This window comes from Curtobacterium sp. MCBD17_028 (assembly GCF_003234875.1).
Taxonomy (GTDB): Bacteria; Actinomycetota; Actinomycetes; order Actinomycetales; family Microbacteriaceae; genus Curtobacterium.
On sequence record NZ_QKTQ01000008.1, the window covers coordinates 114,373 to 171,927 of the forward strand.

Sequence of the window (57,555 nt, forward strand, 5' to 3'; positions counted from 1 at the left end):
TCCGCCCGGAGCTTCCACCGCTACTTCCCCGCGAAGGAGGACGCGGTGATCGGCGATCCGGCTCGCCACCGAGACGACCTCGCCGACGCGCTCCGCGCCCGACCAGCTGGCGAACCTGTTTGGGATGCGCTCCGCGAAGCGTTCGTCGTGATGCTCGAACGCGGCGGCGCGGACTCCGACGCCGGCCGTCAATCGGTCCGCGTGATGCTGCGCACGCCGTCGCTCCGTGCCCGCAACCTCGAGAAGCACCTGTCCTGGGCCGAGGTACTCGTGCCGCTCACAGCTGAACGCATCGCCCGCGACGACGCTGACCTCCGCGCCCGGACGCTCGTGCACGCCGCGCTCAGCTGCTTCGACGTGGCGATCAGCATCTGGGCCGTGGAGGACACCCCCGGAGTCCTCCCCGTCGATCTGCTTCGCCGGACCTTCGACACGCTCGACGCCAGCTCCTGACGCCGCTCACGGATCTGTGCTCATCCGATCCGCTGGGTCGACGTCGAAGCGTCCCGGTCCGTGATCGGACGAGCCAGCTGATCGCCGCGGCGCGCAGGCTACAGCCACGTCGGGCCGAACGCCGACGACCGCACACGGTCGGCGTCAGCAGGGCTCTGCGCCAGGTCTCCGGTGACCCTGCGGACTCTCTGCGGACCGAGGCGGGCGAACAGCGCCGGATCGGCGTCGTTCCGGGCCGGTCAGTTGTTGAAGCGGAACTCCACCACGTCGCCGTCCTGCATGACGTAGTCCTTGCCCTCGATGCGGGCGACCCCACGAGACCGTGCCTCGGCGATCGACCCCGCGGCGATGAGGTCGTCGAACGAGATCACCTCGGCCTTGATGAAGCCCTTCTCGAAGTCGGTGTGGATGACGCCCGCGGCCTGCGGCGCCTTCCAGCCCTTGCCGATCGTCCAGGCGCGGGACTCCTTGGGACCGGCGGTCAGGAACGTCTGCAGCCCGAGGGTGTCGAACCCGATGCGGGCGAGCTGGTCGAGCCCGGACTCCGGCTGCCCGGTGGCCTCGAGGAGCTCCTGTGCCTCGTCCGGCTCGAGGTCGATGAGCTCGGACTCGATCTTGGCGTCGAGGAACACGGCCTGCGCGGGGGCGACGAGCGCGGCGAGCTCCGCCTTGCGGGCGTCGTCGGTGAGCACGGCCTCGTCGACGTTGAACACGAAGATGAACGGCTTGGCCGACAGGAGCCCGAGCTCCTTGATCGGGGCCAGGTCGATGGACGTGGCGGACAGGAGCGTGCCCTGCTCGAGCGCGGCACGGGCCTCCCGAGCGGTCTCGAGGACCGCGGGCTCCGCCTGCTTGAGCTTCACCGTCTTCTCGTACCGCGGCAGGGCGCGGTCGATGGTCTCGATGTCGGCGAGGATGAGCTCGGTGTTGATGACCTCGAGGTCGTCGCGCGGCGAGACCTGGCCGGACACGTGCACGACGTCGTCGTCGGCGAAGCCGCGGACGACCTGCGCGATCGCGTCGGCCTCGCGGATGTTCGCGAGGAACTTGTTGCCGAGACCCTCGCCCTCGCTCGCGCCCTTGACGATGCCCGCGATGTCGACGAACGACACGGGAGCCGGCAGGACCTTCTCCGAGTGGAAGAGGTCCGCGAGCTGCTGCAGGCGCGGGTCCGGCAGGCTGACGACGCCGACGTTCGGCTCGATGGTCGCGAACGGGTAGTTCGCCGCCAGGACCTGGTTCTTCGTCAGGGCGTTGAACAGGGTCGACTTGCCGACGTTCGGGAGTCCGACGATCGCGATGGTGAGTGCCACGACGGACAAGCCTAACGGCGGCGGCCGGGAGGGACGGTGCGGGCCCGCCCCGCACTTCCGGTCCGGCGGCGGCCGGGAGGGATGGTGCGGGCCCGCCCCGCACCTCCCGGTCCGGCGGCGGGCGACGGACGCGGCGTGTGACACGAGGGGATGTCGGAGCGTCGTGCGAGCATGGCGACGTGCCCCTGGACTTCACCGCGATCGACTTCGAGACGGCCAACGGATCGAGCGCGTCGGCGTGTTCGGTCGGACTCGTCAAGGTGCGCGACGGCGTGGTCGTGGAACGGGCCTCCTGGTACATCCGGCCGCCGGTCGGGCACGACGCGTTCCTCGAGTGGAACACGCGGATCCACGGCATCGTCGCGGAGGACGTCATCGACGCCCTCGGCTGGGCCGAACAGTACGTCGAGCTGTGTGCCTTCGCCGGCGAGGACGTCCTGACGGCCCACAACGCCCGGTTCGACATGGGCGTCATCGCGGGCGGGTGCGCGGCCACGGGGATCGACGTCGTGGCCCACCGGCACCTCTGCAGCCTGCAGGTCGCTCGACGCACCTACCAGCTCGAGTCCTACCGGCTCCCGATGGCTGCGGGCGCGGCCGGGTTCGACGGCTTCCGCCACCACGACGCCCTCGCCGACGCCGAGGCCTGCGCCGCGATCATCGTGCACGCTGCCGCGCAGCACGGCGTCGACTCGCTCGAGGGGCTGTCGACGGCCACGAACGCCAAGCTCGGGACGGTCCAGGCGCGGACGTCCGAGCCCCGCGGCGACCGCGCGATGGCGTTCGCCGACTGAGTTCCCGCTCGGGTCACCCGCCCGCAGCGTGGGCCCGCGGGCGGTGTCGGAGGTGGCTGCCACGCTCGAGGACATGGACGCTCTCCTGCTCGTCGTCGGACTGCTCGTCGGGGCCGCGCTCGGCGCCCTCGTGGCGTGGTCGGTGGTGCGTGGCCGCACCGGCGCTGACCTCGCGACCGCCCGGGCGACGGCCGACGGTCTCCGCGCGCAGCTGGACCGTGCCGTCGCCGACGCTGCCGCGCACGACGCCGAGCGGGCCCAGGAGCACGCCGACCGCCTGGCCATGCAGGACGCCCAGTACCGCCGGCAGGTCGAGTCGCTCGAGCGCCGGGCCGCCGAGCTCGAGCACATCGTCTCCCGCATGCACGGTGCCGACACGACGCGGACCGAGCAGGAGTCCCGCGTCCTCACGGCGCTCGGGCCGGTCGCGGCCACGCTCGAGCAGATGCAGCGGACGGTGACGGCGCTCGAGCGCAGCCGCGGGGAGCAGTACGGCGCGCTGTCGGCACAGCTCCGTGCCGCGGTCGAGTCGGAGGAGCGACTGCGCGCCACCGCCGAGACCCTCGCGAGCGCGTTGTCGTCGAACAGCACCCGCGGCGTGTGGGGCGAGACCCAGCTGCGGAACGTGGTCGAGGCCGCGGGGCTGCTGGAACGCGTCGACTTCGACGTCCAGTCGAGCGTCACCACCACCGCGGGGGCCGCCCGTCCGGACATGGTCGTGCACCTGCCGGGCGGCAAGTCGATCGCCGTCGACGCGAAGGTCCCGTTCAGCGCCTACCTCGAGGCCACGAGCATCCCCGAGACCGCCACGGGTGAGGCCGCCGCCCGACGCCGGGCACTGCTCGACCAGCACGTGCGCGCCGTCCGCGCCCACGTCGACGCCCTGGCCGCGCGGGAGTACTGGTCCGGGTACGACGCCTCACCGGAGCTGACGATCGCGTTCATCCCGTCCGAGTCCCTGGTGTCGAGTGCACTGGCCGCGGATCCGGCGCTGCTCGACCACGCGTTCCGGAAGCGGATCGCACTCGCCTCGCCGGTGACGCTGTGGTCGGTCCTCAAGACCGTCGCGTTCAGCTGGCAGCAGGACGTCGTCACCCTGGAGGCACGCGAGCTGTTCCGCGTGTCCCGCGAGCTGTACGGGCGGCTCGCGACGATGGCCGGGCACGTGGACAAGCTCGGTCGGACGATCCGCGGGACCGTGGTCGACTACAACCGCTTCGTCGGGTCGCTCGAGCGGCAGGTGCTCCCGTCGGCCCGTCGCCTGTCGCTGCTCGACGAGGCCAAGGTGATCGCCGAACCCACCCCCGTCGAGGACGAGCCCCGCCTGCTCACCGCGCCGGAACTCGTCGCCGCGGTCGACGACGACTGACGCCGATGCGGGTCAGAACCACTTCTCGACGCGGTGGTCGGCCTGGATCCGGCGGACCGTGCCGGAGTGCGAACGGAGCACGATCGAGTCGGTGTGGATGACACCGCGGGAGCGCCGGACGCCGTCGACGAGCACGCCGTCGGTCACACCCGTCGCCACGAAGAACGTGTTGTCGCCCGTGACCAGGTCGTCCTGGTCGAGCACGCGGTCGAGGTCGTGCCCGGCGTCCATGGCCTTCTGCCGCTCGTCGTCGTCCTTGGGCTGCAGCTGCCCCAGGATCACGCCGCCGAGCGCCTTGATCGCGCAGGCGGTGATGATGCCCTCGGGCGTCCCGCCGACACCGACGCACATGTCGATCTTCGATCCGGGCATCGCCGCCGAGATCCCGCCGGCGACGTCACCGTCGAGCAGCAGCCGCGTGCCGGCACCCGCCGCGCGGATCTGCCGGATGAGCTCCTCGTGCCGGGGACGGTCCAGGACGGCGATCTGCATGTCCTCGATGTCCTTGTGCTTCGCCTTCGCCAGCGCACGGATGTTCTCGCCGACGGGCTTGTGCAGGTCGAGGACCCCGCGCCCCTCGGGGCCGGCCGCGATCTTGTTCATGTAGAACACCGCCGACGGGTCGTACATCGACCCCCGGTCGGAGACCGCCATCACCGAGATCGCGTTCTGTCGCCCGGCCGCGGTGAGCGATGTGCCGTCGATCGGGTCGACCGCGATGTCACACGCGGGTCCGTGCCCGTTGCCGACGTGCTCGCCGTTGAACAGCATGGGCGCCTGGTCCTTCTCGCCCTCACCGATCACGACGACGCCGTCGAAGTTGACCGTGCCGAGGAACTTGCGCATCGCGTCGACCGCGGCACCGTCGGCGAGGTTCTTCTCACCCCGCCCCACCCACGGCTGCGCGCGGATCGCCGCCGCCTCGGTCGCACGCACGAGCTCGAGCGCCAGGTTGCGGTCGGGCTGGAGGAACAGGGCACCGGTGTCAGTCGCATTCACCCGTCCAGCGTACCGAGCCGCTTCCCAGTGGACGTTCGGGCGTCCCAGAGCTGAGCGACAGCTGTCGTCCGGAGCCGGACGGCGCGCCGGGCGGGAGGCCGCCCTCGACCACCTGTGACCGGCCTCCCGGCCCCTGGCTACGATCGTGGACGGATCGACACGTCGAAGGAGAGCCGAGATGCCCATCGCAACCCCCGAGCAGTACGCCGAGATGATCGACCGCGCGAAGGCCGGCAAGTTCGCGTACCCGGCCGTGAACGTCTCGTCGTCGCAGACGATCAACGCCGTCCTGCAGGGCCTGACCGAGGCGGGGTCGGACGGCATCATCCAGGTGACGACGGGCGGTGCCGACTACTTCGCTGGCCACACGGTCAAGAACCGGGCCGCCGGCGCGCTGGCCATGGCGGCGTTCGCGCACGAGGTCGCCAAGAACTACCCGATCACGGTGGCGCTCCACACCGACCACTGCCCCAAGGACGCGCTCGACTCGTTCGTCCTGCCGCTCATCCAGGCGAGCGAGGACGAGATCCGGCAGGGCCGCGACCCGATCTTCCAGTCCCACATGTGGGACGGTTCGGCGATCCCCCTCGACGAGAACCTCGAGATCGCGAAGACGATGATCCAGAAGACCCGCAACATCAACGCGATCCTCGAGGTCGAGATCGGCGTCGTCGGCGGCGAGGAGGACGGCGTCAAGCACGAGGGCACGAACGAGGCCCTGTACACGACGCTCGGCGATGTCGAGAAGGCCGTCGAGGCGCTCGGCATGGGCGACGAGGGCCGGTGGATCGCCGCGCTGACGTTCGGCAACGTGCACGGCGTCTACAAGCCGGGCAACGTCAAGCTCCGTCCGGAGCTCCTCGGCGAGATCCAGCGCGGCATCGCCGAGCACCATGGCACCGGTCAGAACCCGCTCGACCTCGTGTTCCACGGCGGCTCCGGGTCGTCCGACGACGAGATCCACGAGGCCGTGTCGAACGGCGTCATCAAGATGAACATCGACACCGACACGCAGTACGCGTTCACGCGCGACATCGCCGACTCGATGTTCACGAACTACACCGGCGTGCTCAAGGTCGACGGCGAGGTCGGGAACAAGAAGCAGTACGACCCGCGGGCCTGGGGCAAGAAGGCCGAGACCGCCATGGCCGCCCGCGTCGTCCAGGCGGCGAAGGTGCTCGGGTCGGCCGGACAGTCCCAGAGCTGAGCGTGACCGACCCCGACGCCCTCGTCCCCGACTTCGCGTCGTTCGTCGTCGACGCGCCCACGGCCCTCCACGCCGCGGACGCTGCGGCCCGCCGGCTCGTGGCGGCCGGGTTCACACAGCTCGACGAGCTCGACGACTGGCCGACCGACGCCGGCGCGTACGTCGTCGTGCGCGACGGCGCCGTCATCGCATGGCGACTGCCGGCGAGCGCGACGCCCACCACCCCGTTCCGGATCGTCGGCGCCCACACGGACTCCCCCGGGTTCCGCGTCAAGCCGAACCCGGTGGTCCGGAACGCGGGGTGGGAGCAACTCGACGTCGAGGTGTACGGCGGACCGATCCTCTCGACCTGGTTCGACCGCGACCTCCGCATCGCCGGACGCGCGGTCCTCGCCGACGGCAGCACGACCTTCGTGGCGACCGAGGCCGTCGCGCGCATCCCCAACCTGGCGATCCACCTGGACCGCGGGGTGAACGAGGGCGCGGCGATCGACCGACAGCGACACGTGTTGCCCGTGGTCGGTACCGACGGCGGCACCCTCGGCGGGCCGGACGTCGTCGAGTGGCTCCGCGCCCGGATCCCCGGCGACGTCGTGGCCTGGGACCTGTTCCTCGCCGACACGCAGGCCCCGGCTCGCATCGGGATCGACGGCGCGTTCCTGGCGTCCGGGCGCATGGACAACCTGACGAGCGTGCACGCCGGGCTCCGTGGGGTCATCGCGGCGCCCGGGGACGCCGACCACGTCCCCGTGTTCGCGGCGTTCGACCACGAGGAAGTGGGCTCCGCCACCCCGTCGGGTGCGTCCGGGCCCTTCCTCGAGGACGTCCTGCGCCGTGTCCAGGCCGGACTCGGCGCGACGGTCGGCGAGGCGGCGAGGGCGTTCCGCGCGTCGTGGCTGCTCTCGAGCGACGCCGGACACCTGGTGCACCCGAACCACGGCGAGAAGCACGACCCGGCGAACCGGCCCCGACCGGGCGCGGGTCCGTTGCTCAAGATCAGCGCGAACCAGCGGTACATGACCGACGCCCGGGGCGAGGCCGTGTTCGCCGCCGCATGCGCCGCGGCCGGCGTCGCGTACCAGCCCTTCGTCAACCACAACGGCATCCCCGGCGGCTCGACCATCGGTCCGCTCGCCGCGACCCGGCTCGGGATCCCCACCGTGGACATCGGCGTCGGGCTGCTGTCCATGCACTCGGCGCGGGAGCTCGTGCACGTGGACGACCTCGCGGCCCTCCACGCGGCGGTGGGCGCGTTCCTGGTCGACTGAGGCCGGCGCGGTCCGGCCGCTGATCGGCGCGGTGCGGCCACCGGATCGGTGACGCTCGGCCGCCGCTCCGTGGCGCTCGGTCAGAGCCCGCTGTGCGTGACCATCCAGGTGACGTACGCGGGGTCGTGCGCGAGCACGACGACGTAGACGACGACCGAGAACGCCCCGGCGACCGCACCACCGACGAGCGGCACCCAGAACGTGACCCGGCGACGGCGGAGGCGCGCCACCGACCACCACACCGTGCCGATCAACAACACGAGGTCCACGACGGCGCACAGCGCGCTCGCGGGCACGAGCGCCTCCGGGTGGGCGAGCTCGGTGTAGCGCGCGGCGATCTGGTCGGCGATGGTCGCGGCGGTGTGACTGATGCCGAAGAGCTGCTGCACGACGGTCGTGAACCCGAACGCCAGCAGCAGCACCGTCAGGAGCAGGTCTCCGGGGGACGCACCGAACCGGCCGGACGTCGGCACCGCGGGACGGGATCGCCCCGGTGCACGGCCGGGAGGCCCGACCCGGCCCACCGGAACCGGCCTTCGTTGGTCGTCGGCCTCGGCCCGGCGGCGTTCCGCCGCCTCGCGTTCACCGCGTGCGCGCTCGACCTCGACCGGATTGACCCAGCCCTCGGGCGCGTACTCGCCGTACTGCGGGGCGGGCCGACCGACGGTACGGCCGGCAGCGTCGGCCGGATCCGGACGGCGTTCGGGAGTGGGACCATCGCCGGACGCGGGAGGGGCCTCCCGGCCGACGGGATCGGAGGGCCGACCGCCGGACGCGGGAGGGGCCTCCCGGCCGTCGGTCGCGTCGCTCACCGGGTACGGCCACCCAGGGCGCGCGCGTCGCGCTGTCCCGTCGCGTCCGTGCGGAGCTCCTTCGGCAGCGAGAACATGAGGTCCTCGTGCGCGGTGACGACCTCGTCCACCGTGCCGAAGCCGGCGTCCGCGAGCTGTTCGAGCACCTCGCGCACCAGGACCTCGGGGACGGAGGCGCCGGAGGTGACGCCCACGGTCTGCACGCCGTCGAGCCACTCCTGTTGGATCTCCTCGGCGTAGTCGACGCGGTGCGCGGCCTTGGCACCGTGCTCGAGCGCGACCTCGACCAGGCGGACGCTGTTCGACGAGTTCGCGGAACCGACGACGATCACCAGGTCGGCGTCGGCCGCCACCTTCTTGATCGCGACCTGGCGGTTCTGCGTGGCATAGCAGATGTCGTCGGACGGCGGGTTCTCGATGAGCGGGAACTTCTCGCGCAGCAGGCGGACGGTCTCCATCGTCTCATCGACGCTCAGCGTGGTCTGCGAGAGCCAGACGAGGTTCGTCGGGTCCGGGACCTCGAGCGCGGCGACGTCCTCCGGGCCGTTGACGAGGATCGTGCGCTCCGGGGCGTGCCCCATCGTGCCCTCGACCTCTTCGTGTCCGGCGTGACCGATGAGGATGATCGTGCGGTCGGCCTTGGCGAATCGCAGGGCCTCGCGGTGGACCTTCGTGACGAGCGGGCAGGTCGCGTCGATCGCGTGGAGGTCGCGGTCGGCCGCCCCCTGCACGACCGCGGGCGAGACCCCGTGGGCGCTGAAGACGACGTGCGCGCCGTGCGGGACCTCGGCGACGTCGTCGACGAACACGGCGCCCGCCTGTTCGAGCGTCGACACGACGTGGACGTTGTGGACGATCTGCTTGCGGACGTACACGGGCTGCCCGTACTGCTCGAGCGCCTTCTCGACCGCGATGACGGCTCGGTCGACCCCGGCGCAGTACCCGCGAGGGGCGGCGAGGAGGACCTTCTTGGTGCCGGCGACCGGTTCGTCCCGGAGTCGGCCGCGTGCCGCCGGGACGCGGGGCGGCGCGAGCTGCACGGTGCGTCCGTTGGTGATCGTCACGCATCGATCCTAGGTGCCGACGCTGACACGTCCCCTGGGCGTCCGCCCTGGGCGGAACCGGTGTGGAGGAACGCCCCGGACGACCGGGACCGTTCGGGGCACGGGGGATGATGGAGACCCTCCCACGACCGACGGCACGACGTCGGCGCACGACGACAGGAGCAGTGCATGGCGATCGACCAGGGCCCCCCGACCGCGGACAACCCGTGGCCGGTCGCGCTGCTCGGCGCGAAGCTCCGGGACTGGATCGACCGGCTCGGCACCGCGTGGGTCGAGGGCGAGATCACGCAGTGGAACGTGGCCGGCGGCAACGTCTACGGCAAGCTCAAGGACTGCGAGGTCGACGCCACCGTGTCGTTCTCGATCTGGTCGAGCGTCCGTGCGCGGGTCCCGTCCGACCTCGGGCAGGGCGACCGTGTCGTCGCCGCGATCAAGCCCAACTACTGGGTCAAGGGCGGCTCCCTGACGATGCAGGTCGTCGAGATGAAGCACGTCGGACTCGGGGACCTGCTCGAACGCCTCGAGCGGCTCCGCGCCACCCTGCTCGCCGAGGGGCTGTTCGACGCCGCGCGGAAGCGCCCGCTGCCGTTCCTGCCCCGGCGGATCGGACTCGTGACGGGCAAGGACTCCGACGCCGAGAAGGACGTGCTCCGCAACGCGCAGCTCCGCTGGCCGCAGGTCGCGTTCCGCACCGTGCACGCCGCCGTGCAGGGCGACCGCACCGTGGCCGAGGTGACCGCGGCGATCCAGACCCTCGACGCCGACCCGGAGGTCGACGTCATCATCGTCGCGCGTGGTGGCGGTGACTTCCAGAACCTGCTCGGCTTCAGCGACGAGGGTCTGGTCCGCGCCGCCGCCGCGTGCACGACGCCGATCGTCTCGGCCATCGGGCACGAGGCCGACCGCCCGCTGCTGGACGAGGTCGCGGACCTCCGTGCGTCGACCCCCACCGACGCCGCCAAGCGCGTCGTGCCCGACGTGGCCGAGGAGCTCGCGAACGTCCGCCAGGCCCGCGCCCGGATCGGACTCCGCCTGTCGCACACGCTCTCGGTGGAGGCGGACCGGATCGCCGCGCTCCGGTCCCGTCCCGCGCTCGCGTCCACCGCGTGGCTCGTCGACACCCGGGCCGAGGAGGTCGCGCGCGACCTGTCCCGCAGCCGTGAACTCCTCGAGCGGACGATCGAGCGCTCCCACCACGAGGTCGGGCACCTCACCGGTCGGCTGCGGGCGCTGTCGCCGCGGGACACCCTCCGGCGCGGCTACGCGATCGTCCAGACCGCCGACGGCGCGGTGGTGCGCTCGTCCGCCGAGGTCGCGACGCCGACCTCGGTACGGGTGACGCTCGGCGACGGCACGGCGGTCGGCACCATCACCGCCGACGGACCCGGGCCGCAGGGCCTGCGTCCGGCGCCGGGCGACGCCGCGGCGTCCGACGGGGCGGAGTCCGACGGGGCGGAGTCCGACGGGGCGGAGTCCGACGGGGCGGAGTCCGACGGGGCCGAGTCCGACGGGGTGGGTCGGGACGATCCCCAGCTCGACGCCGACGACGCCGTGCTGTCACCGGGTGCTCGGTAGGATCGGACGGTGCCAGCACCAGCCGCTTCCGGAGCCGACCAGGGGTCGGACGTCGCCTCGCTGAGCTACGAGGCCGCTCGCGACGAACTCGTCCGCGTCGTGTCCGAGCTCGAGCAGGGCTCCGCGACACTCGAACGGTCGCTCGCGCTGTGGGAGCGGGGCGAGGCCCTGGCCGCTCAGTGCGAGGAGTGGCTCGTCGGCGCCCGGGCACGACTCGACGCGGCACGCAACGGCGTGCCGCCCGAGGACGACCGATGAGCGACCAACACCCGCAGGGCGCGCCGGTCGTCGCCGAGCTCGGACGCCCCGAGACCGCCGAGGAGACCCGGATCCGCAAGGAGGACGCCCGTCGCGTCCGCCGGCAGCACCAGACGGCGCTCAACCTCGTGCTGTCCCTCGCGGCCTCCCTGGCCGTCGTGCTCGCACTCGTCGCGATCGTCGCCCGGCCCGATCACCCGTCGAGCACGTCGACCCACGTCGACTACCGGTCGGTCGCGGCGCAGGCCGACGTCCCGCACGTGACCCTGGCCGCGCCACGACTGCCGTCGGGGTACTCGGCGAACCGCGCGGACTTCCAGGACGACACCGCCGACGGGGTCGACGTCTGGACCGTCGGACTCATCACCCCGGACGACCAGTACATCGGCGTGCACCAGGGCATCGGGGCGAACCAGACGTGGGTCGCCAACCAGCTCGACGAACACGCCGCCACCGGCTCACGCACCATCGACGGCACGAAGTGGGCCGTGTACGACCGGCGCGACGAGGGCAAGGGCGCCGGGAACGAGGCCTACTCGCTCGTCGCGACGTTCGGTGCGAGCACGGTCGTCCTGGCCGGCACGGCGGACGACGCCTCGTTCCGCACCGTCGCCCACCGCATCGCCACGCAACTGGAGGACCAGAACCGATGAATCGCGCCGCCAGCACCCCAGCCGAGGCCCTGCGCCTGCTCGTCGAGGGCAACGCTCGGTTCGCCTCCGACAAGCGTCGCGTCGGTCGCACCGACCCCGAGCGCCGGAGCGAGCTGGCCGCGTCCCAGTCGCCCTTCGCGACCGTCCTCGGCTGTTCGGACAGCCGCGTGCCGTTCGAGCACGTGTTCGACGCCGGCATCGGCGACGTGTTCGCCATCCGGAACGCCGGGCAGATCGCGGACGACGTCGTGCTCGGGTCGATCGAGTTCGCGGTGGTCGCGCTCGGCACGCCGCTGGTGGTCGTGCTCCGGCACACCCGCTGCGGAGCGGTCAACGCCGCGTGCTCGGGCGAACCCGTGCCGGCGCCGCACCTCCAGACCCTCGTGGACGCGATCGCCCCCAGCGTCGAGCGGGTGCGGTCCACGGTCGGCGCCGCCGCGGGAGCCCCGGCGCCGGACGCCGCCGCCGACACCGCCCTCGCCGTCGACCCGGAGGCCGTGGGTGCGGCCCACCTCGAGGCCACCATGCGGACGGTCATCGAGCGCTCCGGTGCCGTGTCGGACGCCATCGCCGAGGGTAGATTGGCCGTCGTCGGTGCGACCTACGACCTCACGACGGGACTGGTCGACATCGACACCGTGGTCGGGGACGCCTGAGTCCTCCCGCCACGGCCGGGCCCCGCGCCCGACGCCCCCGTCGACCGGCGCGAATCGCCGCACTCGGCACCGCAGCCGACCGGCCGACCGCCGGGGACCGGCACCACAGGAAGGACCACGACGACGTGACCGACACCACGACCTCCCCATCCGCCGACGGCAGCACGGCGGACAGCGGCGACTACCGCATCGAGCACGACACGATGGGCGAGGTCCGTGTACCGGCCTCGGCCCTGTACCGCGCACAGACCCAGCGGGCGGTCGAGAACTTCCCGATCTCGGGCAGCGGCCTCGAGCCGGCGCAGATCGTCGCCCTGGCCCGCATCAAGCGCGCGGCGGCGATCGTGAACGGGCAGCTCGGGGTCGTCGGGCCGGACGTCGCCGAGGCGATCATGGCGGCAGCCGACCGGATCATCGGCGGCGAGCACCACGACCAGTTCCCCGTGGACGTCTACCAGACCGGCAGCGGCACGTCGTCGAACATGAACATGAACGAGGTCCTCGCGACGCTCGCGTCGGACGCCTCGGAGACCGCGGTGCACCCGAACGACCACGTCAACGCGTCGCAGTCCTCGAACGACGTCTTCCCGACCTCGGTGCACATCGCGGTGACCGCGGCGCTCATCCACGACCTGGTCCCCGCGCTCGACCACCTGGCCTCCGCACTCGAGGACAAGGCGGCGCTGTGGGCGACGGCCGTGAAGAGCGGCCGGACGCATCTCATGGACGCCACCCCGGTGACGCTCGGGCAGGAGTTCGGCGGGTACGCCCGGCAGATCCGACTCGGGATCGAGCGCGTGCAGGCGACTCTGCCGCGGGTGGCCGAGGTCCCCCTCGGCGGCACCGCGGTCGGCACCGGGATCAACACCCCCGCCGGGTTCCCGCAGCGCGTCATCGAGCAGCTCGCGTCCGACACCGGCCTGCCGATCACCGAGGCGGCCGACCACTTCGAAGCGCAGGGCGCTCGTGACGGCCTCGTCGAGGCATCGGGCGCGCTCCGGGTGCTCGCCGTGAGCCTGACGAAGATCAACAACGACCTGCGGTGGATGGGGTCGGGTCCGAACACCGGGCTCGGGGAGCTCCGGATCCCGGACCTGCAGCCCGGATCGTCGATCATGCCCGGCAAGGTCAACCCGGTGATCCCCGAGGCCACGCTCATGGTCGCCGCGCGCGTCATCGGCAACGACGCCACCGTGGCCTGGGCCGGAGCCTCCGGCGCGTTCGAGCTCAACGTGGCGATCCCGGTCATGGGCACCGCGCTGCTCGAGTCCATCCGGCTCCTGACGAACAGCACGCGTGCGCTCGCCGACAAGACCATCGTCGGGCTCGAGGCCGACCTCGACCGAGCCCGCGGGTTCGCCGAGTCGTCCCCGTCCATCGTCACACCCCTGAACCGGGTGATCGGGTACGAAGCCGCCGCGAAGGTCGCCAAGTACGCCGTCGCCGAATCGATCACCGTGCGGGAGGCCGTCGTCGCCCTCGGGTTCGTCGAGCGGGGCGAGGTCACCGAGGAGCAGCTCGACAGCGCGCTCGACGTGCTGAGCATGACGCACCCGAACTGACCCAGCTCGGACCGGACGGGGACCCGGGCGACCTCGACTCCCCCACCGGAGGCCGCCCGGGCTGCACACGCCGCGAGCCGGCGGAGGCCGTCCCCAGAGCCGGAACCGACCCGCGGCGTGTACGGGTCCAGCATGGCGGGACGACCGACGCCGCCGACCCGTCCCTCCCGGATCTGTGGAGAGACGTGTCGGCGGCGCCGGTGTGGAGGAGCAGTCGGGCGCTCCGCCGGCTCGGCGCTCCGCCGGCTCGGCGCTACGCCAGCTCCGGCGAGTCGAGCATCTCGGTGACGAGCGCCGCGATGGCCGACCGTTCGGACCGCGTCAGCGTGACGTGCGCGAACAACGGGTGGCCCTTGAGCCGCTCGATGACGGAGGCGACGCCGTCGTGCCGACCGACGCGCAGGTTGTCGCGCTGCGCGACGTCGTGGGTCAGGACCACGCGCGAGTTCTGCCCGATCCGGGACAGCATCGTGAGCAGCACGTTGCGCTCGAGGGACTGGGCCTCGTCGACGATCACGAACGCGTCGTGCAGGGAACGCCCGCGGATGTGGGTCAGGGGCAGGACCTCGAGCATCCCGCGCTCCTGGACCTCCTCGAGGACGTTGTCCGACACGAGGGCACCGAGTGTGTCGAAGACGGCCTGCGCCCACGGGTTCATCTTCTCGGCGGCGTCGCCCGGCAGGTAGCCGAGCTCCTGGCCGCCCACCGCGTACAAGGGGCGGAAGACCATGACCTTCTTGTGCTGCTGCCGCTCGAGCACCGCCTCCAGACCGGCGCAGAGCGCGAGCGCCGACTTGCCGGTGCCGGCGCTGCCGCCCAGGGACACGATCCCGATCTCGGGGTCGAGCAGGGCGTCGATCGCGAGGCGCTGTTCCGCCGACCGGCCGCGGAGGCCGAAGACCTCGCGGTCACCGCGGACGAGCGCCACCGCGCCCGGCGTGTGGACGCGTCCGAGTGCCGACCCGCGCTCCGAGTGGATCACCACGCCCGTGTTGACCGGCACGCCGTCGAGGCTGGCGGAGCGGACCTCCTCGTGCTCGTAGAGGCCCGCCATCTGGTCGCCCGAGATCTCGAGCGTCGTGACGCCCGTGTAGCCGCTGTCGACCGCGAGTTCCGCGCGGTACTCCTCGGCCGGCAGGCCGATCGACGCCGCCTTGACGCGGAGTGGGAGGTCCTTCGACACGACGACGACGTCGAGGCCGTCGTTCGCCAGGTTCATGGCGACCGCGAGGATCCGGGAGTCGTTGTCGCCGAGCTGCAGCCCCGACGGCAGCACGGTCGTGTTGGAGTGGTTGAGCTCGACGCGGAGCGAACCGCCCTCGCCGACCGCGACGGGGAAGTCGAGGCGCTCGTGCTCGATGCGGAGCTCGTCGAGGATCCGCAGGGCCTGCCGAGCGAAGTACCCGATCTCGGGGTCGTTCCGCTTCGACTCGAGCTCGCTCACCACGACGACCGGCAGCACGACGGCGTGCTCGTCGAACCGGAACAGGGCGCGCGGATCGCTGAGCAGGACGGACGTGTCGAGCACGTAGGTCCGTTGCGCGATACCGGCGGACGCATCGGCGGCCCGTCCCGAGCGGGGTGTGGCCCCCGCTGTCGAGGACGTTCCACGCGAGGTGTTCTGAGAGGTCACGACCACTCCATCCCCGGGCCGCGTTCGACCCGGTCCTTGTCCTCGGAACGGCCACGACGCGGTCTCGAAGCTCCGCCGGTGGCCGCTTCGACCGGGCACGATGCCCGATGTCGCGAATCTACGTCCGCCCACCGACACGCTCCCCGGGACACGCGGCGGCTCCGGGTTACGAGGGCGTGAACGCTCGTCACTCCTGCCCCAGCCCGGCCCGGCCGGCCCGGCCCGTCCCGCCCGGCCCGTGCCATTCCGCGAGATCGCAGTCGTTGTCGTTGTGACGGCGCGAGAACGACACCTACTGCGATATCGCGGAGGTTCGGGGCCGGGCCGGAAGCCGGACGCCGGACGCCGGACGCCGGACGCCGGACGCCGGAGCGGGTCAGACCATCGTCGCGAAGGACACGAGCGCGTCCCGCAGCATCGCCAGGGTCTCGTTGGTCGTCGAGACGAAGACCGACACGCGCAGCGTCCCGGCGCGGGTCGTCGCGGTCACGCCGTGGTTGTGGAGCGACGCGGCGAGCGCGGTCAACCGCTCGGGTGCGGGCCGGAGCACGACGATGCCCGCGCGCTCGCGGCGGTCGCGCGAGGACTCGACGACGACGCCGAACTCGTCCGCCAGGTCGAACACCCGCTCGGCCCGCTCGGCGACGGCGGCCTCGACCGCGGCGACACCGACGCCGGACAGGGACTCGAGGGAGACCGCGAGCCGCGCCTGCGCGACCGGGTCGATGCGCGTCATCTGGTACGCGGCGGCGCCCGGCGCGACGGTCGGGACCTCGCCGGGCTCACCGACGGTGCCTGCGGGCCCGGAGAGCGCGGGCCGCAGCCGCTCGAGCGCGCGGTCGCTGAACGACACGAACCCGGTCCCCCAGCCGGCGTGCAACCACTTCTGGCCACCGGTGGCGATGACGTCCGCGACCTCGTACGGCTCGTCGACGGCACCGAAGCCCTGGATCGCGTCGACGATGAGCAGGCGGTCCCCGATCACGTCGCGGATCGCCGCGAGGTCGGCTCGGTACCCCGTCCGCCAGTCGACGAGGCTGAGCGCGACCGCGGCGACGTCGTCGCTGAGGCGCGAGGCGATGAGGTCCGGCGTCATCCACCCGGCGCCGGACTCGATGACGAGCGGCTGCACGCGCCCCGTGGCGGCGGCGGCGCTCGCGAGTGCGAGCGGCAACGACGGGTACTCGTCCGCGGCGACGAGGACACCGCCGGTCAAGCCGAACGCGGTGTGCAGGAGTCCGGGCGTCGTCGCGGTCTGCGAGACGACCTGGTCGTCGCGACGGCGAACGAGGCGCGCGGCGACGGTGCGCACCCGCGCGTCCTGTTCGTCGAGCACCTCCATGGCGCCGAAGCGGACGTGCTCCTGGATGGTGCCGAGCACGCGCTGCTCCTCGAGCACCGCGGTCTGGACCGGGCCGAACGCCGCGTGGTCGAGGTACCCCGGCTCCTCCTGGAACCCGGCGGCGTACTCGTCGATGGTGGTCACGTCCGTTGGTCTCCTGGTTCTGGTCCGCCGACCGTCCCCATCCCCGGTCGATGCGTCCTCATGGACGCGAGCGCTGTGAGTGTACCGAGAACGCGCTGGTGCCGCTGCACCGGAGCCGCGGAGCGCACGCACCGGCGGTCCCGCAGGGCCGGGAGGACCGTGGCCGAGCCGACGCGATCCGGCCGGACCGCGGTCGGGAGGCCCGCAGCCGTCAGCCGCCGAACCGGCGCGACCGCCGCCCGAAGTCCCGCACCGCGCGGAGGAAGTCGACCTCGCGCAGGTCCGGGTAGAACGCCTCGACGAAGTAGAACTCGCTGTGTGCGCTCTGCCAGAGCATGAAGTCGGACAGACGCTGTTCGCCCGACGTCCTGATGACGAGGTCCGGGTCGGGCTGTCCCTGCGTGTAGAGGTGGTCGCCGATGAGCTCGGGCGTCAGCACCTCGGCGAGGTCGTCGAGCGTCCCGCCGCCCGCACCGTGCGCCCGGACGATGCTGCGCATGGCGTCCGCGATCTCGCGCCGGCCGCCGTACCCGACGGCGAGGTTGACGTGCAGCCCCGTGTGCTCGGCGGTCTCGGCCTCGGCACCCTCGAGCGCGCGGACGAGTTCCGGCGGCAGTCCCTCGTTCGACCCGACGTGCTGCACCCGCCACGTGGGATGGGCCGCCAGGTTCGCGGCGAGTTCGGCGATGATCCCGGTGAGTTGCCGGAGCTCGTCGGAGTGCCGCCCCGTCAGGTTGTCGGCGGACAGCAGGTACAGCGTGACGACCTGGACGCCGAGGTCGTCGCACCAACCGAGGAACTCCGGGATCTTCGCGGCTCCGGCCCGGTGGCCGTGCGCGGCCGTCTCGAGTCCGAGCTGCTTCGCCCATCGGCGGTTGCCGTCGACGATCATCGCGACGTGACGCGGGGTCGCGGCGATCTGCGCGCGGATGCGGCGCTGGTAGGCGCGGTAGACCAGGCCTCGCCCTGTCCATCCCGCCCTGGCGCTCACGCGACAACGCTAGTGCACGGACCTGCACCCGGGATCCGGCCGAGGCACGCACGACAGCCGGGTCGCCTACCGTTGGACCATGACCGATCCCAGCCCGGACGCGCTCCCGCACGTGCCGTTCGTCGAGGAAGCCGAGGAGGCCCGGGACGCGTCGGTCGCGTCGGCGCCGGTCCCGCCACCCGCCTGGCGTGGGTGGATCCACCTCGGGGCGTTCCCCGTCGCGGCCGCGCTCGGCATCGTGCTCGTCTGCCTGGCTGCGACCCCGGCGGCGAAGGCCGCGAGCGCCGTGTTCACGGCGGCGTCACTCGTGCTGTTCGGTGTCTCGGCGACCTACCACCGGTTCCGGTGGAGCCCACGCGTCAAGGTCGTCCTCAAGCGGATCGACCACACGAACATCTTCTTGCTCATCGCCGGCACGTACACGCCCGTCGCGGTCTGTGCGCTCGGCGACCGCGACGCGACCGTGCTGCTCGTCGTGATGTGGAGCGGCGCGGCCCTCGGGATGGCGTTCCGGGTGTTCTGGGTCGGAGCGCCGCGCTGGCTCTACGTGCCGCTGTACGTCCTGCTCGGGTGCTCCGCGCTGTTCTACCTGCCGCAGCTGTTCGCCGCCGACACGGCGATGATGGTCCTCGTCCTGACGGGCGGGCTGGCGTACGTGCTCGGTGCGGCCGTGTACGGGTTCAAGCGACCCGACCCCGCGCCCCGCGTCTTCGGGTTCCACGAGGTGTTCCACGCCTTGACCGTCGTGGCGTTCGTCGCGCAGTGGGCGGGCGTGCTCGTCGTCGCGCTCCATCCGGTGCGCTGACCGCGATCCGGCCGGAGGCCTCAGCCGCGCTCGGTGTCGTCCCCGACGTCCGCGCGTCCGCCGTCACCGGTCCCGTGGACGTCACCGCGGCCTCCCGGGCCCCGGCTGTCGTCCTGACGGCCGCGGCCGTCGAGGTCCCCGACGCCGTCGGCGTCCTCGCCCGGGAGCTCGCCGCGGGCCTCGGCCTCGAGCCGTTCCCGGATCTCCGACCGGTACCGGGTCCGGCGGATGCGCCGGGTCATGTCGACGACGAGCGCGATCGTCGCGACCGCGACGAGCGCGATGGCGACGAACCCCCACACACCGGGCGTGACGTCGACGTCGGGGACCGTGGAGGCGGGCGTGGTCGGTGACGTGGCGGCCGCGAGCACGAGGGCCCCGGTCAGGACGGTGGCGCTCATCGGGCGGACTCCTCGTCGATCCCGGCGAACAGGTCGGTCTCCGGCAGCGTCGTCGGCACACGGGACTCGACGAGCTGGAAGTCCTCGGTCGGCCAGATGGCGGCGACGACGTCCGGGGGCCAGAAGAAGAAACGGCTGTCGGTGGGCACCTGGCTGGCGTGGGCCCGCAGCGCGGCGTCACGCGCGGCCAGGTGCTCGGCCACGTGGACATGGGAGGTCGACAGGTCCTCGCGCCCCTCGAACCGCTCGAGGAACGTCGCCATCTCGGCGAGCTCCGGCGCGTCCGGGTCGCGTTCGGCCATCGCCGCGTACATCGCGCGGAACCGATCCGGGTTGAACGTGCGCTCGTAGTAGAGCTTGTCGATGGTCCACGGGGCGCCCGCCTCGGGGTAGGCGGTCGGGTCGCCGGACGTGCGCCAGGCCTCCATCGCGATCTCGTGCGACCGGATGTGGTCCGGGTGCGGGTAGCCGCCGTTCTCGTCGTACGCGATCATGACGTGCGGACGGAAGCGCCGCACGATCCGGACGAGGACCGCTGCGCTCGTCGTGATCGGGACGGTCGCGAAGGTCCCCGGCCGCACCGTCTCGCCCTTCTCGGCGTCGGGGAGCCCCGAGTCGTGGTAGCCGAGCCAGACGTGGTCGATCCCGAGGGCCGCCTGGGCCGCCGCCATCTCCGTCCGTCGGTGTCCGGCCATGTCGCGGTGCGCCCGGCTGCGCGCGGGTTCCGGGAGCTGCTCGTTGAGGATGTCGCCCGCCTCACCACCCGTGCACGAGACGACGAGGACCTGAGCGCCCTCCGCCACGTACTTGGCGTACGTCGCGGCTCCCTTGCTCGACTCGTCGTCGGGATGGGCATGGACCGCGATGAGACGCAGGGGCACGACACTCCTCGATGCTGCCGGCGCTGGCCGGGCGGGCGAACCCCGCGAGGGGCCGGGTGAACTACCCTGGGACGAGGATAATCGTTCCAGGAGTCCATGCTGTCCGCTTCGCACACCCCCACGCCAGGCCTCGGATCCGCACAGGGATCGGCTGCAGCCGCCCTCGACGACCGCTACGGTCGCACCCCCGGGCGACGCCGACGGTCCGTCCTCGTCGCGGTCGCCGCGGCGATCGTCATCGTGGTCGTGTTCACGGTCTGGGTCATCTGGGCCGGTCCCGGCCAGACCGACCACGGCCTCGACTCCGAGGACGTCGGGTACCACGTGCAGTCGGACCGTGCGACGCTCGTGCACTCCCAGGTGTCCGTCGACCCCGGCAACCGCGTCGACTGCGCCGTGCAGGTGCTCGACAAGTCGTTCACCATCGTCGGGTGGAAGGTCGTCGACCTGCCGGCGAGCACCCAGCGCACGACCTCGATCGACACGGTCGTCAAGACGAGTTCCCGCGGTGTCACCGGCTTGATCAACACCTGCTGGATCCCTTAGTCTGCTCTGATTCGCCAAGCGAGACCGGCCCCTCCGGCCGGTCTCCTTTTTTTCGGCCGAAGGGAACACCCATGAGCAACGACACCCAGGTCACCTGGCTGACCCAGGAGGCGCACGACCGTCTCCAGGCGGAGCTCGAGCAGCTGCGCGGCCCCGCTCGCACCGAGATCGCGCAGCGCATCGAGGCCGCGCGCGAGGAGGGCGACCTCAAGGAGAACGGCGGCTACCACGCCGCGAAGGACGAGCAGGGCAAGATCGAGGCCCGCATCCGTCAGCTCACCGAGCTCCTCAAGCACGCCACGGTCGGCGAGGCCGACTTCGACGGCACGGTCGAGCCCGGCACGGTCGTCACGGCCACGATCGCGGGTGACGACTCGACGTTCCTCGTCGGCAACCGTGAGATCGTCGCCGACGGCGCCGACCTCACGGTCTACAGCCCGTCGAGCCCGGTCGGCGCCTCGATCATGGGGCTGCGTGCGGGCGACGCGACGAGCTACACCGCGCCGAACGGCAGGGAGATCGCCGTCACGGTGCAGAAGGTCGAGCGGTACGAGCCGTAGGCGGCTCCCCCGATCCACGTCGAACGCCCCCGTCGCTCCGCCGACGGGGGCGTTCGACGTCCCCGCATCTCCTCAGGCGAGATCGCACTCGTCGCCGCTCTGGCGCCTCCAGAGCGGCAACGAGTGCGATCTCGCGGGATGGGGGCAGGCAGGCGGGAGGGGCGGGACCGGTCCGCACCGGCCCTCCCGACCGTCGTCAGTGGCGGACGAGTGGACGGAAACCGGCTTCGCGCAGGCGCTCCGTGACCTCGGCCGCGTGCTCGGGCCCCCGGGCCTCGATGCTCAGCTCGAGCGCGACCTCGGTGATCTCGAGCCCCTGCCCGTGCCGCGTGTGCAGGACCTCGACGACGTTCGCACCGGCGTCCGAGATCACCTGCGACACGAGGGCGAGCTGCCCCGGGCGGTCGGGGAGCATGATCCGGATCGCCACGTAGCGCTGCGCCGCGACGAGACCGCGCGTGATCACGCGCTCCATCATGAGCGGATCGATGTTGCCACCGCTCAGCACCACCACGGTCCTACCGGAGTCGCGGATGGTCCCGGCCATGATCGCCGCCACACCCACCGCGCCGGCCGGCTCGACGACGAGCTTGGCGCGTTCGAGCAGCACGAGGAGCGCCCGGGCGACGTCGTCGTCGGCGACGGTGACGATCTCGTCGACCAGGTCGCGGACGAGCGGGAAGTTGAGCTCGCCGGGTCGGGCGACGGCGATCCCGTCGGCGATGGTCGGGGCGGTCGTGATGGTGGTCGGCGCACCCGCCTGGATCGACACCGGGTACGAGGCCGTGTTCGCCGACTGGACGCCGACGACTCGGATCGATCGCCCCTGCTGCCGCGCGATGCCCTTGACCGCGAGCGCGACACCGGAGACCAGGCCCCCGCCGCCGATCGGCACCACGACCGTGTCGACGTCCGGCACCTGGTCGACGATCTCGAGGCCGACGGTGCCCTGCCCGGCGATGATGTCCGGGTGGTCGAACGGCGGGATGAACACCGCGCCGGTCCGGGTGGCGAACTCCTGGGCAGCGGCCAGGGCCTCCTCGACGCTGTGGCCGTGGAGGACCGTGTCGGCGCCGTACTGCCGGGTCGCCTGCAGCTTCGGGAGCGCGACGCCGACGGGCATGAAGATCGTCGCCGGCACGCCGAGCTCACGAGCCGCCAGGGCGACCCCCTGCGCGTGGTTGCCAGCGCTCGCGGCGACGACGCCGCGCCGGCGCTCGTCGGCGTCGAGCGCCGCGAGCCGGTTGTACGCACCACGGATCTTGTACGCACCGGTGCGCTGCAGGTTCTCGCACTTGAGGTGCACGGCCGAGCCGAGGATCTCGCCGAGGAACTGCGATGTCTCCATCGGGGTGACGCGCGCCACACCCTCGACGACCACCCGTGCGGCCTCGACGTCGTCGAGGGTCGGGACCTGCGGCACGGTGCTGGGGATCGTCACCGGACCATCATCGCGTGTCGGCGCACGTCCCGCGACGGGTCGCCGTCGCGGGACGACTCACTCGACGTCGACCGCGGTGCCCTTGTTGGCGGTCGGCTGCTTGTCACTGCCCGGTGCCGGCACGTCGTCGCCGATCTTGTGCCGGTGCCACCGCGACCGCGGGATGACCGTGGTGCCGTGCTCGGGCTTGGCGTCGCGCACGTGGTCGGAGTCCATGTACTTCCAGCGCCCCTGCGCGACGGTCGTGACCATCGAGTTGAGCACGGCGATGAGCGGCACGGCGAAGAACGCGCCGGCGATGCCGGCCAGACCGGAGAACGCCGTGACGCCGAGCACGACCGCGAGCGGGTGCACCTTGACCGCGTTGCCCATGACGAGCGGCTGGAGGATGTGGCCCTCGATCTGCTGCACGAGCAGGACGACGCCGATGACGAGCAAGGCTGCGACGGGGCCGTTGAAGATGAGCGCGACGAAGACCGCGAGGAAGCCGGTGACGATCGCGCCGACCACCGGCACGAACGCCCCGAGGAACACGAACACGGCGATCGGGATGACGAGCGGCAGCCCGCCGAAGAACAGGCCGACGAACCAGGAGCCGAACCCGATGCCCACCGCGTCGGCGAACGCGACGAAGATCTGCACGCGCACGAAGCTCGAGAGCGTGATCCAGCCGGCGACGCCCGCGCCGTCGACCGCCGCGCGGGCCTTGATCGGGAACACCCGAACCGACCATCGCCAGACGTTCTTGCCGTCGATGAGCAGGAAGATCACCGTGAACAGGATGACGAACAGGCCCTCGGCGACGTGCGTCAGGCTCGATCCGGCGCTCGCGACGCCCGACAGGATCGAACTCGAGTGCGCCTGGAGCCAGTTCGTGCCCTGGTCGAGGTAGCCCGAGATGTCCTTCTGCGTCACGCCGAGGCCCGCGCCCGCGATCAGGTCCTTGATGTTGTCGAACTGCGACAGCGTCTGCTTCTTGAGGGACGGGTAGGACGAGACGATCTGGCTCACGACGAGCCAGAGCAGTGCGGCGACCGCGGCGAGCCCGCCGATCAGGCTGATGACGATCGCCGCCCACTTGGGCACGTGGTGCCGCTGCATCCAGTTCGAGATCGGGATGAGGAACGCCGCGATCACGATGCCGACGAGGAACGGGATGAGGATCTCGCTGAACAGCGTCATCAGCCAGATGAAGAGCGCGATCACGCCCACGACGACGAGGATCCGCCAGCTGAACGCACCGGCGATCTGCATGCCGACGGGGACGTTGTCCTCGACGACCGACGCCGGATGCCGTCGCGACGGGACCTGCTCTCGACCTGTCCGCGCCTGCTCGCGACCCGCGGGGCGCGACAGCGCTGGTGCCGGCCGCGTCGTCCGGGCGTCCGGTTGCTTCTTCTTGCCCCATGCCATTGCGCCAGTGTATGAGCGCGTGCCCGTTCGTGTTCCGATCCCGGAATACGATGCGCGCGTTCCGGACGACCGGGAGGCGGCGGGCACGTCGGAGGCCGCCGGTAGCGTTGCGGGCATGGTCCGGACCGCACTCTCCGCCGCCCAGGCACGACGCGTCGCGCTCGGGGCACAGGGCATCGGCCGCGCGGTCCCGGAGGGCGCGGTGTCGAGCCGGACCATCCGCGCCCTCGTCGAGCGGCTGGGGCTCCTGCAGATCGACTCCGTGAACGTGTTCGAGCGGAGCCACTACCTCCCCGTCTTCGCCCGCCTCGGTGCGTACGACAAGGCCCTCCTCGACCGCATGACGATGACGAGGGGCGCCGCCCACCTGGAGTACTGGGCGCACGAGGCCGCGTTCATCCCCCGCACGAGCTGGCCGCTGTTCCGGTGGGCGATGGACACGCGGCGTGCGCGGGACCACGCCGACCACGACGGCTTCGCGGCCACCCACGCGCCACTCCTCCGGGAACTCCTCGCCGTGCTCCGCGCCGAGGGGCCCCTGCCCGCGAGCGCGGTGGAGCACGAGAGCAACGTGCGGCGAGGACCGTGGTGGGGCTGGAGCGACGTCAAGCGGGGGTTCGAGCACCTGTTCCGCTGGGGCGACGTCGTGAGCGCCGGGCGGAGCGGCTTCGAGCGCGTGTACGGCCTGCCGGACCAGGTGCTGTCGGCCGAGGTGCTCGACACGATCCCGGACGAGACCGACGCCGTCCGCACCCTCGTCGAGCGCTCGATCCGGGCCTCCGGCGTCGGGACGCTCGCGGACGTCGCGGACTACCACCGCCTCCGGTCGGACCGGACGCGGTCGGCGCTGCGCGACCTCGAGGACGCCGGGGTCGTCGTGCCCGTCGAGGTCGAGGGCTGGGGCCGCCCGGCGTGGATGCACGCCGACGCCACGGTCCCCCGCCGTGTCGAGGCCGACGCCGTGCTCAGCCCGTTCGACCCCGTCGTCTGGTTCCGGCCGCGCGCCGAGCGCGTCTTCGGCTTCCACTACCGGATCGAGATCTACACACCGGCCCCGAAGCGCGTGTACGGCTACTACGTGTTACCGGTCCTGCAGGACGACCAGGTCGTGGGCCGGGTCGACCTCAAGAGCGACCGCCAGCACGGTGTCCTCCGCGTCCGGACGGCATGGGAGGAACCCGGCCGACACCTCGATCCCGGGCGTCTCGGCGCCCTGCTGCTCCGCACCGCGGACTGGCAGGGACTCGACGCCGTGGCGGTCACCGACCGGGGAACAGCGGCAGCGCGGCTCGCGGACGCCCTCGGTGTGCCGCTCGTGCCGCACGAGGCCGCGGACGACGCCGAGGCCTCGGACTCTCCGCCGGACGGCCCCTGACGACCGCACCCGTCAGAACTGCACGCGCGGGGGTTCGGCGATCGCGGCGGGCTCCGCGGTCTCGAAGAACGGTGCCTCGCGGTACCCGCGGTTCCGCGCGACGGCGGAGCCCGGGAACACGCGGATCTTCGTGTTGAGCTCGCGGACGCTGCCGTTGTAGTAGCGGCGCGCCGACTGGATCTTGTCCTCGGTCGCGACGAGTTCCGACTGCAGCTGCAGGAACGCCTGGCTCGACTGCAGCTGCGGGTAGCCCTCGGCGATGGAGAACACGCGCTTGAGTGCCTTCTGCATGTGCCCCTCCGCCTCCGACGCAGCCGTGGCGTCGCCCGCGCTCAGCGTCTCGGCCCGGGCCTGCGTCACGGTCTCGAACAGACCGTTCTCGTGGGTGGCGTACCCACGGACGGTGTCGACGATCGTCGGGACGAGCTCGGCCCGCCGGTGGAACTGCGTCTCGATCTCACTCCACGCCTGGTCGACCCGGCCCTTCAGGGCCACGAGCGACCTCGACGTGGCCCAGACGGCGATGCCGACGACCACCAGCACGACGACGACCACTCCGACGACGATGAGCGTCGTGACGAGACCGGTGTCCATGGCGAGTACTCCTTCTCCGCGACGGACACGCAGGCACATGTGTCCGTATCGACTATACGGGCGGCACCAGGAGCGCTCGGCCGCCGGGGTACTGGCTCTCGGCTGATTCCCGCGCACCGTTCGGCTGGTTCCCGGGCGCGTGGGCCTTCGTCACGATTTCGCATCGGCTGGATCCGCCGAGCCGAGCGAGTGGTTGACGTCGGCACGCGGGTGACCTCGAATGGGGGGCAGTGGATCAGGGAACACGAGCGGGCCGGGGGGCCGTCGGGTGGCCGGTCGTCCGTCGACCGCCCGCTCGGCGCCGACGCGCCCTGCGGGGGCGACGGGTCGCACTCGTCACCACGGTGCCGCTCGCCGTCGTCGTGGCCCTGCTCGCCGCGGCGGCTCCCGCACGCGCCGCCTCGCCCGACGCGACGGCACGTGCTCCGATCACCACCACCATGTCCCGGGCCGTGCCGACCCAGCCGGCCGGCGCACAGCAGGCAGCGCCGGCCGCCTCGGCGAGCCCGACCGCTCCGACGCCGGTCGCACCGTCGATCGACGACCAGTCGGCCATCACCACCGGAGCCGGCCGGGTCACGGGCCGCGGGACCCCGGACGACCGCGTGCGCGTCGCCGACCCGAGCACGCCCACGGCGTCGGTCTGCTCGACCACCGTGACCGGCGACGGGACGTGGGCGTGCACCGGACCGGTCCGCTCCGGGCCCCGCCAGGTCTTCACCGTCCTCGACACGACGCACGACGACCTGGCGCCCGACGACGCCGCACCCGTCGACGTCCTGACACCGCCGGTCGTCACGACGACGGGCCCGACGACCGGGGGCGTGACCGGCACGGGGTACCCCGGAGCGCGGGTGACGGTGGACGCCGGGAGCGCCTCCCGAACGGCCACGATCGCCTCCGACGGGTCCTGGTACGTCTCCTGGTCCGCCGGGCCCGACGCCCTGACGACGGGGACCTGGACGATGACGGCGACCCAGGCCGCGGATCCGGCGCTGGGGTTCGCCGCGACCGTGCGCAGCACGTCGTCGTCACCGGTGGCCGTCAGCGTCGACCGCACCGCGCCCGTCGCCCCGGTCCTCACGCGTCCCGCGGTCGGCACGCACGTCCGGGCGCAGCCGATCACCGTCGCGGGCACCGGCGAGACCGGCGACACGGTCACGGTGTACGTCGACGGCAATCCGGTGTGCCAGAGCGCGGTCACCGCGACCCGCTGGTCGTGCACCACGGCCGGATCGAGCATCCCGGACGGCACACGCAGCTTCGCGGCGGGACAGCGCGACGCGGCGGGGAACCTCTCGCCGGTGTCAGCCGGGCGCGCGGTGGTCGTCGGGGGCGCCCTGACCGACGCACCGAGCGGCGGTCCGACGTCGTCCGGCGGCGACGGGGGCGGCACGTCCGGCGCGGCGCCCTCGTCACCGCACGCGACGGGACGGGCCGAACCGGGCCTCCCGGGCGGTTCGGCCCGTGGTGGCCCCGGGTCCGGCGGATCCGGGTCCGGCGCGTCCGGGTCCGGTACGGGCGGGTCCGGTACGGGCGGCGGACCCGGTGGCGCGACCGGCGACGACGCGAGCGGTACCGGCGGTGGCGGTGCGGGCGCCCGACCCGACGACGGTTGGACGGCGGCGACCGCCTACGACGCACACGTGCCGAGCATCCCGGCGAGCGTCTCGCTGCGGACCCTCGTGCTGGTGCTCGTCGGGGTCGCCGCGTTCCTCGTGCTCGTCGCGGTGCCGCTCACACTGCTCGCCCGGTCCACCCGCGGCCGGTTCCGGTGGCGTCTCGCACGGTTGACCGGGCGGAACCGCCCCGTCGCCTCGACCGCCGAGGGCACGGGGGCGCTCCCGACGTGGGCCGCGGTGTCCGTGTCGGCCGGCGTCGCCAGCCTGCTGACGCTGTTCGCCACCGGCATCGCCGCGGAGCCGCGCTACGCCCGCCTCGCGATCGCGGTCGTCCTCGGGACCGCCGTGCTCGCGGTCGCCGTGGTGGTCGCCGCACGATGGAGCGCGGGACCGTCCCGCGACGCCGTCGTCGTCCGGGTCTCCCCGGCCCTCGTGGTCGCGGCGCTCGTCGCGTGCCTCCTCACCCGGAGCGCGCACCTCGCACCCGCGGTGCTGCTGGGCGTGCTCGTCGTCCCCTCGGTCGGCGTCGGTGGACGCGATCCGCTCCCGCACCGGCACGTCCGACTCCCGCGCAGGGTCGTCGCCCTGGGCACCGACGGGGCGAGCGCGAGGAGCGCGACCGTGCAGACGGGCGCGCTCCTCGCGCTCGCGGCGATCGGCTGGCTCCTGTGCAGCGTCAGCGCCGGAGCCGGGTTCTGGCACCAGTTCCTGTCCGAGTTCGCCACCACCCTCTGCGTCGGCGGCCTCGGGTCGGTCGTGACCACGCTCCTCCCCGTCGCCGGGTCGGCCGGCGCCGCACTGTGGGCGACGTCCCGCGCGCGCTACGCCGCCGTCGCGACCGTCCCCGTGGCGCTCGCGGTGGCCGTGTACTCGGGCTCGACCGGCACGCACCTGTCCCTCGCGACCGTCGGGGTCACCATGGGCGGCTGCGCCGCGGTGGCGGTCGCCGTCTGGACCTGGACCCGCGTCGTCGAGCCCGCCCTGCGCGACTGACGGGAGGCCCGACCGGCCGTCCGCGGATCGACCCGCCCCGGCGGTCCCCCGCGATACGCTGACGGACGGTGCGTCGGAGCCCGCCGACGCGCCGACGAGCTGGAGCGACCATGAGCACCGACACCGACCGCACACCGGACACGACGACGCCGTACGACCCCACCCGCTTCCGCGGGGTGTTCGAGGGGCAGTACACCTACGCCAACGGCTTCGCCCGCAACGTGCACCGGTTCGCCGATCGGCCGGCCCTGCGCGATCCGTCCTCCGGACGCTCCTGGACCTACGCCGAGCTCGGCGACGCCGTCGACCGCGTCGGTGGGTGGCTCGTCCGGAACGGCGTCGGACGCGGTGCCGTCGTCATGGCGGAGCTGTTCAACGGTCCGGAGCTCGCGATCGCGTACCTGGCGTGCCACCGCATCGGCGCCGTGTTCTCGCCCACCAACTTCCGCCTGGCCCCCGCCGAGGTCGCGTACATCATCGACGACTCGGCACCGGTCGTGCTCCTCCACGACGCCGCGCGGACCGGGGACATGACCGACGCGCTCGCCACCGCCACCCACGCTCCCGCGCGGGTCGTGGTGGTCGGGGCCGACGGGACGTCCGCGGACACCGAGTCGTTCGAGACCCTGCTGGCGGCCGAGCCCGTCACGCACCTCGAACTCGCGGAGCGCGACGACGCACGGCCGCGGACCACCTACGACGAGACCACACGCCTGTACACGTCGGGCACGACCGGACGGCCGAAGCCCGTGCCGCTGCCGAGCCTCGTCGAGGTGCTCAGCGCACACGACGTCATCATGCACTTCCCGCTGACGCCGTTCGACAAGACGCTCAACATGTCGCCGCTGTTCCACCGGGGTGGCCTGTACTCCGGCGGCCCCAACCCCGTGTTCTACGTCGGAGCGGAGCTCACCACCCTCCGGCACTTCGACGCGGACGTGGTGCTCGACCTCGTCCAGTCCGAGCGGTTGACGTTCCTCATCGGCGCCCCGACGAACCTCGTCCAGCTCGCCGACGCGCAGGAACGCCACGCCCGGGATCTGTCGTCGCTCCACGGCATCGTCACGATGGGCGCTCCGCTCGACCGTGCCGCCGCGCTGCGGTTCCAGGAGCTGCTGACCCCGCGGATCTTCAACGGGTACGGCACCACCGAGACCTTCTGGAACACGTTCCTGCGGCCGGAGGACTTCCCCGACGGCGCTGGTTCCACCGGCCGTGCGTCCACCGACGACGACGTGGCGGTGGTCCAGGTGTACGCCGACCGCCTCGCCGATCCGACGGACACGGTCGCCAAGGACGGCACCGAGATCGGTGAGTTCGCGGTCCGCACCGTCAAGTCGGGCTACTCGTACCGGAACCCGCAGCTCGAGGACGAGAAGTTCTCGGACGGCTGGTTCTACCCGGGCGACCTCGCCACCTGGGACACCCAGGAGCGGGTGACGATCGTCGGGCGCAAGGACGACATGATCATCTCCGGCGGCGAGAACGTCCACCCGGTGCAGGTCGAGGCCGTGCTCGGGGAGCACCCCGGCGTCGCCGACTCGGTCGTCGTGGGCGTGCCCGACGAGCGGTGGGGCGAGGTCGTCACCGCCTACGTCGTCCGCAGGCCCGGCGACGGTCTGCCCGAGGACGACGCGGCAGCGGCAGCCGCGCTCGAGTCGTTCACCGGATCCCACCCCGCCCTCGCCCGCTACAAGCGCCCCCGGCTGTACCGGTTCGTCGACAGCATCCCCTACAACGCGACCGGCAAGAAGGTGCACTACGTCGCCAAGGCGACGGCGGCCGAGGACCACGCGGCCGGGCTGCTCATCGCGCCCTGACCCACTGCCCACCGGTCGGGAGGCGCGGGACCGGCTCGCCCCGCGCCTCCCGACCGCACCACTGACGGTGCTGCAGCCCCGCGTCTGGGTCAGCGGTGCGCTGGGACGTCCGCGCGCGGTGTCACGGAGGCACGCGTGCCGGTCAGCCGCGAGGGCGCCGTGAACAGCCAGGGGAACCGGAGCCGCTCGAGGACGATGCCGAGCAGGATCGGACCGACGACGCCCGCGAGCGTGCCGACGACCACGTGGACGACCGGGTCCTGGACGCCGAGGTGCGACAGGACGATCCGGGTGCCCGACGCGAACGTGATGCTCGCGAGGAAGATCTCGAGCGTGCGGCGGCCGACCGCACCGACCCAGGTCAGCCACGACACGGCCGCGAGCAGCCGGGAGACCGCGATCACCGCCACGAGGCCGACCAGGGTCGTGAGCAGACCGAGCGCGACCGCCACCACCCCGTGGTGGTCGCCGGCACTCGGGGTCGGCGTGCCCTCGGTCGTGCCGAACACCAGGGCGACGAAGGCCACGGTCCCGACGAGCGCGACGACACCCACCACGGGCATCCGCACGCGCGCGATGAACTCGATCACGCGGCGCGCGCCGATGCACACGCCGAGGAAGAAGAACACCCAGATCCCGAGGCCCTGGACGAGGGCGACCCCCAGGTCCGTGCCCCAGCCCGCGATGCTCACGACGAGCGCTCCCACGATGCTGGCGATCATGACGGCACGGGACCGCCACGGGCGGACGAGCGCGGCCACCGTCGACACGGCCACGAGCCACGGCAGGAACCAGAGCTGCCCGTCCGGGTGCAGCAGGTCGAGTGTGCTCGTGATGCTCGTGGGCGAGTTCACGAGGGCGCCGGCAGCCAGTTTCACCACGCCCTGCACGAGCGACCACACGACGTAGACGTAGATGAACAGCACGTCGCGGCTGCGGAGGTACCGGCCGACGCCGTCACGATCGACGGCGCGAGCGACGAACAGGCCGCTGATGAACGCGAACACCGTGAGGTGCACGCTGTACAGGAGGCGGTCGGTGTCGATGTAGCCCACCGCGTGGCGGTCGAGGATGTGTGCGGACGCCAGTCCGCGCAGGACGTGGCCGAGCACGATCATGGTGATCGCGATGCCACGGGCGATGTCGAGGGTCGCGTCTCGGGTCGACGCGGTTCGGGTTCGGGTCGTCACGATCCGCAGCCTAGGGGGTGACGGGCCGTCGCGGGGGTGCCGGCGGTGTTCGGTGCCCCCGGAGGGATTCGAACCCTCAACTCGGCGATTTTAAGTCGCATGCCTCTGCCGTTGGGCCACGGGGGCGGCGCGGGCCAGCCGCGCACCGAGCGTTGCTCGGGAACGCGTTCCAGCCTAGATCGTCGGCACTCCGGACGCGGACGAGGCGGCCACCCCGTGGGTGACCGCCTCGATCGTGGTCGATCCGCTGGCGCGGACGGAGTCGGCTACTCCGCCTTCGCGCTGACCGGCGCCGAGTCCGCGGCCGGCTCGGCGACGGGCTGGGACGCGGCAGCGGCGTCGGCCTTCGGCGCAGCGGCCTTCTTGGCGGCCGGCTTGCGCGTGGTCGTCTTCGCGGCGGGCGCGGCGTCGTCCTTCTTGACGTCCTTCGAGACGTCGTCCGCGGGGGTCGCGTAGACCGGGCCCGACGCACCCTCGGGCGTGCCGGCCTCGGGCATCGGGGGCTTCGGGCGCGACGCGAACGTCTCGAACGCGGCACGCGGGGTCTCGCGGTCGTCGAGCGAGACGATGTCGCGGCCGAACATCGTGCCGGTGAGCCAGTCGCCGACCACGCGGACCTTGCGCTCCCACGACGGCATGGCCAGGCCGTGGTACCCGCGGTGCGCGCCCCAGGCGAGGAAGCCCTTCATCGCGAACTTGCCCGACTGGAACACACCGATGCCGAGGCCGAGGCCCGCCACCGCGCCGAGGTTCTCGTGCTTGTAGTCCTTCGGCTCCTCACCGCGGATGACCGCGACGAGGTTCTTCGCCAGCTGCTTGGCCTGGCGGACCGCGTGCTGGGCGTTCGGCACGCACATGCCGCCCACACCGCCGCCCGTGAGGTCCGGCACCGCCGCGACGTCACCGCAGGCCCAGGCGTCCGCGACGATCCCGTTGTCGTCCACGACACGGAGGTCCGGCTGCACACGGATGCGTCCGCGCGGCTCGAGCGGGAGGTCGGTGCCCTTGACCATCGGGTTCGCCATGACGCCCGCGGTCCAGATGATGAGGTCGGACTCGACGGTCTGGATCTCGCCCTCGTTCGGCTTGAGCTGGCAGACGCCGCCGACCGCCGAGGCGAGCTGCGTGTCGAGGTGGACCTCAGCGCCGCGCTCGGCGAGGTTCTTGAGGACCCAGTGGCTGGTCTCCAGGGAGACCTCGGGCATGATGCGCCCCATCGCCTCGACCAGGTGGAAGTGGGTCTCGTCGAACGAGATGGTCGGGTAGTTGCGGAGCAGGTTCGTGGCGAACGACCGCAGCTCGGCGAAGATCTCGATGCCGGCGAAGCCACCGCCGACGACCACGACGGTGAGGAGACGCTCGCGCTCCGGGCCGGCGGGCAGGTTCGCGGCCTTCGCGAAGTTCGTGAGGATCTTGTCGCGGATAGCGGCGGCTTCCTCGATGGTCTTGAGGCCGATGGCCTCCTCGGCGACGCCGGCGATCGGGAACGTGCGCGAGACGGCACCGGCGGTCATGACGAGCGTGTCGTAGGTCTCCTCCCACGGCTCACCGACCTGCGGCGTGATCGTCGCGGTCTTCGTGGCGTGGTCGACCTTGGTGACCTTGGCCGTGACGACACGCGTCTTGCCGAGGTGCCGACGGTGCGCGACCACCGCGTGCCGCGGCTCGATCGACCCGGCCGCGACCTCCGGCAGGAACGGCTGGTAGGTCATGTAGGGCAGCGGGTCCACCATCGTGACCTCGGCCTCGCCCGGGCGGAGCGCCTTCTCGAGCTTCCATGCTGTGTAGAAGCCGGCGTAGCCGCCGCCGACGATGAGGATCTTGGGCACGAGTGATGTCTCCTTGGATGGGGGTTTGCCGAGAGTTTACTCTCTGCCTCCGCCCACCCCGACTCCGCCGTCGTCCACCCCATCGTACGTCACGCAGGCGCACCGCTCGGGGCTCCAGGCCGCCCGTTCGAGCGCGAGGTCGCCGATCGGGTTCACGCCCGGCCCCGCGGCGAGGGCGTGCCCCACGAGCGCGTGCAGGCACTTCACCCGGTTCGGCATGCCGCCCGCGGTGACCCCCGCGATCTCCGCGACGACCTCGATCGACTCGCGGTCCGCCAGGTACGCCTCGTGCGCGGCACGGTACGCGTCGGCCACGGACTGCTCCTCGAGGAGGGCCGCGAGCTCCGGCATCGCACCCGTCGCCTCGAGCGTCGACACCGCGGCCGTCGCCGCGGGGTGCGTCAGGTAGTACAGGGTCGGGAAGGGCGTGCCGTTCGACAACCGGGGCTGCGTCGCCACCACCGTCGGCGCACCGCACACGCAGCGCGCCGGGATGCCGATGACGTCACGCGCGGGACGCCCGAGCTGGGCCGAGACGACGGCGACGTCACGGGCGGTGGGCGGATCGAACGGAGGAGTTGCCACGGGACGGTGATCCTACCCGGTGCACGATCCGTCCTCGGGCCGTCCGGCGCTGGGTACCCGCAGGTCGGCGCACGATGCCCGCGCGATCAGCGCCCGGCGCCCGTGCCCGCGGTCGCACCCGTGGTCGGCGTCCCACTGCCCGAGACGTCCGGGGCGACGAGCTCGGACGTCGTCTTCTCGGTCAGCCCGGACTCGAGCACCGACGACAACATCGCCTGCACCCAGTCGACCTTCGGCGTCTGGAGCTTCGAGCTCACGGGGGTGCCCGAGTCGGTCGTCACGGCACTGGTCGAGCCCGACGAGGCCCCGCTCCCAGCGCCCATGACGAGGTAGCTCGTCTCGCCCGGGTACACGTAGAGCAGGCGATCGCGCGCCTGGGCCTCGATGTAGGCGGGGTCGTCCCACCGCGCCACGTCCCGCTTCTTCGTCGCGACGTCCGCACGCTGCGCGGCGACCTGCTGCTCCTTCTGCGCGATCTCCTGCTGCTGCTGGATCAGCGTCCGCAGCGACGGCGCGAGCACCACGACGAACAGCACGACGATGCCGAGCATGAGGACGCTGAAGCCCGAGAACCGGATGTTCCGGAACCAGGCGCCGGACGGACTCGTGGCCGCGGGCATCGCGATCGGCACGCGACGGACGCGGGGCTTCGTCGAGGGCATGGAGCGACGATAACCCGGGCGCCGGTCCGGTCGGGGCAGCGGCACGGTCCGGACCCGTCCCCCGATGCCACGCGCAACCGACCACCGAGGACGCCGGGCACTGCCTCCCGCGCCCGTGCTCACGCCGGTGACTCCACTGAGGCGTCGTCCGCCGGCCGACACGCGGAACGGCCCCCGGGCCTCCCGGTCGGGAGGCCCGGGGGCCGGAGCCGGAGCGGCACCCGTTGGTCCGACGGTCGGACCAGCGGGTGCTCAGCTCACAGGTGGGCGCTGCGCGGGAACGAGTTGCGGCCGGCGTACACGGCGGCGTCGCCCAGCTCCTCCTCGATCCGGAGGAGCTGGTTGTACTTGGCGACGCGGTCCGAGCGGGCCGGCGCACCGGTCTTGATCTGGCCGCCGTCCACCGCGACCGCGATGTCGGCGATCGTCGTGTCCTCGGTCTCGCCCGAGCGGTGGGACAGGATCGCGGTCATGCCGCTGCGCTGTGCGAGCGCGACGGCGTCGAGGGTCTCGGTCAGGGTGCCGATCTGGTTCACCTTGACGAGGATCGAGTTCGCCGCCCGCTCCTGGATCCCCTTGGCGAGGCGCTTCGGGTTCGTCACGAAGAGGTCGTCACCGACGATCTGCACCTTCGACCCGAGCTCGGCGGTGAAGTGCGTCCAGCCCTCCCAGTCGTCCTCGGCGAGCGGGTCCTCGATGGTGACGAGGGGGTAGTTGCCCACGAGGTCCACGAAGTACTGCGTGAACTCCTCGCTCGAGAGCTGCCCGCCCTCGAACGCGTACGTGCCGTCGGCGTAGAACTCCGTCGAGGCGACGTCGAGGCCGAGCGCGATGTCCTTGCCGGGGGTGAACCCGGCCTTCTCGATCGCGGCGACGAGGAAGTCGAGCGCGGCACGGTTCGAGGCGAGCTCCGGGGCGAACCCGCCCTCGTCGCCGAGGCCGGTGGCGAGTCCCTGCTTCTTCAGCTCGCCCTTGAGCGCGTGGTAGGTCTCGACGCCCCACCGGAGGGCCTCGGAGAAGGACGACGCGCCGTAGGGCACGAGGAAGAACTCCTGGATGTCGACGTTCGTGTCGGCGTGGGCGCCGCCGTTGACGACGTTCATGAGCGGCACGGGCAGGGTGTGCGCGTTCGGGCCGCCGAGGTAGCGGAACAGGGGCAGGTCGGCGGAGTCCGCCGCGGCGCGGGCGACCGCGAGCGAGGCGCCGAGGATCGCGTTCGCGCCGAGGCGGGACTTGTTCTCGGTGCCGTCGAGCTCGATGAGCGCCGCGTCCACGAGACGCTGGTCGGTGGCGTCGAAGCCCTCGAGCGCCGGGCCGATCTCGTCGAGGACACCCTCGACGGCCTTGAGCACGCCCTTGCCGCCGTAGCGTCCGGCGTCGCCGTCACGCAGCTCGTAGGCCTCGAACGCGCCGGTCGAGGCGCCGGACGGGACCAGGGCGCGCGAGACCACGCCGTCGTCGAGGAGCACCTCGACCTCGACGGTCGGGTTGCCTCGGGAATCGAGGACTTCGCGTGCTCCAACGGCATCGATCACGGCCACGGGGTACTCCTAACAAGCGGTAGTGGTGGTTGGACGAATCCGGGACCGATCCTAGCGAGCGGGGTCACTCGAGCGGTCGGAAGGCGAGGTCCTCGAGGGTGCTGTCGGTGTCCACCGTCGCGAAGGCGGTGAACCCCGCGGCGGCGAGCCCGGCCAACAGGTTCTTCATGTTCTTGGTCCGGCGTTCGAGGCGCACCCGGGCGTGGCCGGCCAGGACCTCATGCTTGAGCGCGGCGAGGCGGGCGGGCGGGACGTCGCGGTCGTGGACGAGCACGACGGCGTCGGCGGTGGCGTCCTCGGGCAGCGTCACGAGGTCGACGAGGCGCTCGAACCCGAGCGAGAACCCGACCGCGGGGACGTCCTGGCCGAGGAAGCGCCCGATCATGCCGTCGTACCGCCCACCACCGCCGAGGCTGTACCCGAAGTCGGGGTGCGCGACCTCGAAGATGGTGCCCGTGTAGTACCCCATGCCCCGGACGAGCGTCGGGTCGAACTGCAGTCGCACGCCGGGCAGGGCCGCACGCAGGGCCTGCAGGTCCCCGAACGCCTCGGCGTCGAGCCAGTCGGCGCCCACGACGCTGTCCCAGTCGGCCGTCGCGAGGTCGCGCAGCACGGCCTCGAGCTCGGAGGCGTCGTGTCCGGCCAGCCCCGGCAGTGCCACGAGTTCGCGCGCGACGCCGTCGGGGCCGATCTTGTCGAGCTTGTCGACGACGACGAGGGCGGCGTCGGCATCGGGCCCGTCGACGCCCCACGAGCCGAGCAGCGCCACGAGGATCCGCCGGTCGTTGACGCGGATGGTGGTCCCGGTGATGCCGAGGGCGTCCACGGCGTCGGTCGTCGCGCGGATGAGCTCGATCTCGGCGAGCGGCCCGGCCTCACCGAGGATGTCGATGTCGCACTGCACGAACTGCCGGTAGCGGCCCTTCTGCGGACGCTCCGCGCGCCAGACGGGCGCGATCTGCACGGACCGGAACACCGTCGGCAGCTCGGAGCGGTGGCTCGCGTAGAACCGGGCGAGCGGGACCGTGAGGTCGAACCGGAGTCCGAGGTCGGCCAGGTCGAGCGGCGCCTCGGCGACGCGGAGGTCCTCGACGGTGAGCCCCCGACGCATCACGGCGAAGGCCAGCTTCTCGTTGTCGCCGCCGAGGCCCGCGTGCAGCCGCGAGGCGTCCTCGACGACGGGGGTCTCGATCTCGTCGAAGCCGTGTCGCGTGTACACGCCACGGATCACGCCGAGCACGTGGTCACGGCGCGCCTTCTCGGCTGGGAGGAAGTCCCGCATCCCGCGGGGAGCCGTCACGACAGTCGCCATGGCCCCATCTTCGCAGAGCGCTTGCCGCCGCGCCGTCGGCGATGATATGCTGTATTCCAGTCGATCACCGCTCCACTGATCCATCACGGTGGTCGATCGTCCGCCCTCGTGGCGGGCCGCGGGGGGCCAGTGCTGCGGACTCCCGCGTCCGGCGTGGCGGCTGCGTGCCGCGGTCGCCGCGCGGAGGGCGCCCTCCTTTTCGGGTTGGGAGGGCGCCCTCACCTCGTCGTGTCGCCATGCGTCCGACGCCCGGGCCCCAGGTCGCGCTCGGAGCCCCGCTGCACTCAGCGCGACCGCTCGCGCTCCGTCGCGCGGCCAGCCGCCTCGAGCGCGACGACCGCAGCGCGGAGGCTCGCCACCGGGTCGACGCCGTCCGCCCGGGCCGCCCCGATCCGGTCGAGGAGCTCACCGCCCCACGCGGGATCGACGGCACCGTGACCGTCCGAGCCGTCGGTCACCCCGGGCGTACGGTCCTGCCGAGCGGCATCCGCGACGGCCTGCGCGAGGGGCACGGCACCGAGGCCGTGCTCGTCGATCCGCTCGAGGAGCTTCACGGACCGCTCGAGTGGCGGCATCGCCCGGGGCACGCCGTCGAACACGCTCGTGCGCGCTGCCTTCTCGGCCGACTTCGCCGCGCGCCACACCCGGACCACGTCGGCGAACGTCTCCGCGTGCTCGTCGCCGAACACGTGCGGATGGCGGCGGACCATCTTCTCGCGAGCGTGCTCGGCGACGTCGGCGAGCGTGAACGCGCCGCGACGCTCGGCGATCCCCGCGTGGAGCACGACCTGGTACAGCACGTCGCCGAGCTCCTCGCGGATCTCGACGTCGTCGTCCACGTCGATCGCGTCGACGAGCTCGTACGACTCCTCGACCGCGTACGCCGCCAGGCTCCGGTGGGTCTGCGCGCGGTTCCACACGCAGCCGTCCGGGGCGAGCAAGCGATCGACCACGGCGGCGAGGGCCTCGACGACCGCGGCTCGGTCGGCGGGGTCGGCCTGGTCCTCCTGATACGGGGTCATGCTCCATCGTCGCACCGACGCTCGCCCAGCACGGCGGTCCCCGGCGGTAGGCTGACCGGGGCGTGTCGGGAAGTCTGGTCGACGGACCATCGACCGACCCCAACGAGACGGAGTCACCGTGCCCGCCATCGTCCGCTCGGAGCGCTTCAGCGCCGTCGCCCTGCTCACCGCCGCGGTCCTCGGACTCGCCGCCGCGAACTCCCCCCTCGGGCCAGGACTCGAGCACCTGCTGGCGCTCCACACACCCTGGTCCGCGGTCGGACTCGACCTGTCGATCGCACACTGGGTCAGCGACGGGCTGCTCGTCGCGTTCTTCCTGCTCATCGCGATCGAGCTCAAGCACGAGCTGACGATCGGGCAGCTGTCGGATCCCCGGACCGCGATCGTGCCCGCGATCGCCGCCGTCGGGGGTGTCGTCGTGCCGGCGGTGCTCTACCTGGCGGTCACGCAGGGCAGCGGGCTCGAACACGGCTGGCCGATCCCCACCGCGACCGACATCGCGTTCGCACTCGGGATCCTCGCGATCTTCGGCCGCGGGCTGCCGTCACGCCTCCGGGTGTTCCTCCTGGCGCTCGCGGTGCTCGACGACCTCATCGCGATCGTCATCATCGCGGTCGTCTTCGCGCACGGCACCGACCTGGGACTCCTCGGGCTGGCGGTCGTGGCCCTCGCGGCGTTCGCGGTGCTGGCCCGGTCCCTGCGCCGCGTCGGGCGTGCCCGGCCGGCGATCGTGGTCGGCCTCGTCGTGCTCGGCGTCGTCACGTGGTGGCTCGTCCTGCACTCGGGGGTCCACGCGACGATCGCCGGGGTGGCACTCGGGCTGGTGCTCCCCCGGCGCGCCGGGCACACGGTCCGGCACGCTGTCGAACCCTGGTCGAACGGGGTCGTCCTGCCGGTGTTCGCGTTCACCTCGGCCGCGGTCGCCGTGCCCGCGGTGGGGTTCGGTGCGCTGTCGCCGGCGTTCTGGGCGATCGTGCTCGCACTCCCGGTGGGCAAGGTCGTCGGCATCACGCTCTTCGGCGGGGTCGCGACCCAGGTGTTCCGGCATCCTGAGCGCCCGACGTTGTCGCTCTCGGCGGTCGCGACCGTCGGCGTCCTCGGCGGGGTCGGGTTCACCGTCTCGCTGCTCATGAACGAACTCGCGTTCGTGCGCACGCCGCGGGTCGCGGACCAGGGCACGCTCGCGGTCCTCGTCGGCTCGGGCGTCGCGATGGTGGCGTCGGCCGTCGTCGTCGCGCTCGGGGCACGCCGTGCGCGGTCCGAGCGCGCGGCCGCTCCGGGCGCGCCCTGACCAGAGCACGATCCGGCGGTTCCGCCCCGGGCCCGGCCGGACGGGAGGCGCGGGGCGGGCCCGTACCGTGCCTCCCGACCGGCGGTCCCGCCCCCCGCCTACGCGGCCGGCGCCTGCTCGGGCACGTTGGCGCCGTAGATCGCCGTGAGGATCGACTCCACCCAGTCGATGAGCGCATCGTCCGGTAGCGGCTCGCCGTTCCGCTTCGGGAGCGGGATGCTCGTCGCGTTCTGCTGGGCGAACCACCGCGACCCCGGGAACATGCGGGTGAGCCGGACCTGCTGGGAATCGGCGAGCTCCTTGCCCGCGACCCGGAGGTTCGACCCCATCACGACGACGTCGGACAGGCCGACCTGCTGCGCCATGCGCCGGAGCCGCGAGACCTCGATGAGCGTCGTGACCGCCTTCGGGGGCGTGCCGTACCGGTCGGTGAGCTCGTCGAGCACCATGTCGATCGCGGCGTCCTGCGCCGAAGGAGCCGACGCGGCCGAGAGCTTCTGGTACGCCTCGAGCCGGAGACGCTCGCTCTCGACGTAGTCGTCGGGGATGCGGGCGTCGACCGGGAGCTCGAGGCGGAGTTCCGTCTGCCCCTCGGCGACGTCGCCGCGGAACTGCCCGACGGCCTCGCCGATCATCCGGAGGTAGAGGTCGAACCCGACCCCCGCGATGTGACCGGACTGTTCGCCACCGAGCAGGTTGCCCGCTCCGCGGAGCTCGAGGTCCTTGAGGGCGACCTGCATGCCCGCACCGAGCTCGTTGTTCGCCGCGATGGTCTCGAGGCGGTCCTGCGCGGTCTCGGACAGGGGCTTGTCGGCGTCGTAGAGGAAGTACGCGTACCCGCGCTCGCGCCCGCGGCCGACACGACCCCGGAGCTGGTGCAGCTGCGACAGCCCGTACTTGTCAGCGCGGTCGATGATGAGGGTGTTCGCGTTCGCGATGTCGAGGCCGGTCTCGATGATCGTGGTCGACACGAGGACGTCGAACTTGCGCTCCCAGAAGTCGACCATCACCTGCTCGAGGGCCTGCTCGGACATCTGGCCGTGCGCGACCGCGATCCGGGCCTCGGGCACGATCTCGGCGAGGTGCGCGGCGGTGCCCTGGATGTCCTTGACGCGGTTGTGCACGTAGAACACCTGGCCCTCGCGGAGCAGCTCCCGCCGGATCGCCGCCGCGACCTGCATGTCCGACTGCGGCCCGACGAAGGTCAGGATCGGATGGCGGTCCTCGGGCGGGGTGGCGAGGGTCGACATCTCGCGGATGCCGGTCACGGCCATCTCGAGTGACCGCGGGATCGGGGTCGCGCTCATGGCGAGGACGTCGACGTTCGTCTTGAGCTTCTTGAGCTGGTCCTTGTGCTCGACGCCGAAGCGCTGTTCCTCGTCGATGATCACGAGGCCGACGTCCTTGAACTGCACCTGCTGGGACAGGATGCGGTGCGTCCCGATCACGATGTCGACCGTGCCGTCGGCGAGGCCCGCGATGGTCTCCTTGGATTCCTTCTCGGTCTGGAACCGGCTCAGGGCGCGCAGGTGCACGGGGAACCCGGCGAAGCGTTCCTGGAAGGTCTCGAAGTGCTGGCGGACCAGCAGCGTGGTCGGCACGAGGACCGCGACCTGCTTGCCGTCCTGCACGGCCTTGAACGCGGCGCGGATCGCGACCTCGGTCTTGCCGTAGCCGACGTCGCCGGACAGCAGGCGGTCCATCGGGATCGGCCGCTCCATGTCGGCCTTGATCTCGTCGATCGTGGTGAGCTGATCGGGCGTCTCGGCGAACGGGAAGGCTTCTTCGAGCTCGCGCTGCCAGGGGGTGTCCGGCCCGAAAGCGTGGCCCTTCGACGCCATCCGCGCCGAGTAGAGCTTGACGAGCTCCACCGCGATGTCGCGGACCGCCTTGCGCGCCTTGCTCTTGGCCGACGCCCAGTCGCTGCCGCCCATCTTGCTCAGCGTCGGGGCCTCGCCGCCGACGTAGCGCGAGAGCTGGTCGAGCTGGTCCGTCGGCACGTAGAGCTTGTCGCCCGGGTACCCGCGCTTCGATGGCGCGTACTCGAGCACGAGGTACTCGCGCTGCGTCTTGACCGCGTTCCGACCACCCGACGAGACCTCGCGCGAGACGAGCTCGACGAACTTGCCGATCCCGTGCGTGGTGTGCACGACGACGTCACCCGGCTTGAGCTGCAGCGGGTCGACGACGTTCTTCCGGCGGCTGGCGAGCTTCTTCACCTGCCGGGCTCCCTGCTGGGCGCTCCGGCCGTAGAACTCGGCCTCGGACATCACGAGCAGGCGGAGTTCCGGCACGGCGAACCCGTGCTCGACCGACGCGGTCGTGAGCAGCACGGCGCCGGGCTCCGGGGGCTCGGTGACGTCCTCGACCTGGGCGGCGACGCCGGCGTCCGCGAGGACCTGCACGGCACGCTCGACCAGACCGGCGCCCTGCGCGGTGACCACGACGGACCAGCCGTCTCGCGTGCGCTCGGCGACGTGCTCGACCGCGCCCTCGGCGCTGCCGGTGAAGCTCGGGACGGTCTCGGCAGGCACGCGGAGGTAGTCGCCCGCCGACTCGACCGCCTGCTCGTCGGTGAGGTCGGCACCGGAGTCGAACGGCGACACCGTCCACCAGGTGCGGTCGCCGCGGGACTGCTTGAGCGCCCCGAGGGACAGGAAGTTGCCGGCGTCGAGGTCGATGGGGGCCTGCGCCCCGGCGGTCGCCGCACTCCACGCGGCCTGCAGGAACTCCTGGTTCGTCTCGGCCAGGCTGTGCGCCCGGGCGACGACACGCTCGGGCGAGAACACCGCGACGACCGCCGAGGACGGCAGGTAGTGGGTGACGGGCACGAGGCGGTCGACCAGGGCGGGCGCGAGGGACTCCATGCCCTCGACCGGGATGCCCTCGGCGATCTTGGCGAGCATCTGGGACAGGCTCGGGAACTCGTGGAGCATCTCGCGCGCCCGCTGCCGGACGCTCTCGCCGAGCAGGAGCTCGCGGCTCGCGGTGAGCTCCACCTGCCCGAGGTCCTCGTCCGTCGAGCGCTGGTCCGCGACGCTGAACGCCTTGATCGCGTCGATCTCGTCGCCGAAGAAGTCGATGCGGACCGGGTGGTCGGCCGTCGGAGGGAAGACGTCGAGGATGCCGCCGCGGACCGCGAACTCGCCACGGCGGGACACGAGGTCGACCCGGGCGTAGGCGAGGTCGACGAGGGCGCCGGCGAGCTGCGTGAGGTCGTTGCCCCGCGAGTTCGTCCGGAGCACCAGGGGTGCCATCGCGGTCATGTTGTCCGCGATGGGCTGGAGCGCGGCGCGCACGCTCGCCACGACGACGATCGGCCCACGGGGTTCGCCCCGGTCGGCGGCGGCCTGCCAGTCGGCGAGGCGCCGCAGGGTGTTGATGCGCGTGCCGACCGTCTGCGCGCTCGGGCTCAGGCGCTCGTGCGGCAGGGTCTCCCACGCGGGGAACTCGAGGACCTCGGCCTCGGGCACGTAGCACCGGACGGCGTCACGCACGCCCTCGGCCTCGCGCCCGGTGGCGGTGATCACGAAGGCGCACTGCGGGCCGTTCCGCTCGGCGAGCAGTGCCGCCAGCAACGGGACGCGGAGGCCGTCGACGACGGAGAAGTCGGCGTCACGCGGGGCGGCGGCGAGGACACGATCGAACGCGGAGGCGCGCGAGAGCGCAGGGATGATGCCCGAGATCGTCACTCATCCGATGGTACCGGCGCCCTCCGACAGGCGATCCGGCCCACCGCGTGCTGTGGGCGAACGGAAGGGAGATGGGCGGGCGCACACCGAGCCTCCCGGTCGTCCTAGGACGGTCAGGCCGGCGCGTGGAACCGCTGCTGCGCGGCGAGGAGGCCGTCGGTCGCGATCGCCTCGACCGCGTCGGCGGCCTCGGCGAGGAGCGACGGCAGCACCTTGCGCTCGGTCGACGAGAAGTCACGGAGCACGTAGTCGGCCGGGTCCTGCCGACCGGGCGGGCGGCCGATACCGACGCGGACCCGAGCGAACTCGTTCGTCCCGCAGGCCTTGATGATGTCGCGGAGGCCGTTGTGCCCGCCGTGCCCGCCACCGGATTTGAGCCGGAGCGTGTCGAACGGCAGGTCGAGCTCGTCGTGCACGACGACGAGATCGGCGGGCGTCAGACCGTAGAACGACAGGGCAGCCGACACCGGGCCGCCGGACGTGTTCATGAACGACGCGGGCTTGACCAGGATGAGCTTCGGCCCACCCGGGGCCGGGCGGCCCTCGGCGACCTGCGCGGGGGTCTTGTGCTTCCGGAAGGTCGCACCGATCCGCACCGCGAGGTCGTCGAGGACCATCTGTCCGACGTTGTGCCGGTTGCCGGCGTAGTCGGGCCCGGGGTTGCCGAGCCCGACCACGAGCAGCGTTCGTTCCGCCATGGGCGTCGGGAGGCTCGCGGACTACTCCGCGGCGTCCTCGCCGGCCTCGTCGCCCTCGTCACCGGCGCCGCGGGGCGTGCTGATGCTGACGACCAGGGCCTCCGGGTCGGTGTCGAGCTCGGCGCCCTCGGGGAGCGTGATGTCCGAGGCGTGCAGCTGGGCACCGTCCTCGAGGCCCGTGACGTCGACGACGACGTGCTGCGGGATGTTCGTCGCGAGGACGACCAGCGACAGCGTGGACTCGTCCTGCACGTGGATGGTGCCCGGAGCCGACTCGCCCTCGACGACCACGGGGACCTCGACGGTGACCCGCTCGCCCTGACGGAGCACGACGAGGTCGATGTGCTCGATGATCTGCCGCACCGGGTCACGCTGGACGTCCTTGACGAGCACGAGCTGCGTGGCGCCCTCGATGTCGAGCTCGATGATCGCGTTGGCGCGGCGGACGACGAGCATCGTGTCGTGCCCGGGCAGCGTGACGTGCTGCGGGTCGGTGCCGTGACCGTAGACGACGGCGGGGATCTTGTCGGCGGCGCGGAGCTTGCGTGCCGCGCCCTTGCCGAATGCGGTGCGGTGCTCGGCGGCGAGCTGGTACTGGTCGGCCATGGTGGTGCCTCCTGGGTGGGGACGACCGCCATGCGGCCGTCGTCGGTCAGTGTGTTCGACTCGAACGCGTCACAGCGCCAGGAGGGCCCGTGATCCGGGGCCACCGCCGGTCACCCGCACGGAGCACGGGACCGGATCTCCTACCGCGTCGATCACGGCCGCGCCTGCGCACGACCCTCGCCGAAGTCCAGTCGGTCACTCTAGCGCATGTCGTGCGCCTCGTCCGCGCCGGGCGTCGGGAGCGCGGTCACGAACGCGTCGACCGCGGCGAACGTGGCGTCGGCGCGCTCGAGCTGCGGCAGGTGGCCCGCCGCCTCGACCACGACGAACCGCGCGTCGGGCAACGCATCCGCGAGCGCCGCCCCGTACGCGGGGGTGACGATGCGGTCGCTGTCACCCCACAGGACGAGCGCCGGGACCCGCACGTCGGCGAGCCGGGAGGCGAGGGTCGGGTCGGCCATGGCGGCGGCGCCCGCGTAGGTCCGGAGCGCGACCATGTTCGCCGCCTGGACGCGCCGGCGCTCGTCCGAGAGGGTCGCCGGGTCGAGGTACCCGCGCTCCGGGTCGTGCCAGGCGTACTCAGCGACCCCGCGCGCGTCGAGCGCGAAGAAGTCGCGCACCGGCTCGTCGGGCACCGTCACGCCCACCGCGTCGACGACGACGAGCGCGCCGACCGCGTCCGAGCCGCGCTCTGCCGCCTGGACGGCCATCTCGAGCGCGATCCAGCCGCCGAGCGAGTTGCCGACGAGCACGGCGTTCCGGGCATCGCGCTGCTCGAGCAGGTCGAGGTACACGCCCGCGAGTGCCCGCACCGTGTCGAGGTCGTCCGGACGGTCGGTGCCGTTCCACCCCGGGTGCGTCGGTGCGATGACGTGGTGCGTCTCGGCGAGGTGCGCCACGAAGGGCGCCACCGTCGCGGGGCCGCCGCCGCCGTGCAGCACGAGGGCGAGGGGGCCGTCGGTGCCGCGTTCGTCGAGGGTGATGTCCATGGTGTCGCTCCTGTCTCAACATGTTTATCTAATGTTGCTGATACGGTAGCACCATGACGACGGACCTGCGACGACTCGGCCGGATGGTGAAACAGGCGCAGTGGCGTGACCACCGTGCGGTCGACGCGGCCCTGCACGGTGTCGGGACGACCCTCGCCCAGTGGGACGCCCTCCGCGCGATCGCCACCCGCCCCGGGGCCTCGGCGCACGCGCTCGCACTCGTGACGTTCCAGAGCGACCAGGCGTTCGGGACCCTCACGACGCGCATGGCCGCGCGGGGGCTCGTCGAGCGCCATCCCGGGGTGGGCCGCCGGGTTCGGTACGAACTCACCGCCGAGGGTGAACGGCTCCTCGTAGCCGGACAGGAGGCCGCGGACCGGACGCTCGCGACGCTGTTCGCGCCCCTCGACGAGGCGGACCGGGCGGCATTGACGTCGATCCTCGGCCGGTTGCTCGGCGAGGACGACGACGGGGGCAGCGCCGACGGCGATGGTGCCGACGGTGGTGCCCGCCCGGGCTCGGACACGCCGGAGGACGACCGGTAGCAGACGCGGGCTCAGCCCACCTCGCGCCGGTGCGCGCGGGCCCGCCGGAGCGCCGTCCGCGCCTCGTCCGCGCGTTCCTCGGCGGCGTCGCGATCGTCCTCGAGCCGCTGCGTCTCCCGTTCGGCGTCGTCGAGGTCCCGGCGGACCGCGGCGAGTTCCTCCTCGAGGTCGTGCCGGCGCCCCTCGAGGTCACGACGGCGCTGGTCGGCGTCGTCGAGCGCGTCCTCGAGGCGCTCGAGATCGTCGTCGGCGGTCCGGGCGGCGTCGCGTGCCGCCGCCTCGGCCGTCCGAGCCTCCTGGCGGACGCGGTCGTGGTCGTGGTCGTCGCGGTCGTCGCCCTGCGTCGGACGGGAGGACCGGGGCGCGTCCGCCGGATGGCCACCGGTCGCGCGGCGCGGACGGCCGGTGCCCCCGCGCGGACGGCGGGGCGGCCTGGGCTCGGGCTCCGGCTCCGCGTCGGGCTCCGGCTCGGGCTCCGGCTCCGGCTCCGGCTCCGGCTCCGGCTCCGGCTCCGGCTCCGGCTCCGGCTCCGGCTCGGCGCCCTCCCCGTCGATGTCGGGCACCGCCTCGGGCACCGCCACGGCGCCGTCGAGGTCGACCGGCTCGAACCCGACGGCCTCGAGCGCGCGGACGAGCATCCCGGACCGCACGGCAGCACCCGCACGGGGGTCCGCCATGGCCGCCTCGACCGTCGCCCGGACCTGCTCGAGCACGACGTCCGACGGCTCGTGCCCGGCGCCGCGCGCCAGATCGGCCCCGGCGTCCGTGAGCGACGCCACGAGCGAGGCCCGCTCGCGCCGGAGCCGGCTGATCGCCCGCGGGTCGGCGTGCTCCTGCGCAGCGCGGAGCGCCGGTCCGAGGTCGACCGCGTCGTCGAGGGCGCCCTGCGCCGCGAGCAGGTCGACGACCCACGCGGCGGGCGAGGGCTTGCGGAGCGCCTTCACGCCGTCCGACAAGGCCCGGTCACGCTTCCGGAGATCGCGTGCCCGCGCGGTCCGTTCGGCGACGAAGTCCTCGGGGCGTCGCCGGTACAGCTCGCGCGCGACGGCGGCGAGCTGCTCGGGGTCCATGCCGTCGAGTCTGCCCCGCGCCGGGACTGCCGGCTCGGGTGTCACCCGCTGGCTCGCGCCGCATCCACCGCTGCGGACGTCGCCGCCCTGCAAAGGGTGCCCCCCCAACCCGGTCGCGAGGCCGTGCGCGACCTGTCCGAGCGAATCGAATCCTGCGAACTCGTACAGCTAATTCGCCTGACCCCCGAACAGGTGACAGGGCGCTCCACGGACCCTCACATCCGCGCCCGACAGTCAACCGGCGTGCCTGAGAATTAGCCGAATCCGGGGGTACGGAAAACCGTTACGTTTCTGGTCGCTCACGACCTTCAGGGAGGAACGAGCCCATGGACAACACGGACCCGACCATGAACGAGACCACGACGAGCGGAACGGACCGCTCGGCCCGACGCCGCGTGCGCTGGGCGCTCCCGGTGACGGTCGCCGCAGTGGCGTCGTCGGTGGCGCTGATGGCATGTGCGCTGCCCCAGGGCGGCACCACCGCCGACGCTGCGGCCACCGCCTCCTCGAAGCCGAGTGCCACTGCCGCCCCCGCGGCGGCGTCGCCCGCGCCGACGACGGCCACCCCGGTAGTGCGGGCGGACCTTGCGTCGCCCGCCCCGCGCACCATCACCGCGACCACGGCCGCCGCGAGCGCGTCAGCGGTGCCGGCGTCGGCAGTGACGGCCACGACGGCCGCGGTGTCCGGGATCGTGCACGGCAAGGGCATCTCGCCCGGCGGCCTGTACGAGTCGGAGATCAACACGATGTCCGCCAGTGGAGCGCGCTCGGTGTTCCAGGACATGCGCTCCGCGGGCGTGCAGTGGGTTCGGCTCGACTACAACTACGCCGGCAACCCCACCGGGCACGGCGGCGCCTCCGACCAGACGATCACGCAGGCCCGCATGGCGGGTCTCGACGTCGAGGTCATCTTCGGTGACGGCACGGCATCCATGCCGGAATCCGCCGGGTACTCCGCGCAGAACGGCTGGATGACCTACTCGGTGCGGCGCCTCGCGGCCGGGGGCATCCACGACTTCGAGATCGGCAACGAGGTCAACCTCGGCTGGACGTGGGCGGGCGGCCACGCGAACCCCGCTGCCTACGCCGGTCTGCTGCGCACGGTGTACCCCATCATCCACCAGGCCGACCCGCAGGCCACCGTGCTCATGGCGGGCATGGCACCGTTCGGGCGGCAGGTCTCGGGGAGCGGCCCCCAGGGCAACGACTACAACCCCATCGACTTCATCCGCCAGATGTACTGGAACGGTGCGGCGGGCTGGTTCGACGCCGTCAACCTGCACCCGTACACCTACCCGGTGATGCCGATGACCGCGGACGGCGGCTACAACCTGCTGTCCGTCCTGCCGGACCTGCTCGCCGTCATGCGCCAGTACGGGGACGGTTCGATGCCGATCTGGTGGACCGAGAGCGGCATGCCGACCGGCTCGGACGGCAACTACCCGGCGTTCTCCGTCGCACAGCAGCAGGAGACCATCAAGGAGCTGTACCAGATCGCCGCGCAGTACCCGCAGGTCGGGCCGGTGTTCCTCTACGGCTGGCAGGACGACGGCCAGGACGGCGACTTCGGGCTCTACACCTGGTCACACCAGCGCAAGGCGTCCTTCGACACCTTCGCCGGGATCGCCGCCCAGTAGCGACATCGAGCGACGTCCTCCGCGGGGTCACCAGTCGTGCACGGTGCCGTCCGCCAGGCGGTTGTACGGCAGGTACGCCTGCTCGTACGGGTACTTCCCCGCCTCGTCGACGTCGAGGTCCACCCCGATGCCCGGCTGGTCGCCCGGGTGGAGCAGACCGTCCTCGAACGTGAAGGACTGCTGGAACACGGCGTTCGTCCGAGCCCCGTGCTGCATGTACTCCTGGATCCCGAAGTTGTGGATCGCGAGGCCGAGGTGCATCTGGGCCGCCATCCCGACCGGTGAGATGTCGGTCGGCCCGTGGAACCCGGAGCGGATCTGGTACTGCGCGGCGTACTCGACGAGCTTCCGGAGGTGGCTGATCCCGCCGGTGTGGGTGACCGCGCTCCGGACGTAGTCGATGAGCTGCTCGCGGATGATCTGCTGGTAGTCCCAGAGCGAGTTGAACACCTCGCCGATCGCGAGCGGTGTCGTGGTGTGCTGGCGGACGAGCCGGAGGGCCTCGGGGTTCTCGGCCGGGGTGCAGTCCTCGAGCCAGAACAGGTCGTACGGCTCCAGGGACTTGCCGAGCTGCGCGGCCTGGATCGGGGTCATCCGGTGGTGGGCGTCGTGGAGCAGCGGCAGCTCGGGCCCGAACTCGTTCCGCACGGCCTCGAACACGGTGGGCACGTGGCGCAGGTACGACCGGGTGTCCCAGTCCTCCTGCGCCGGCAGGGCCCCGCGCTGCGCGGGCTCGTGGTCGTACCGGACGCCCTGGTCGCCGTCGAGCCGGGCGTTCGACGCGATGCCGTAGATGCTCTTGAGCCCGGGCACGCCGGTCTGCACGCGGATCGACCGGTAGCCCTGCTCCTGGTGTTCCCGGATCGAGTCGAACAGCTCCGGCAGGTCCTTGCCCGACGCGTGTCCGTACGCCATGAGCCCCTCACGCGAGGCGCCGCCGAGCAGCTGGTACAGGGGCATGCCGGCGGCCTTGGCCTTGATGTCCCAGAGCGCGATGTCGACCGCGGCGATGGCGGCCATCGTCACGGGACCGCGACGCCAGTACGCCCCGCGGTACAGGAGCTGCCAGGTGTCCTCGATGCGCGCGGCGTCGCGGTCGATGAGCATCGGCACGACGTGGTCACGCAGGTACGACACGACGGCGAGCTCTCGGCCGTTCAGCGTCGCGTCCCCGAGACCGGTGATGCCGTCCTCGGTCGTGAGCTTCAGGGTGGTGAAGTTCCGGTCCGGGCTCGTCACCACGACCTCGGCCTTCGTGATGCGCATCCCCCGCGCACCCCGGGTGGAGCTCGTGGAGGGGAGGTCGGTGGCGGTCATGCGGTCGCTCCTCGTGTCGGATCGACGGCCTCGTCGCCGTCGTCGGTGTCCATCATGGTCCTGATGCGGGTCGCCGCCGCGGTGATCGCGGACACAACGGGGACGGTGTCGAGGTCCGGGTCGAGCACCGCCAGCACGTCGTGCACGTCGGCGTCCGGGGCGGGGGCGCCGTCGTCCGACACGAGGTCGGCCTGCAGTGCGCAGTGCAGCCACCACGCCGCGACGACCGTCGCCGTGCCGGGTCCGACGCCGGCGTCCGGATCGCGAGCGAGTCGCCGTCGCAGGGGGTCGACGATCCGCACGGGGAGCTTGCGCGACCCGTCGCTCGCGATCTGTCGCAGCGTGTGACGGATCCGCGGGTTCGCCCACCGCTCGAGCATCGCCGCACGCGCGGCGACGATCTCGTCGGCCGGGAGGCGCACCTCGGCTCCGGCCTCGTCCCACAGCTGGTCGACGCGGCCGCGGCAGCGCGGGTCGGCGATCGCCTCGGCCACCGTCGTGTGCCCGAGCAGGAGGCCGAGGTAGGCGAGCAGCGAGTGCGCGGCGTTGAGGAGCCACAGCTTCCGCTGCTCGTACGGCTCGACGTCGTCGACGATGCGGACCCCGGCACGCTCCCACGGTGGCCGGTCCCCCGCGAAGCGGTCGGCGAGGACCCACTCGGCGAACGGCTCGGTGACGACCGGCACGCGGTCGTCGGGCACCGCGCCGGGCAGCTCCTGGACGGCGGCGCGGTCCTCGTCGGTCGTGGCCGGGGTGATCCGGTCGACCATGGCGTCGGGGAACGTGACGTTCCGGTCGATCCAGGCGAGGAGGTCCGGATCCGCCCCGACGGCCTCCCGCACGGCCCCGGCGAGGACCCGGCCGTTCCCGGCGAGGTTGTCGAGGCTGACGAGCGTGAGGGGGCCGCCCGCCGCGGTCGCCCGCGCCCGGAGGCCGTCGACGAGCCGGTCCGCGATGCCGGACCCCGGCCGGTAGCCGGCCTCGGTGACGGTGAGCGTGACGATCGCCGTCGTCGGGGACGCGAGGGCGGTCCTCCAGGCCGATGTGTCGGACCCGGGGTGCGCGGCGACGACGACGTCCATGGCGGTCGCGGTGTCGCCGTCGGCCGCGCGCTCGACGAGCGTGTACCGGCAGTCCTGCGCCGCGAGCGTGGTGGCGGCGTCGGGTGACCGCCCGGTGAAGCCGACGATGCCCCAGGCGCGTCCGTCGTCGTCGGTGCCGGCGCGTTGCGTGTACCAGGCGAGGTGGGCGCGGGCGAACGCACCGATCCCCAGGTGGACGATGCCCGGTCGGCGGTCGGGCGCGGTGCCGCCCGTCACGGGGTGTCCGTCGACACGAGCGAGCGGAGGAACGCGAGGTCGTCGGCCGTGCGGTCCACGAGGGGCAGCTCGGTCGAGAAGTCCTCGACCGTGACCCAGCCGTCGTACCCGACGGTCCGCAGGTCGGCGAGGTAGTCCGCGACGGACTCCTGCCCGGTCCGGAGCGTCGCCCACTCGTGCACCCACACCGTGCTGCCGTCCACGCGTCGGTCGTCGGTCGGCACCCAGCGGACGTTCTTGACGTGCACGTGCGCCAGGTAGGGGCCGAGCATCTCGAAGGCGGCGAGGTGGTCCTCACGTCCCTCGATGACGAGGTTGCCGAGGTCGTGGATGACCCCGACGTGCGCGGGGTCGAGACCGTCGACGAGCCGGAGTGCCGCGGACGCCGACGCGGTGATCGTGCCGTGGTGGAGCTCGACGAGCGCCTGCACGCCGAGCTCCACGGCCCGCGCGGCGATCCACTCGAGGTCGGCGCGCGTGCGGTCGAACAGCTGCGGGTACGGGGTGCCCGTCCGGGTGTGCGGCATCGTGACCCGGACGCGCTCGGCCCCGAGCTCCGCGGTGGCCCGGAGCATCCGCAGGACCGCGTCGTGGTCCGACGCCTGCTGGTACCCGCCGATGCCGGAGTACGCGAGCCCCGAGCCGGCGGTGACGCGCGCGATCTGCCCGAGCCGGTCCTCCAGGCCCGTGAACGGCCAGGTGGCACGGTTGCCGGCCCAGAACCCCGGTGCACCGTGGGCGTCCGGTTGGTCCGTGACGCGCCACTCGACGCCGTCCCAGCCCTGCGCGGCGAGCATCGACACGGCCTGGTCGGGGCTCCACTCCGGCGTCGCCGCCGTGAACACCGAGAACCTCATGCGAGCACGCTCCCCGGGCCCGGGCCGACCATGGGTTCGACGTCGTCGTACCGGCCGCTCAGGACGTCGTCGACACGGACCGGCACGCCGAGCGTCGCCGACACGTACAGGGCCCGCACGGTCGCCAGGGACAGCAGGGCGGCCTCGACCGTCACCCCGGGCTCGCGCCCGTCGCGGATCGCGTCGACGAGGTCGTCGTACTGCCGAGCGTGGCCGTGGAGGAACGCATCCGGCTCCGACGGGCCGCCGACGACGTGCTCGGGCGGCACCACCTCGGCCCGCTGGTCCGTGGCACCCGCGACGGCCTGGGCACCGCTCGTCGTCGACGCGGACACCAGGGCCGCGTCGTCGGGCGCCATGTGGAAGAAGGCGAGTCGGTCGTCGTCGACGATCGCCGAACCGCGCGTGCCGTGCACCTGGTACCGCGCGGACAGCCCCGGGTAGGCGGCCGTCGTGCAGTGGACGACGGCGAGGGCGCCACCGTCGAACAGGACCGTCGCGACCGCGGTGTCCTCGACCTCGATCCGCTCGTGGGCGAGTCGACCGGTACGCGCCGACACCTCGACCGGACGCCCGAGCGTCCAGACGAGCAGGTCGACGGTGTGCACACCCTGGTTCATGACCGCCCCACCGCCGTCGAGCGCCCAGGTACCCCGCCAGTCGCCGGAGTCGTAGTAGCCCTGCGAGCGGTACCAGGCGACGCTCGCGACGCCGCTCGTGAGGGTGCCGAACCCGCCCGAGTGCGCGGCCCGAGCCACCGCGACCGAGGCCGGGTCGAACCGGTGCTGGCTCACGACGGACACGACGAGCCCCCGGTCGCGAGCGGACGCGGCGAGCGCCGCGAGCTTCCGTGCCCGCGGGATCGTCGTGTCGAGCGGCTTCTCGATGAGGACGTGCTTGCCGGCCGCGATCGCCGCGGTCGCGAGGTCGACGTGCATCCCGGACGGCGAGCAGATCGCGACGATGTCGATCGCCACGGCGTCGACGGCCTCGCGGATGGTCGTCGCCGTCAGGGGTCGCTGCACGCCGGTCGCGGTGATCTCGTCCGCCAGGGCCACGGCCGCCGCGGGGACGGCGTCGACGAGGGCGACGAGGGCGAGGTCCGGGTGCTGTGCGGCGACACGGGCGTGGTGCTGCCCGATGACGCCCGCGCCGACGACGGCGAGGCGGAGCGGTGGGGCCGCCTCGGTGGGGCTGGTGCTCATCGCAGGGTGACTCCGATCTGTCGCGTGAGGTCCCGGAACGCGCGGGCGGCACGACCGAACGCGGCCGGTCCGCTCGATCCGCCGAGCCGGGTGGCACTCGCCAGGTGGGGCTCGAGGGAGGCGTGGCCCTCGTACCCGGCGTCGCGGAGCGCCGTCAGGGTCTCGCGGAGTTCGCCGTCGCCCTCGCCCGCGGGGACGACCGTGCCGTCTGCGGCCAGGGCGTCCTTGACCTGGAGGTAGACGACGTACGGGGCGAGGAGGCCCCAGCCGTCGGTGAACGGGCGCACCCCGCACTGCACGTAGTTCGCGTTGTCCCAGGCCAGGCGGAGCGCGTCCGATCCGACGGACTCCACCACGTCGAGCACCCGCTCGGGGACGTCGCCGTAGATGTCCTTCTCGTTCTCGTGCAGCAGTCGGACGCCCTCGCGCTCGGCGACGTCGGCGAGGGCCCGCATCCGCGTGAGGACCGCGTCGCGGACGTCCTCGGGGGTCTGCTCGGGCGACCGGTAGAACGAGAAGACCCGGATGTCCCGGGTCCCGAGGGCGTGCGCGGCGGCGATCGCCCGCTCGAGCCGCGCGACCTCGTGCTCGACGGGCAGGCCGACGTCGACCTTGCCGATCGGGGAGGCGACGGCCGAGACGGACTGGCCCCGGTCCTCCAGGAGGCGGTGCAGGCCGGCGAGCTGGTCCTCGTCGAGGTCCACGACGTTGACGCCCCACGCGCTGCGGACCTCGATCGCGCTCGCGCCGAGGGCCTGGAGCACGGCGACCTGGACGACCGGGTCGTCGTCGATCTCGTCGCCGAACCCGGAGAGGGTCCAGGCGGGTGCCTCGGTCATGTCGTCCTCCACGCCTCATGCTGGACCGGTCGGGATGCGGCACCGCGGAGGGTCCGCACCGACCGGTGTCGATGCTGCCGCTGTGGCAACGGTGTGGCAACCCGTTGCCATCGCGTTGCCACGGGCCCTACGGTCGGTGGCACACCGAGCGCACGAGGAGGCCGCCACGTCCGAGATGCAGGAGCCCCGCCGCGTGACGATCCGGGACGTCGCGCGGGCGGCTGCGGTCGCGCCCTCCACGGTCTCGCGGGCACTGGCCCGGCCGGGCCGCGTCAACGCCGCGACGCGCACCCGCATCGAGGCCGCCGCACGGGCCCTCGGGTACACGCCCCCGCGCAGCGAGCGCGGCACCCGGGACGTCGGGGCGGTCGCGGTCGTCGTGCCGGACGTGACGAACCCGTTCTTCTTCGACGTGATCCGCGGGGCACAGCACCGGCTCGCCGCGGCCGGCCGGACCCAGCTGCTCGTGGACACCGAGGAGTCCGCGGCGACCGAGGCAGCCACCCTCGGCGCGATCGCGTCACGGGTGGACGGCGCGGTGCTCGCCGCCTCGCGCCTGAGCGACGGGGAGATCGCACGGTTCGCGGGCCTCCTGCCGGTCGTCGTCCTGAACCGGCGCGTGCCGTCCGTGTCGAGCGTGCTCATCGACACGCCGGGCGGGGTCGGGCGGGCGCTCGAGCACCTCGTCTCGCTCGGACACCGGCACGTGCTGTACGTCGGTGGGCCCGAGAGCTCGTGGTCGAACGAGCGACGGTGGCGGGCGCTCGTCGCCGCCGCCGCGCGGCTGCGCGTCCGGGTCGACACGGCCGGGCCGTTCGCGCCGGTCGTCGACTCCGGTGCGGCCGCCGCGGACGCCGCCGTCACCGCCGGGGTCACCGCGTGCATCGCGTTCAACGACCTCATCGCGATCGGGATGCTGCGCCGCCTGCGGGAGCGGTCGGTGCGCGTGCCCGTCGACATGAGCGTCGTCGGGTGTGACGACATCTTCGGCGCCGACTTCTGCGATCCGCCGCTCACCACCATGACATCACCCATCGAGCAGGCCGGACGCGTCGCCGTGACGATGCTGCTGCGGCGCATCGGCGGCGGTGTCCCGACCGACGCCGACGCCGCCGCCGTCGCGGAGCACCCGACGGACTCGGTCGCCCTGCCCACCCACCTGACCGTCCGCGGGTCGACCGGTCCCGCCCCCGGCACCGAACGGAGTCCCGCATGACGAGCACCGACGCCCCCGCCGACACCGGCCGCCCGATGGTCCCGCACCCCGACCGCCTGTTCCCCGCCGACCCGGCGACGCGGTCCGTCGCCCGCCGCCTGTACGACGAGGTCGCCGAGGCCCCGATCCTGTCACCGCACGGACACGTGCCCGCCGAGGTGCTCGCCGACGACGAACCGTTCCCCGACCCGGCCGCGCTGCTCGTCACCCCGGACCACTACGTGCTCCGCCTGCTCCACGCCAACGGGGTGCCGCTCGACGCGCTCGGACGCGCGCCGGTCGACGGGACGGGTGTCGTGCCTCCCGGCCGTGCCGTCTGGCGGACGCTCGCCGAGCACTGGGACGACTTCCTGGCGACCCCGGTGCGCGCGTGGTTCGAGACCGAGCTGCACGACGTGTTCGGGCTGACGGAGGAGCCGTCCGGCGCGAACGCCGACGCCCAGTACGACCGACTGGCCACGGCCCTCCGCGACCCCGGGATGCGCCCCCGCGCACTGTTCGACCGGTTCCGGATCGCGGTGCTCGCGACGACCGACGACCCGACGTCCGACCTCGCCGCGCACGCCCGCCTGGCGGCCGACCCGGCCTTCTCCGGGCGGGTCATCCCGACGTTCCGCGCCGACGCCGTGTTCGACCCGTCGCGCCCGGACTGGAGGGACGTGGTCGCGCGGATCGGCGAGGCCGCCGGCATCGACACGGGGACGCACGCCGGGTTGCTCGAGGCGCTCCGGGCCCGCCGCCGGTACTTCGTCGAGCACGGTGCGACCGCGACCGACACGGGGGTCCTCGACGCCGGGTCCGCGCCGCTGTCCCCGGTGGACCGGGAGCGCATCCACGCCGCCGCGCTCCGGGGGCCGACCGCGCTCACCCCGGACGACGCCACCGCGTACCGCCACGACATGCTGTACCGCTGGGCCGAGATGTCCTGCGACGACGGCCTCGTCATGCAGCTGCACGCGGGCGTGCACCGGGACCACCACCGGCCGTCGTTCGAGCGGTACGGGTCCGACGCCGGCCACGACCTGCCCGCGGTCGGCGGGTTCACCGCGCCGCTCCGCCCCCTGCTCGAGGCGTTCGGCACCGTGCCAGGGTTCCACCTCGTGCTGTTCACCGTCGACGAGACCGTGTTCTCGCGCGAGGTCGGGCCGCTCGCGGGCTTCTACCCGGCCGTGTACGCCGGTGCGCCGTGGTGGTTCCTCGACACCCCCGGGGCCATGCGGCGGTTCCGCGAGGCCGTGACGGACTCGGCGTCGTTCGCCAAGACCTCCGGGTTCATCGACGACACCCGGGCGTTCTGCTCGATCCCCGCGCGGCACGACACCGCCCGGCGCGTCGACGCGGCGTACCTGGCCGACCTCGTGGTGACGCACCGGATCTCCGAGGAGGCCGCGGTGCGGACGGCGCACCGGCTGGTGTCGGACATCCCGCGCGAGGTCTTCAAGCTCTGACCGGGCCGTGCCGGCCGGCCGCCGCCCGCCGACCCCCTCTCGCCCGCCCCCAACCGTGAGATCGCAGTCGTTGCCGTTCTGAGGGGGGTCAGAACGGCAACGACTGCGATCTCACGGCCCCAGGTGGGGGGCGGGCGAGAG

General features: G+C 72.6%; 49 protein-coding genes, 1 tRNA gene and 1 pseudogene (1 of these 51 only partly in view). 21 read left to right on the plus strand and 30 right to left on the minus strand.

Features of this window, described 5'->3' with window-relative positions; genetic code table 11:
* Nucleotides 1-453 carry the 3' portion of a TetR family transcriptional regulator gene (locus tag DEI86_RS11210; protein WP_111013668.1) on the plus strand. It extends 147 nt beyond the left edge of the window, so 453 of the gene's 600 nt are visible here — the last part of the coding sequence; its start codon lies off the left edge, out of view; it ends in the stop codon at nucleotides 451-453.
* A gap of 239 nt (nucleotides 454-692) precedes the next feature.
* Here the strand turns inward: DEI86_RS11210 and ychF are convergent, their stop codons facing one another.
* Nucleotides 693-1,766 carry a redox-regulated ATPase YchF gene (ychF, locus tag DEI86_RS11215; RefSeq protein ID WP_111010887.1) on the minus strand — a complete coding sequence of 358 codons (1,074 nt, stop codon included), beginning with the start codon at nucleotides 1,764-1,766 and terminating at the stop codon, nucleotides 693-695.
* Between the two features lie 179 nt (nucleotides 1,767-1,945).
* Between ychF and DEI86_RS11220 the strand changes: the two genes are divergently transcribed.
* Entirely contained in the window at nucleotides 1,946-2,560 is a 615-nt protein-coding gene (locus DEI86_RS11220) for an exonuclease domain-containing protein (protein ID WP_111010888.1), read from the plus strand.
* A gap of 73 nt (nucleotides 2,561-2,633) precedes the next feature.
* Nucleotides 2,634-3,929: a DNA recombination protein RmuC gene (locus tag DEI86_RS11225; protein ID WP_111049596.1), complete on the plus strand. Its 1,296-nt coding sequence runs from the start codon at nucleotides 2,634-2,636 to the stop codon at nucleotides 3,927-3,929.
* Nucleotides 3,930-3,941: 12 nt separating this feature from the next.
* On the opposite strand, the gene glpX is transcribed toward DEI86_RS11225, so the two are convergent.
* Complete coding sequence (gene glpX / locus DEI86_RS11230; RefSeq protein WP_111010889.1) at nucleotides 3,942-4,928, minus strand: class II fructose-bisphosphatase; 987 nt, start codon at nucleotides 4,926-4,928, stop codon at nucleotides 3,942-3,944.
* Nucleotides 4,929-5,106: 178 nt separating this feature from the next.
* Here glpX and fbaA point away from each other — a divergent pair, with 178 nt between their 5' ends.
* Together fbaA and DEI86_RS11240 are read left to right on the plus strand one after the other, a co-directional pair.
* Entirely contained in the window at nucleotides 5,107-6,135 is a 1,029-nt protein-coding gene (gene fbaA, locus DEI86_RS11235) for a class II fructose-bisphosphate aldolase (protein WP_111010890.1), read from the plus strand.
* 2 nt (nucleotides 6,136-6,137) lie between these two features.
* Nucleotides 6,138-7,403, plus strand: a complete 1,266-nt coding sequence (locus DEI86_RS11240) for a M18 family aminopeptidase (protein WP_111049560.1) — start codon at nucleotides 6,138-6,140, stop codon at nucleotides 7,401-7,403.
* Nucleotides 7,404-7,483: 80 nt separating this feature from the next.
* On the opposite strand, the gene DEI86_RS16720 is transcribed toward DEI86_RS11240, so the two are convergent.
* Both DEI86_RS16720 and DEI86_RS11250 read right to left on the minus strand, forming a co-directional pair.
* Nucleotides 7,484-8,215, minus strand: coding sequence for a DUF6264 family protein (locus tag DEI86_RS16720; RefSeq protein ID WP_111010892.1), 732 nt, complete (start codon nucleotides 8,213-8,215; stop codon nucleotides 7,484-7,486).
* Complete coding sequence (locus tag DEI86_RS11250; RefSeq protein ID WP_111010893.1) at nucleotides 8,212-9,279, minus strand: 4-hydroxy-3-methylbut-2-enyl diphosphate reductase; 1,068 nt, start codon at nucleotides 9,277-9,279, stop codon at nucleotides 8,212-8,214. The genes DEI86_RS16720 and DEI86_RS11250 overlap by 4 nt, the downstream gene beginning before the upstream one ends.
* A 168-nt stretch (nucleotides 9,280-9,447) precedes the next feature.
* Between DEI86_RS11250 and xseA the strand changes: the two are divergent.
* The 5 genes and pseudogenes from xseA to DEI86_RS11275 all read left to right on the plus strand — a co-directional run.
* Nucleotides 9,448-10,740: pseudogene (gene xseA / locus DEI86_RS11255) on the plus strand (exodeoxyribonuclease VII large subunit); the annotation flags it as partial.
* A 123-nt stretch (nucleotides 10,741-10,863) separates the two neighbouring features.
* A complete protein-coding gene (locus tag DEI86_RS11260; protein ID WP_111049562.1) occupies nucleotides 10,864-11,112 on the plus strand; it encodes an exodeoxyribonuclease VII small subunit in 249 nt (82 codons plus the stop codon).
* The gene (locus tag DEI86_RS11265) at nucleotides 11,109-11,765 is read left to right on the plus strand and encodes a DUF4245 domain-containing protein (RefSeq protein WP_111049563.1); all 657 of its coding nucleotides are present in this window, start codon (nucleotides 11,109-11,111) and stop codon (nucleotides 11,763-11,765) included. The genes DEI86_RS11260 and DEI86_RS11265 overlap by 4 nt, the downstream gene beginning before the upstream one ends.
* Nucleotides 11,762-12,421: a carbonic anhydrase gene (locus DEI86_RS11270; protein WP_111049564.1), complete on the plus strand. Its 660-nt coding sequence runs from the start codon at nucleotides 11,762-11,764 to the stop codon at nucleotides 12,419-12,421. Before DEI86_RS11265 ends, DEI86_RS11270 begins: the two co-directional genes overlap by 4 nt.
* Before the next feature lie 125 nt (nucleotides 12,422-12,546).
* On the plus strand, nucleotides 12,547-13,983 hold the full coding sequence (locus DEI86_RS11275; RefSeq protein WP_111049565.1) for an aspartate ammonia-lyase: 1,437 nt from the start codon (nucleotides 12,547-12,549) through the stop codon (nucleotides 13,981-13,983).
* Nucleotides 13,984-14,236: 253 nt separating this feature from the next.
* Here the strand turns inward: DEI86_RS11275 and DEI86_RS11280 are convergent, their stop codons facing one another.
* The 3 genes from DEI86_RS11280 to DEI86_RS11290 form a co-directional block, all read right to left on the minus strand.
* Nucleotides 14,237-15,529, minus strand: coding sequence for a PhoH family protein (locus DEI86_RS11280; RefSeq protein WP_258376532.1), 1,293 nt, complete (start codon nucleotides 15,527-15,529; stop codon nucleotides 14,237-14,239).
* 463 nt (nucleotides 15,530-15,992) lie between these two features.
* Nucleotides 15,993-17,102 carry an aminotransferase class V-fold PLP-dependent enzyme gene (locus DEI86_RS11285; protein ID WP_111049567.1) on the minus strand — a complete coding sequence of 370 codons (1,110 nt, stop codon included), beginning with the start codon at nucleotides 17,100-17,102 and terminating at the stop codon, nucleotides 15,993-15,995.
* Nucleotides 17,103-17,313: 211 nt separating this feature from the next.
* Entirely contained in the window at nucleotides 17,314-18,093 is a 780-nt protein-coding gene (locus DEI86_RS11290; RefSeq protein WP_111010899.1) for an isoprenyl transferase, read from the minus strand.
* 79 nt (nucleotides 18,094-18,172) lie between these two features.
* Between DEI86_RS11290 and DEI86_RS11295 the strand changes: the two genes are divergently transcribed.
* Complete coding sequence (locus DEI86_RS11295; protein WP_111010900.1) at nucleotides 18,173-18,898, plus strand: hemolysin III family protein; 726 nt, start codon at nucleotides 18,173-18,175, stop codon at nucleotides 18,896-18,898.
* A 20-nt stretch (nucleotides 18,899-18,918) separates the two neighbouring features.
* Here the strand turns inward: DEI86_RS11295 and DEI86_RS16895 are convergent, their stop codons facing one another.
* Nucleotides 18,919-19,299, minus strand: coding sequence for a hypothetical protein (locus DEI86_RS16895; protein WP_258376526.1), 381 nt, complete (start codon nucleotides 19,297-19,299; stop codon nucleotides 18,919-18,921).
* Nucleotides 19,296-20,180, minus strand: a complete 885-nt coding sequence (mca, locus tag DEI86_RS11305) for a mycothiol conjugate amidase Mca (RefSeq protein WP_181434886.1) — start codon at nucleotides 20,178-20,180, stop codon at nucleotides 19,296-19,298. Before mca ends, DEI86_RS16895 begins: the two co-directional genes overlap by 4 nt.
* Nucleotides 20,181-20,276: 96 nt before the next feature.
* Here mca and DEI86_RS11310 point away from each other — a divergent pair, with 96 nt between their 5' ends.
* Both DEI86_RS11310 and greA read left to right on the plus strand, forming a co-directional pair.
* Nucleotides 20,277-20,726, plus strand: coding sequence for a DUF4307 domain-containing protein (locus tag DEI86_RS11310; protein WP_111010901.1), 450 nt, complete (start codon nucleotides 20,277-20,279; stop codon nucleotides 20,724-20,726).
* A gap of 71 nt (nucleotides 20,727-20,797) precedes the next feature.
* On the plus strand, nucleotides 20,798-21,286 hold the full coding sequence (gene greA, locus DEI86_RS11315) for a transcription elongation factor GreA (protein ID WP_111010902.1): 489 nt from the start codon (nucleotides 20,798-20,800) through the stop codon (nucleotides 21,284-21,286).
* 196 nt (nucleotides 21,287-21,482) lie between these two features.
* Here the strand turns inward: greA and ilvA are convergent, their stop codons facing one another.
* Complete coding sequence (gene ilvA, locus DEI86_RS11320) at nucleotides 21,483-22,727, minus strand: threonine ammonia-lyase (protein ID WP_111049568.1); 1,245 nt, start codon at nucleotides 22,725-22,727, stop codon at nucleotides 21,483-21,485.
* A 57-nt stretch (nucleotides 22,728-22,784) separates the two neighbouring features.
* A complete protein-coding gene (locus tag DEI86_RS11325) occupies nucleotides 22,785-24,140 on the minus strand; it encodes an AI-2E family transporter (RefSeq protein ID WP_258372015.1) in 1,356 nt (451 codons plus the stop codon).
* A 115-nt stretch (nucleotides 24,141-24,255) separates the two neighbouring features.
* Between DEI86_RS11325 and DEI86_RS11330 the strand changes: the two genes are divergently transcribed.
* Nucleotides 24,256-25,515 (plus strand): winged helix-turn-helix domain-containing protein, encoded by a 1,260-nt coding sequence (locus tag DEI86_RS11330; protein WP_111049569.1) that lies wholly within the window; start codon nucleotides 24,256-24,258, stop codon nucleotides 25,513-25,515.
* A 12-nt stretch (nucleotides 25,516-25,527) separates the two neighbouring features.
* Here DEI86_RS11330 and DEI86_RS11335 read toward each other — a convergent pair whose 3' ends face one another.
* Nucleotides 25,528-26,109, minus strand: a complete 582-nt coding sequence (locus tag DEI86_RS11335; RefSeq protein ID WP_111011421.1) for a LemA family protein — start codon at nucleotides 26,107-26,109, stop codon at nucleotides 25,528-25,530.
* Nucleotides 26,110-26,339: 230 nt separating this feature from the next.
* Here DEI86_RS11335 and DEI86_RS11340 point away from each other — a divergent pair, with 230 nt between their 5' ends.
* Together DEI86_RS11340 and DEI86_RS11345 are read left to right on the plus strand one after the other, a co-directional pair.
* Nucleotides 26,340-28,724: a hypothetical protein gene (locus DEI86_RS11340; RefSeq protein WP_146244907.1), complete on the plus strand. Its 2,385-nt coding sequence runs from the start codon at nucleotides 26,340-26,342 to the stop codon at nucleotides 28,722-28,724.
* Nucleotides 28,725-28,834: 110 nt separating this feature from the next.
* Complete coding sequence (locus DEI86_RS11345; protein WP_111049571.1) at nucleotides 28,835-30,544, plus strand: class I adenylate-forming enzyme family protein; 1,710 nt, start codon at nucleotides 28,835-28,837, stop codon at nucleotides 30,542-30,544.
* Between the two features lie 89 nt (nucleotides 30,545-30,633).
* On the opposite strand, the gene DEI86_RS11350 is transcribed toward DEI86_RS11345, so the two are convergent.
* From DEI86_RS11350 to DEI86_RS11385, 8 genes are all read right to left on the minus strand, one after another.
* Complete coding sequence (locus tag DEI86_RS11350; protein WP_111027638.1) at nucleotides 30,634-31,734, minus strand: acyltransferase; 1,101 nt, start codon at nucleotides 31,732-31,734, stop codon at nucleotides 30,634-30,636.
* 53 nt (nucleotides 31,735-31,787) lie between these two features.
* A tRNA-Leu gene (locus tag DEI86_RS11355) sits at nucleotides 31,788-31,860 on the minus strand.
* A gap of 140 nt (nucleotides 31,861-32,000) precedes the next feature.
* Nucleotides 32,001-33,563 carry an NAD(P)/FAD-dependent oxidoreductase gene (locus DEI86_RS11360; protein ID WP_111049572.1) on the minus strand — a complete coding sequence of 521 codons (1,563 nt, stop codon included), beginning with the start codon at nucleotides 33,561-33,563 and terminating at the stop codon, nucleotides 32,001-32,003.
* Between the two features lie 36 nt (nucleotides 33,564-33,599).
* Nucleotides 33,600-34,148, minus strand: coding sequence for a DUF501 domain-containing protein (locus DEI86_RS11365; RefSeq protein ID WP_111027640.1), 549 nt, complete (start codon nucleotides 34,146-34,148; stop codon nucleotides 33,600-33,602).
* 86 nt (nucleotides 34,149-34,234) lie between these two features.
* Entirely contained in the window at nucleotides 34,235-34,810 is a 576-nt protein-coding gene (locus DEI86_RS11370; RefSeq protein ID WP_111049573.1) for a septum formation initiator family protein, read from the minus strand.
* A gap of 257 nt (nucleotides 34,811-35,067) precedes the next feature.
* Nucleotides 35,068-36,351 carry a phosphopyruvate hydratase gene (gene eno / locus DEI86_RS11375; protein ID WP_111049574.1) on the minus strand — a complete coding sequence of 428 codons (1,284 nt, stop codon included), beginning with the start codon at nucleotides 36,349-36,351 and terminating at the stop codon, nucleotides 35,068-35,070.
* Between the two features lie 64 nt (nucleotides 36,352-36,415).
* Nucleotides 36,416-37,663: a histidine--tRNA ligase gene (gene hisS, locus DEI86_RS11380; RefSeq protein WP_111049575.1), complete on the minus strand. Its 1,248-nt coding sequence runs from the start codon at nucleotides 37,661-37,663 to the stop codon at nucleotides 36,416-36,418.
* Between the two features lie 284 nt (nucleotides 37,664-37,947).
* Nucleotides 37,948-38,685, minus strand: a complete 738-nt coding sequence (locus DEI86_RS11385) for a MazG family protein (RefSeq protein ID WP_181439764.1) — start codon at nucleotides 38,683-38,685, stop codon at nucleotides 37,948-37,950.
* A gap of 118 nt (nucleotides 38,686-38,803) precedes the next feature.
* Here DEI86_RS11385 and DEI86_RS11390 point away from each other — a divergent pair, with 118 nt between their 5' ends.
* Entirely contained in the window at nucleotides 38,804-39,976 is a 1,173-nt protein-coding gene (locus DEI86_RS11390; RefSeq protein ID WP_111049576.1) for a Na+/H+ antiporter NhaA, read from the plus strand.
* Between the two features lie 98 nt (nucleotides 39,977-40,074).
* On the opposite strand, the gene mfd is transcribed toward DEI86_RS11390, so the two are convergent.
* From mfd to DEI86_RS11410, 4 genes are all read right to left on the minus strand, one after another.
* Nucleotides 40,075-43,668, minus strand: a complete 3,594-nt coding sequence (mfd, locus tag DEI86_RS11395; protein ID WP_111049577.1) for a transcription-repair coupling factor — start codon at nucleotides 43,666-43,668, stop codon at nucleotides 40,075-40,077.
* A gap of 113 nt (nucleotides 43,669-43,781) precedes the next feature.
* Nucleotides 43,782-44,366 carry an aminoacyl-tRNA hydrolase gene (gene pth, locus DEI86_RS11400; RefSeq protein ID WP_111027645.1) on the minus strand — a complete coding sequence of 195 codons (585 nt, stop codon included), beginning with the start codon at nucleotides 44,364-44,366 and terminating at the stop codon, nucleotides 43,782-43,784.
* A gap of 21 nt (nucleotides 44,367-44,387) precedes the next feature.
* A complete protein-coding gene (locus DEI86_RS11405; RefSeq protein WP_111011437.1) occupies nucleotides 44,388-44,972 on the minus strand; it encodes a 50S ribosomal protein L25/general stress protein Ctc in 585 nt (194 codons plus the stop codon).
* A 200-nt stretch (nucleotides 44,973-45,172) separates the two neighbouring features.
* The gene (locus DEI86_RS11410; protein WP_111014245.1) at nucleotides 45,173-45,961 is read right to left on the minus strand and encodes an alpha/beta fold hydrolase; all 789 of its coding nucleotides are present in this window, start codon (nucleotides 45,959-45,961) and stop codon (nucleotides 45,173-45,175) included.
* A 53-nt stretch (nucleotides 45,962-46,014) separates the two neighbouring features.
* On the opposite strand from DEI86_RS11410, the gene DEI86_RS11415 reads away from it, so the two are divergent.
* Nucleotides 46,015-46,506, plus strand: coding sequence for a MarR family winged helix-turn-helix transcriptional regulator (locus DEI86_RS11415; protein ID WP_111049578.1), 492 nt, complete (start codon nucleotides 46,015-46,017; stop codon nucleotides 46,504-46,506).
* 11 nt (nucleotides 46,507-46,517) lie between these two features.
* Here the strand turns inward: DEI86_RS11415 and DEI86_RS16570 are convergent, their stop codons facing one another.
* Complete coding sequence (locus DEI86_RS16570; protein ID WP_181439765.1) at nucleotides 46,518-47,576, minus strand: hypothetical protein; 1,059 nt, start codon at nucleotides 47,574-47,576, stop codon at nucleotides 46,518-46,520.
* Nucleotides 47,577-47,902: 326 nt separating this feature from the next.
* On the opposite strand from DEI86_RS16570, the gene DEI86_RS11430 reads away from it, so the two are divergent.
* Nucleotides 47,903-49,213, plus strand: a complete 1,311-nt coding sequence (locus DEI86_RS11430; RefSeq protein WP_146244909.1) for a hypothetical protein — start codon at nucleotides 47,903-47,905, stop codon at nucleotides 49,211-49,213.
* A gap of 27 nt (nucleotides 49,214-49,240) precedes the next feature.
* On the opposite strand, the gene manD is transcribed toward DEI86_RS11430, so the two are convergent.
* From manD to DEI86_RS11455, 5 genes are read right to left on the minus strand one after another with little or no spacing between them, the layout of a single operon-like run.
* On the minus strand, nucleotides 49,241-50,479 hold the full coding sequence (gene manD, locus DEI86_RS11435; RefSeq protein WP_111049598.1) for a D-mannonate dehydratase ManD: 1,239 nt from the start codon (nucleotides 50,477-50,479) through the stop codon (nucleotides 49,241-49,243).
* Between the two features lie 47 nt (nucleotides 50,480-50,526).
* Complete coding sequence (locus tag DEI86_RS11440) at nucleotides 50,527-51,849, minus strand: mannitol dehydrogenase family protein (RefSeq protein WP_111049582.1); 1,323 nt, start codon at nucleotides 51,847-51,849, stop codon at nucleotides 50,527-50,529.
* A complete protein-coding gene (locus tag DEI86_RS11445) occupies nucleotides 51,846-52,706 on the minus strand; it encodes a sugar phosphate isomerase/epimerase (RefSeq protein WP_111049583.1) in 861 nt (286 codons plus the stop codon). The genes DEI86_RS11440 and DEI86_RS11445 overlap by 4 nt, the downstream gene beginning before the upstream one ends.
* Nucleotides 52,703-53,911, minus strand: coding sequence for a Gfo/Idh/MocA family protein (locus DEI86_RS11450; protein WP_111049584.1), 1,209 nt, complete (start codon nucleotides 53,909-53,911; stop codon nucleotides 52,703-52,705). Before DEI86_RS11450 ends, DEI86_RS11445 begins: the two co-directional genes overlap by 4 nt.
* Nucleotides 53,908-54,750, minus strand: a complete 843-nt coding sequence (locus tag DEI86_RS11455) for a sugar phosphate isomerase/epimerase (protein WP_111036555.1) — start codon at nucleotides 54,748-54,750, stop codon at nucleotides 53,908-53,910. The genes DEI86_RS11450 and DEI86_RS11455 overlap by 4 nt, the downstream gene beginning before the upstream one ends.
* 175 nt (nucleotides 54,751-54,925) lie before the next feature.
* Between DEI86_RS11455 and DEI86_RS11460 the strand changes: the two genes are divergently transcribed.
* Nucleotides 54,926-55,966 carry a LacI family DNA-binding transcriptional regulator gene (locus DEI86_RS11460; RefSeq protein ID WP_111049599.1) on the plus strand — a complete coding sequence of 347 codons (1,041 nt, stop codon included), beginning with the start codon at nucleotides 54,926-54,928 and terminating at the stop codon, nucleotides 55,964-55,966.
* Complete coding sequence (uxaC, locus tag DEI86_RS11465; protein WP_258376527.1) at nucleotides 55,963-57,414, plus strand: glucuronate isomerase; 1,452 nt, start codon at nucleotides 55,963-55,965, stop codon at nucleotides 57,412-57,414. Before DEI86_RS11460 ends, uxaC begins: the two co-directional genes overlap by 4 nt.
* Nucleotides 57,415-57,555 lie beyond the last annotated feature (141 nt).

Coding starts and splice junctions, on each gene's coding strand:
- DEI86_RS11225 (WP_111049596.1), top strand. CDS start 2,634: ATGGACGCTCTCCTGCTCGTCGTCGGACTGCTCGTCGGGGCCGCGCTC.
- fbaA (WP_111010890.1), top strand. CDS start 5,107: ATGCCCATCGCAACCCCCGAGCAGTACGCCGAGATGATCGACCGCGCG.
- DEI86_RS11265 (WP_111049563.1), top strand. CDS start 11,109: ATGAGCGACCAACACCCGCAGGGCGCGCCGGTCGTCGCCGAGCTCGGA.
- DEI86_RS11270 (WP_111049564.1), top strand. CDS start 11,762: ATGAATCGCGCCGCCAGCACCCCAGCCGAGGCCCTGCGCCTGCTCGTC.
- DEI86_RS11295 (WP_111010900.1), top strand. CDS start 18,173: ATGACCGATCCCAGCCCGGACGCGCTCCCGCACGTGCCGTTCGTCGAG.
- DEI86_RS16895 (WP_258376526.1), bottom strand. CDS start 19,299: ATGAGCGCCACCGTCCTGACCGGGGCCCTCGTGCTCGCGGCCGCCACG.
- DEI86_RS11310 (WP_111010901.1), top strand. CDS start 20,277: ATGCTGTCCGCTTCGCACACCCCCACGCCAGGCCTCGGATCCGCACAG.
- greA (WP_111010902.1), top strand. CDS start 20,798: ATGAGCAACGACACCCAGGTCACCTGGCTGACCCAGGAGGCGCACGAC.
- DEI86_RS11325 (WP_258372015.1), bottom strand. CDS start 24,140: ATGGCATGGGGCAAGAAGAAGCAACCGGACGCCCGGACGACGCGGCCG.
- DEI86_RS11330 (WP_111049569.1), top strand. CDS start 24,256: ATGGTCCGGACCGCACTCTCCGCCGCCCAGGCACGACGCGTCGCGCTC.
- DEI86_RS11335 (WP_111011421.1), bottom strand. CDS start 26,109: ATGGACACCGGTCTCGTCACGACGCTCATCGTCGTCGGAGTGGTCGTC.
- DEI86_RS11345 (WP_111049571.1), top strand. CDS start 28,835: ATGAGCACCGACACCGACCGCACACCGGACACGACGACGCCGTACGAC.
- DEI86_RS11370 (WP_111049573.1), bottom strand. CDS start 34,810: ATGCCCTCGACGAAGCCCCGCGTCCGTCGCGTGCCGATCGCGATGCCC.
- hisS (WP_111049575.1), bottom strand. CDS start 37,663: ATGGCGACTGTCGTGACGGCTCCCCGCGGGATGCGGGACTTCCTCCCA.
- DEI86_RS11385 (WP_181439764.1), bottom strand. CDS start 38,685: ATGACCCCGTATCAGGAGGACCAGGCCGACCCCGCCGACCGAGCCGCG.
- pth (WP_111027645.1), bottom strand. CDS start 44,366: ATGGCGGAACGAACGCTGCTCGTGGTCGGGCTCGGCAACCCCGGGCCC.
- DEI86_RS11405 (WP_111011437.1), bottom strand. CDS start 44,972: ATGGCCGACCAGTACCAGCTCGCCGCCGAGCACCGCACCGCATTCGGC.
- DEI86_RS11410 (WP_111014245.1), bottom strand. CDS start 45,961: ATGGACATCACCCTCGACGAACGCGGCACCGACGGCCCCCTCGCCCTC.
- DEI86_RS11415 (WP_111049578.1), top strand. CDS start 46,015: ATGACGACGGACCTGCGACGACTCGGCCGGATGGTGAAACAGGCGCAG.
- DEI86_RS16570 (WP_181439765.1), bottom strand. CDS start 47,576: ATGGACCCCGAGCAGCTCGCCGCCGTCGCGCGCGAGCTGTACCGGCGA.
- DEI86_RS11430 (WP_146244909.1), top strand. CDS start 47,903: ATGGACAACACGGACCCGACCATGAACGAGACCACGACGAGCGGAACG.
- manD (WP_111049598.1), bottom strand. CDS start 50,479: ATGCGCATCACGAAGGCCGAGGTCGTGGTGACGAGCCCGGACCGGAAC.
- DEI86_RS11445 (WP_111049583.1), bottom strand. CDS start 52,706: ATGAGGTTCTCGGTGTTCACGGCGGCGACGCCGGAGTGGAGCCCCGAC.
- DEI86_RS11450 (WP_111049584.1), bottom strand. CDS start 53,911: ATGAGCACCAGCCCCACCGAGGCGGCCCCACCGCTCCGCCTCGCCGTC.
- DEI86_RS11455 (WP_111036555.1), bottom strand. CDS start 54,750: ATGACCGAGGCACCCGCCTGGACCCTCTCCGGGTTCGGCGACGAGATC.
- DEI86_RS11460 (WP_111049599.1), top strand. CDS start 54,926: ATGCAGGAGCCCCGCCGCGTGACGATCCGGGACGTCGCGCGGGCGGCT.
- uxaC (WP_258376527.1), top strand. CDS start 55,963: ATGACGAGCACCGACGCCCCCGCCGACACCGGCCGCCCGATGGTCCCG.